Here is a 54,794-nt window from a genome sequence, read left to right as displayed (position 1 = left end):
TGGCAATATTCGCTTTACTGAGCGGAATAACACGATTCAGGTCAGTGCTGAGGATGGCTTTAATCTGGCGCTGATTTTTACTGCGTAACACTTATCATCAATGGGCGACAAACCGGTCGCCCGATTTACATCGGGATTAAATTATTCATCATGCCATTCTGGTGACGGGTTTAGTTGCGGCATCCCTTTTTTAATTTAACTATTCTGAATTGAGATGAATTAATCACAAAAAGAATTTCGCACGTGATCAGTTTTTTATGCCTGACTGTAGAAAAAAGATTTATCCCTGGCAACATGCTTGCTTAAATGCTGATTCTCAGGCGTTGAAATCACCCATATCAGACAATGGTCGTGGATGGCTAAAGATGTCCCCGCTGCGCTTATTCAGCAGGTTTTGCAACTCGGCCACCAGCTCTTCCTGACGGGTTTGCAACTGCTGCAATAAAAGCATCAGTGACTGCTGTTGCAGGGTAAGATGTTGTTGTTTAACGTGGATACTGGCAATTTTTTGCTTCTGCATCCTTAATTCACGCGGGGCTAAGTTACCTGACCAGCTCAGCATCTTTTCCAGTAACAGACTTAACTCGTTACTTTGCGCAATACAGCTTTGCTGTGTATGTAACGTCTGCTGATATTGTTTTTTCAGTTCGGCAAGGCGAAAACAGACTCTTCCCTCGCGTCGCGGTTTAAGCATCCGCAAGCTGTATAATGATAACTCTGCTGCGGATGAAACTAATTTTCCTGTCGCTGCACGGCGTCGCATGATTACTCTCCTTAACTTGGGGTAAAGGGTGTAAATATCAGACGGAGCTCTTATTTATCCCCCCGCCCTTAATGCGACAGTTTGCGCTGATAACCATACAAATCCACTATTATCCTTTATGGGTTAACATTCTATTTATCTTAACCGTTTTACCTTCAAGGGAAATAACCGAATTTTATCATAAAGCCATGAGAAAGTTGACTTTCGTAAATAAAGCATGACTGTTTATGCTGGAATACAGAATGCTGGCCTACGGCATGGGCGGCGTTCACGCCGCCCATGATGGAAATTACTGCTGGCTGGCCGTAGCAGTCACGCGCCAGACGCTGTTACCGGCGTCATCGGCAATGATTAATCCGCCCTGCTGATCCTGTGCCAGCCCCACCGGTAATCCTCGGACTTGCTTTTCATCATCAGTCAGAAAACCGGTCACTATCGGTTTTGGCTGCCCCACCGGCTTGCCATCTCTGAAGGCTACCCAGTCAACCCGATAACCATTCAGCGGTTTTCGATTCCAGCTGCCATGCTCACTGATAAACGCCCCGCCGCGATATTCAGCAGGCAGGTTGTTGCCGGTATAGAATAACAGCCCCAGCGGTGCCACATGGGAACTTAACGCGTAATCCGGCTTGATGGCTTTTTCTACCAGATCCGGGCGCGGCGGTTGCACGCGTTGATCAACATGCTGCCCAAAATAGCTGTACGGCCAGCCATAGAAACCGCCTTCCTGTACCGAAGTCAGGTAATCCGGTACCAGATCCGCGCCAATTTCGTCGCGCTCATTAACGATGGCCCATAACTTCCCGGTCTCGGGTTCCCACTGTAAACCGGTGGGATTGCGGATCCCGCTGGCATAAATGCGGCTGGCACCACTGGCGGTATCCACTTCCAGCACCGCAGCACGACGATATTCAGCCCCAATGCCGTTTTCCGCCACGTTACTGTTAGAACCGACGCCAACATAAAGCTTGCTGCCATCAGGGCTGGCTAACAGCGCTTTGGTCCAGTGATGATTAATCGGGCCACCCGGCAGTTCCGTCAGTTCCACACCCGGAGCGGTAATTTCGGTTTGTCCGGCCTGATACGGATATTTGATAATCGCATCCGCATTCGCCACATACAGCGTATTGCCGACCAGCTGCACGCCAAACGGTGAATGCAGGTTCTGCAACAGAATATGTTGCTGCCACTCGCCATTGTTGTTGCGCAGTAAAGTGATGCGGTTGCCGCCTTTAGCGCCTTTACCGGATGATTTCTTTATCACCCCGGTAATCAGTTCTTTTGGCTTCGTGGTAGGTTTTGACGGCCCGTTGGCCTCCACCACCAGAATATCGTTATTCGGCAGGGCATAAACCTGGCGTGGATAGAGCAAGCCCTCCGCGATTTTCTCGATTTTCAGCCCTGGCGCAACTTTTGGGGTCTCTCCGGGCTTCCAGTCGATCTTGTCTGGCACCTGCATCGGTGGCAGCAGGAAGTTTTTTGCCTCGGGCAGCGTCGGGTCGGAACCAGTCTGTTGTTCCGGCTTTATTTTTGCACCGTCATCACAGCCCACCAGCATCAGTGGCAACGATAAACCGATCAGCGAGAGAAAACGTGAAATTCTCATCAAAACTCCTCCTTAAGCAGTGCGCTGGCGCAAAGCAAGTTGCAGATTAGCGATAAACAGCAGCAGCACCACCATCGTCGAAAGCGTCACGCCAGCAGGCACGACGGCCCAGGCATCGCGGCTGTGAACAAAAGCGTTAATAATCGACAGTATCACCGCCAGTGCCCAGGCCCAGAAATGCAGTTTAAGTGCGGCGGGTTGCCGCGCGGCTGTACCCGGCCAGACATGCGTAAGGCTGATCAAGCGTGGAATAATGGCAATCACCAGCCCGAAAGCAATCAGCCAGCTGGCAGCCTGTGTCCAGAAGATTTCATAGCTGTACAGATAAATGATATCGAACAGCCAGGCCGCAACAAAAAAACCGAGCGGAATCGGGTTTAACCATTCATACAACACCACCGCAACGGTGGAGCGAGGGGGAATGCCGTTGGACTTCATCTACAGACTCCTTAGCAACAATCAATGTAAACGGCCAGAGAGCGACCGTATCCCGGAACCCTAAAATATTAGTAAATGTAATCAGTTTAGACAGAAAGCTATAACAAAAAGTCGCCCATGGTGTTGCAGTGATTTGATTATCACCGCAGGATGATGCAGTCTGAGGTAAGAAAAAACAGACAGGAACAGAGAATGTTAACTCCGCGAATTGGCGTCGGCGTACTGATTTTTCGCGACGGTAAGCTATTGTTAGGACGCAGAAAAGGCAGCCACGGAGCCGATAGCTGGTCCGCACCTGGCGGTCACCTTGAGTTCGGCGAATCCATAGAGCAGTGCGCGCAACGCGAGGTGCAGGAAGAGACCGGTCTGAGACTGGATAAACTCCGCATCGGGCCGTTTACCAACGATATTTTTGCCAATGAGCAGAAACATTACGTTACGCTGTTTGCCGTCGCGCATCAGCCAGTGGGTGAGCCGGTGTTGTGTGAGCCGGAAAAGTGCGGCGGCTGGCAGTGGTTTGCGCTGGACGCATTACCTCATCCCCTGTTTATTCCCCTGCAAAATCTGCTGCAACAGCATGGTGGCGATTGCTTAACCCGACTGTCACAGCAGACTGACTAACGATCTCAGAAGCTCTCCAGTCCGGCTTCCATCCGGTCCAGAGGATCGGGCGCTTTCTGTGCGTGGCAAAAGAAAAACGGGATGTAACCGGCGCCCAGCGCTCCGCCAATCACGATACTGCTTAGCACACCGGCATACGGCACCGCGTTAGCCGCTGCAAATGTCGTTGCAAACAGTGAAGATCGTGCGGTGATGGTATTCATCAGCAGGTCGGTGCCGGTTTTCAGGTTTATCTCGTCAGCCGGACGAATGTTAAGACTGTATTCGACTGCCGGATTTTCCTGTTCCGATGCGTTAAGCGTACGAAAGGTTATTTCATCAGCCGCTTCACCCGCCGTATTCACCAGCGCCTTACCCACCATATTTGCCGCCGCTTTTCCCAGCAAAGGTTCCAGCGCAAGGGCTAACATGTCCATTCCCTCCGAGACCAGTACCTGATTAGCGGTATAGACCACAGCGGATTTGCTGCAAACACTCAGATTGAGAGAGGGTTTATTGTTATCACCCAGTTTCACAAAGTATTGCAGGGCATCTCTTATCGGCACATACACAAATACCGCGGCGATTAACGCATTGGCGGCAGCGGCAACACCACCGGTGGCGACCAGGGCCGAGCCGGCACCGGTTATCATCGCGATATTCGCCAGCCGTGCGCTAAGGCTGGCGCGCGTCTGGGTGCCAGCGTGCAGATCCCGGGCAATACCCAGTAGTTGCAGGGCAATCGGCACGGCGAGGGCAATGCCAGCCAGCGCAATATTCGCCGTGCCTGGCGCATTGCGTAATAACAGCGGCAGGATATTTTTAGCCATATATTCACGCATCGCGGTGGGTATGGCGACCGATAACATATTGCGACTAAGCACCTTGCCGATATTTTTCGCATGCCGTTGCAGTGCATCCATATTTTCTTTTGAATGCAAATCAGCCCAATAATTATTACCGGAATGACGCACGTTGAGCTGTGGTTTCTGCAAAGTAATAGTTAACTGATCACTTAACTTCTGCTGAGCATTTATCTCATCATTTGCGTTTAATTCCGCACCCGCATCTATCAGAAACATCTGTGTTGACTGACTATTGAGACTGTTATTTCCATAACTTTTGCTGTCCTCTTCCGGCATATTAATAATGACACTTTGTGAACCCATCTCGCCACGCGCTGGCATCCCGTGAAGCGGATTTTTTATATCTGGTATATAGCTACGCCGGTGCGGATGCACAGCGCCAAGTGGCGACAACTGACTGATATGCATATCTTTTACCAGATAATCACCGCGCTGATTACGCGTAGCTATTAGCGTTCCCTGAAACGAGTAACAGCGCGGCCTGATGGCAGGAGACGCTTGCGATAAAGGGGGTAAGTTTTCAGGAACCGACGCCACGCGACGTAAGTTTTGGGAAAAAGAATCCGTTTCAGCACAATCAATACTTAAGCTTTTATTATTAACTGAGTAATCCAGGAAATTACCACTGACTTTATCTGTTTGCATAAAACACCTCCTCCGCCTCAGTATAATGAAACGGAACCTTCCCGCAGAATTAGCGTATTCTAAGCTTAGAGGAGGAAATTATTCACACTTCCACAAAGCGCTCATTATATATACCCGCCAGTCATAGGAAATACTTATATATAGTAAAAAATATTACTGATATTCCACCTGGCATAGCCCATGATGATATTTGTCTGGCCAGTAATCTGACTCATCCAGTGACACTTCACTGCATGGTTAAATAAGCAGCAAATGTGACTATGATAACACCCAACGGCTATTTATTTTATTTTTTCACCATTTACACAGGTAACAGATGCTTAACAATTTCTCCGTTTGGAGAGGGTCAATATCAACGTTATCAGCCTATACACCCGCAGATTGACGAAAAATGATGTAGGTGTGTTAATGCATTATTAACAACTGTGTCGCATTTAGTGAATAGTCACGCAGGGTAATACTTTTCAATTTGCGTCAATAAGGTTTACTATATGCGCCATTATCGTTCCAAATGGTTCATTTACCCCATTATGAGTAGTGTTTTTATGCTAATCAGGATTGAGCTCGAGTGCTGAAAAAGCAGCTAATTTCGGTATTTACGCGGCGATCGTGAGGGTATCCGGCGGCTTAGTCGTCTGGCCTACAGCCGGATACTGACGCAATTCTTTCCCGGAAAAAGTGCCCGATTGCGGGCTGGCGATGGCGTTTACCGCATCCTGCAGCCGCGCTTTTCGCAAGCCTGTTTAAAAAACATCCGGTTGCAGTTAGCAAATTTTCTAATAATGGACGTTAATTTAAGTACTGGTTGTGCCAGGTAGCGATAATTTTCTCTCAAACTGTTAATGCACTTATGCTGTGGTCATACCATAGCTTCATGGTGAGATAAATCATGTCAAATCAAAGCAGTAAACGTAGTACAGGGGTCTGGCTGATGTGGGCGCTTGGCGCTCTCATGGGGATCATTGGTGCTGCCATCGCTATCGGCGGCGGCTGGCTGGTGTCATTAGGCGGAAGTCTTTACTTCCTGCTGATGGGCCTGGCGATGATCATTTCTGCCGTACTGATTATTAAAATCAAACCTGCGGGTGCCTGGCTGTACGCGCTGGCATTTGTGTTATCTGTTATCTGGGCAGTGTGGGATGCGGGCCTGAATTTCTGGCCTCTGTTCTCACGCCTGTTTATGTTCGGCGTACTGGCTTTCCTGACGGCGCTGGCTTATCCGTTCCTGAAACTGCGTGCCGGTCATGATGGTCGCAAAACCGCCAGCTACAGCCTTGCGGGTTTGCTGGCCATCGCGCTGTTAGCCGGTTTCGGTTATACCTTTGTGCCTGCGCCAATTATCAGCGCCAGCGAAGATATTCCGGTGAAACCTGTTGCTCCGGGTAGTGAACAGAAAAACTGGGAACATTGGGGTAATACCACTCACGGTGACCGTTTTGCCGCGCTGGATCAGATTAACAAATCTAACGTTAATCAGCTGGAAGTGGCGTGGATCGCGCATACCGGTGATATTCCACTGAGCAACGGTTCAGGTGCAGAAGACCAGAACACCCCACTGCAAGTTGGTGACAAACTGTTTGTTTGTACCGCTTACGGCAAAGTGCTGGCACTTAATGCTGATGATGGTAAACAGCTGTGGGCATTCGACCCGAAAGCTGAAGCGCCAAACTGGCAGCGCTGCCGTGGACTTGGCTACTTTGCTAACAGCGAAGCCCAGCCAACCCCCTCTGCCGCTGCACAGGGTGACGCTCAGCCATCTGCTGCTGCTGCCGAGGCTGCATCACAACCGGCTGCGGCCAGTGGTGAGACACCTGACCAGCACCCAACCGGTGCCGCTGAAGCGACTCCGCCAGCAGCAGCGGCTTCACAGCCACAGACTCCGGCCAGCAATATCAATGCTGCCGCGCCTGCCATCTGTGAACGTCGCCTGTTCCTGCCGACCATCGACGCACGTCTGATCGCTATCAATGCTGATACCGGTGAAGCCTGTGCCGATTTCGGTGATAACGGCGTGGTGGATCTGAAAGTCGGTATGGGCGAAGTCAAACCAGGCTACTACCAGCAGACCTCTACCCCGTTAGTGGCGGGCAATGTCGTGGTGGTTGGTGGTCGCGTCGCGGATAACTTCTCCACCGGCGAGCCTCCGGGTGTGGTACGTGCTTATGACGTTCACAGCGGTGAACTGGTCTGGGCATGGGATCCGGGTAATCCGGCGGTGACGAAGCTGCCACCAGAAGGCATGACTTATACCCGTGGTACACCTAACGTCTGGTCAGCGATGGCGTATGACGCCAAACTGAACCTGGTTTATCTGCCAACCGGCAACGCTACGCCAGACTTCTTTGGTGGTGAACGTACCGCGCTGGATGATAAATACAGCTCATCGGTAGTGGCAGTCGATGCCTCAACCGGTAAAGTGCGCTGGCATTTCCAGACCACCCATCACGATCTGTGGGACTTTGACCTGCCTTCACAGCCGCTGCTGTACGACCTGCCAGACGGTAAAGGTGGTACGACGCCGGTACTGGTTCAGACCAGTAAGCAAGGCATGATCTTTATGCTCAACCGCGAAACCGGTGAGCCAGTAGCAAAAGTTGAGAATCGCGAAGTTCCACAGGGCAACACCCCAGGTGAGCGTTACTCGAAAACTCAGCCTTTCTCTGTTGGTATGCCGAATATCGGCAATGAAACGCTGAAAGAGTCGGATATGTGGGGTGCCACGCCACTGGATCAGCTGCTGTGCCGCATCGAGTTTAAAGGTATGCGTCACGAGGGCGTCTTCACCCCACCAGGTTTAGATCGTTCCCTGCAGTTCCCGGGTTCACTGGGCGGTATGAACTGGGGCAGCGTGTCGGTTGACCCGAACAATGCCATTATGTTTGTTAACGATATGCGTCTGGGCCTGGCTAACTACCTGGTACCACGCAGCCAAGTACCAAGCGGTGCCAGCGGTATCGAAATGGGGATGGTTCCGATGGACGGCACACCTTATGGTGCGGTGCGTGAGCGCTTCCTGTCGCCTCTGGGCATTCCATGCCAGAAGCCACCATTTGGTACCATGTCAGCGGTTGACCTGAAAACCGGTAAAATCGCCTGGCAGGTTCCGGTTGGTACGGTGAAAGATACCGGACCAATGGGCATTAAAATGCATATGCCAATGGAAATCGGTATGCCAACGCTGGGCGCAAGCCTGTCTACCCAATCCGGTCTGCTGTTCTTCGCCGGTACTCAGGATTACTACCTGCGTGCTTTCGATACTGCAAACGGTAAAGAGATCTGGAAAGCGCGTCTGCCGGTTGGCAGCCAGTCTGGCCCAATGACTTACGTTTCACCGAAAACCGGTAAACAGTACATCATTATCAGCGCCGGTGGCGCGCGTCAGTCGCCAGATCGCGGTGACTACGTGATTGCTTACGCCCTGCCTGACCAGAAATAATCGGTCAACAGACCACCTGTTAAAGGTATAACTAAAACGGCTTCCCTGACAGGAAGCCGTTTTTTTATTTAATTTACGCAAGCCGTTTGCGCCTTTCGCTCTGATGATATGCAGGGTGTAAATTGGCCGCGCTGGAGTGAATTATTAATGATTGCACCAGTATATAAATGGTCTTTAATGCTGGATGTGATAACACAAGCGAGTAGGTTGAGCCGATTAAGGAATCAGCTTTTCAGCCCTGAGCTTATCAAACAGCTCGATAAAGGCATCGCGGGTGCACTGATAACCGTCAAAGCCGGCTTTACGGCTTTTACTGATATCAGTAATAACCTCCATTGGACGACCCAGATCGGCATCGGTATGCCACCATGAGGCCAGCTTATTCACATCGGCCTGCTTCAGTGAATACTGGCTGGCAATCTGCTGCCACTGAGCGGCGGCATCTTGCATGCGCCCTTCCAGCGGTTGCATTTCGCCGCTGAAAGGCACCGCTTCAATACCAAAGTAATCAGCAATTTGCGACCACATCCACTGCCAGCGGAATACATCGCCGTTCACCACATTGAAATCTTCGTTGTTAGCCTGCTCACGGGTGGCGGCCCACTGAAGCTGGTCGGCCAGCAAACGCGCATCGGTCATATCGGTCACACCATTCCACTGCATCGCTGAACCCGGGAAAATAAATGGCTGCCCGGTGTGCTTACACAGCGTGGCGTAGACCGCCAGCGTTTGCCCCATATTCATCGCATTGCCCACCGCGTAACCAATAATGGTATGCGGACGGTGCACGCTCCAGCTGAACTGGTACTTTTCGGCGGCGGCAAACACTTCATCTTCCTGCGCATAATAGAAGTTATCGACCGGCTGACGTCCCATCTCTTCGCGGAATGGCGTAACCGGCACTTCACCCTTGCCATAGGCGTCAAACGGCCCGAGGTAGTGTTTCAGACCGGTGACCAGCGCCACATGACCGCCCTTCAGCCTGCTGCCCAACGCATCCAGTACATGGCGCACCATCGCGCCATTGACGCGGATATTCTCTTTCTCATTTTCCTGACGCGCCCAGACGCTAAAGAACACCTTGTCCACCTCGATACCTTCTAACGCCTGCTGTACCGCGTGTTCTGAGGTTAAATCGGCGGTCAGCGCGGTGCAGCCTGCGGGCACTGCACTGTGACCGCGTGATAATCCATAGACCTGCCAGCCTTCAGCCAGCAGTTTGCTCGCCAGTGCGCTGCCGACAACACCACTGACGCCAACGATCAATGCACGTGATTTCATATGTACTCTCCTTCAGATTAAGAACTTCAGCTTAATATGGAATTTAATTCTCATCTCAGGTATATATTCATCAATTTCATGACAAAAATTCACAAATTATGATTTCCAGCGATCGCCTGAAAGGCATAACCCCGTTTGTAGTCAGCGCAGAAACCGGCAGTTTTACGGCTGCGGCGGAAAAGCTGCATCTGAGCAATTCCGCCGTCAGTAAAAGTGTCGCCCGGCTGGAGGAGCGCTTAGGTTCGCGGCTGTTTGACCGTACCACCCGCAGCCTGTCACTGACCGACGCTGGCCAGGCGTTCTATCAGACCTGTAGCCGGGTGCTGGATGAGCTGGCCGAGGCCGAGTCGGTGTTGGTCGCCCAGCGTAACCGTCCGGCGGGTCGCCTGCGCCTTGCGCTGCCGCACTCCTTTGGCCGTTTGCAGGTGGTGCCGCTGTTAAATCGCTTTTGCCGCGACTATCCCGATTTGCAACTGAACATCACTTTTACCGATCGCTTTGTCGACATTATTGAAGAAGGCATTGATATTGCGGTGCGTATCGGCGGCCCGGGTGATTATCCCTCCTCGCTCGGCTACCACTATCTTGGCAGCGAACGGCTGATTTTTTGCGCATCACCCGCGTATCTGCAACAACACGGCACGCCGTTATCAGCGGAAGCGTTAAGTGAACATCGCTGTATTGCCTACGCCCGGCATGACGGCAGCACCACACCGTGGACGTTTCCTGCCGCCAGCGGGAGGCCCCTGACGCGCGAAATTGCTCATACGATGGCGCTGGGCGATGGTGAAGCCCTGCGGTCTTCCGTGGTCGCCGGGCTGGGCGTGACGCAAATTGCTACCTGGCTGGTGAGCGAACAGCTGGCTTCAGGCGCACTACAGCCGCTACTGGAGCCGTTGACGGTGGAAGGTTTGCCGCTCACTATTTTGTGGCCGCAGAAAAAACAGCTGACGCCAAAAGTGGATGCCTTACTGCAGGCATTGAAAACGCTGACGATCAGTTAACGTGCTACCGGCGAGAGCATAATTTCAGCGATACTCTACACTCAACCCATCCTCAACGAACAACATTAAAATTGGTGTGACATCACAAAACTGAAGTTGTCTTGATCAAGGTTAATCTGGTTTTTATTCAGAAAATTACACTACCCGGCAATATCAATCTTATCAGGTGAGTCACTATGCCTATCTTCAAACGCATTGCTGCGCTGTGTCTGGGTTGCATGCTGCTGGTTAACCCTGCCCGGTCAGCGCCGCTGCCCGCAGTGCAAGTTATCACCACCCAGTTAAAACCCACTGCCACAGCGTGGGTCTACATGGGCCGGGTTGAAGCAATCCAGACGGTGGAGGTGTTAACCCGCGTTGAAGGTTTTATTGCCCGTCGCCATTTTACCGAAGGACAGATGGTCGAATCCGGTCAGTTACTGTTTGAAATTGAACCGGCCCAGCACCATGCGGCGGTCGAGCAGGCTAAAGCCCGGGTGCAAAGCGCCCAGGCGGTGGCACGCAATGCACAACTGCATCTCAGCCGATTGCAGCGCTTAACCGCCAGTAATGCGATCAGTAAATCCGATGTTGACGCCGCTGAAGCCGAGCGTGATATCGCCCGCGCCAGCCTCGCACAGATGCAGGCGGAGCTGAAAACCCAACAACTGAATCTCGGCTATACACGCATCACCGCGCCGATTGCCGGACGCATCGGTCACACACGCTTTAATACCGGTAGCCTGGTCAATCCCGCCAGCGGTTCGCTGGTGACGGTGACACAACTGGACCCGATTCGCGTCAGGATTGCGGTCAACGAACACGACTATATCAGCGCAATGCAACAGCCAGAGACGGCGAAGAGTTTTCACTCACAGCTGACCCTGGCCAATGGTTATCCATATCCTCAATCCGGGGAATTTGAATCCGTTGATAATCACATTGATCCACAGACCGGCAGCGTGGCAGTGAGACTGCGGTTTGCCAACCCACAGCATCTGCTGTTACCGGGCGGAGTGGTAAATGTCGCTCTGCAAGCCGGTCAGTCGCAAAATGCCATTACCATCCCGGTGGCTGCCCTTTCGCAGGACAAAGAGGGGTTTTTCGTGCTGCTGGTTGATCACGATAATCGCGTGGCGCAACGCCGCGTCACACCGGGTCGCCAGCGTGAACAGCACTATCTGGTGACCGCCGGTCTTAAGCCTGGTGAACAAGTGATTGTCTCCGGCATCCAACAAGTCAGACCCGGCATGGTGGTCAACGCCACTGCCGCCAGCGAATAAGGCGGCGACGATGCTACATTTTTTTGTCAGACGACCGAAATTTGCGATGGTTATCGCACTGATTCTCAGCCTGGTCGGTTTGCTGGCGCTGACGATTATTCCGGTGGAAAAGTTTCCCGAGATCACCCCACCGGTCGTCAGCGTCAGCGCAGTCTACCCCGGAGCCAGCGCCCGCGATGTCGCCGAAGCGGTGGCTTCACCGATAGAAAGCCAGATCAATGGCGTCAGCAATATGCTGTATATGGAGTCCAGCAGCAGTAATAACGGCAGTTATTCACTGACCATTACTTTCGCCAGCGGTACCGACCCTGATATGGCAGCGGTTGAAGTACAAAATCGTCTGTCGCAGATCAGCGCCCAGTTGCCCGCTGAAGTCAACAACAATGGCATCTCGGTGCGCAAACGTGCCACCAATATTCTGCTGGGCCTCAGCGTTCAGTCGCCTGGCGGCACACACGACGCGATGTTTTTAACTCACTACAGCAGCATCCGCCTGAAAGATGCGCTGGCAAGAATCGATGGCGTAGGCGATGTGCAGATTTTTGGTGCCCGCGATTACAGTATGCGCATCTGGCTGAATCCGCTACGCATGGAAGCGCTTAATGTCACCAGCGATGAGATTATTGCGGCGCTGCGTCAGCAAAATGTGCAGGCGGCCGCCGGTCAAGTCGGTGCGGCTCCCACACCCGCCGATCAACAGAAAACGCTGACCATTAGCGGCAGCGGACGCCTCTCTTCGCCGGAAGCGTTCGCCCGCATTGTGATTCGCAGTAATCAGAACGGTGGCATGGTCAGGCTTGGCGACGTCGCCAGTACCGAACTGGGAGCCGAAAACTACCAGGTTAATGCGGCGATGAATAATACGCCTGTCGCGTTTTTGATGATTTACCCGACGCCAGGCGCTAACGCCCTGCGTGTTGCCAGTGCGGTAAAAGCAGAAATGGCGCAGCAGGCCCAGGCATTCCCTGATGATATGACCCTTGCTATCAATTTCGATTCAACCGATTCCATCAGGGAAACCCTGCGCGAGATTAGGCATTCGCTGGTGCTGACCTTACTGGTGGTACTGGCGGTGGTTTATCTGTTTATGCAGAGCCTGCGCGCGACCTTTATCGTGGCGCTGACCATTCCGGTGTCGCTGCTCGGTACCGTGGCGGTACTGCTGCTGTTTGGTTACTCAATAAATATGCTCAGTTTATTCGCCATGATTCTGGCGCTGAATATCGTGGTCGATGACGCGATTGTGGTGGTGGAAAATGTTGAGCGCATTATGGTGGAAAATCCGCAGTTTGGGCCGGTGAAAGCCACCCGCGACGCGATCACACAAATTGCCGGGCCGGTCATCGCCACCACTATGGTACTGCTGGCGGTATTTGTGCCGGTGGCGATGTTGCCGGGAATTACCGGTGAGCTGTACCGTCAGTTTGCCGTCACGCTGGCCAGCGCTATGGTGCTGTCCAGTGTTAATGCCCTGACGCTGACGCCGGCGCTTACCGCCACGTTACTGAAATACCGCCAGCCCGCAACCCGTGGCCCGTTTGGAGCCTTTAATCGCCTGTTGCAAACCACGCGTGAGGGTTACGTAGCAGCCGTAAGGCGAATAAATCGTTACAGTGTCACAACCATGTGTGCTTTGCTGCTGGCTGCTGGCGCGACATGGCTCTGTTACAGCCTGTTGCCTGGCGGTTTCTTACCGGAAGAGGATCAAGGCTATCTGTTTATTAACGTCCAGTTGCCCGACGGAGCCTCACTGGCGCGGACGCAGACGGTAATGGAGCAGATGTATCAAACGGTCGCCGCGAATCCGGCAGTAGAGGATGTGATTAAAATTACCGGTTTCAGTCTGCTCGGCGGTGGCAACGCGGCGAACAGCGGTTTTGCCATCGTGCAGTTAAAGCCGTGGAATGATCGCGATCCGGTCGACCAGTTGCTGCCCGTTATTCAGCAACAGCTGGCCACTAATCCTGCGGCGATGATGATGGCGTTTATTCCGCCGGCAATTAACGGACTGGGCAATGCCTCCGGCTTTGATTTACGTATTCAGGCGCTTGACGGCCAATCACCGCAGGAGCTGGCGCGTACCAGCCATGCGCTGATTATGGCCGCCAATCAGCAGCCTGAACTCAGCCGGGTGTTCACGACCTTCAGCGCCAGCGTGCCGGAGATAAGTTTAACCGTCGACCGCGAACGCGCCGCGTTACTGAATGTGCCGGTGGATCGTATTTTTACCACGCTGCAAACCGCGCTGGGTGGCATCAACGTTGGCGATTTCACTCGCAACAACCGGCTGTTTAGGGTGCAGGTGCAGAATGAGATGAACTATCGCCAGCGCAGCGAGCAAATCCATCAGTTATCGGTGCGCAGCGACAGCGGTGCGCTGGTCAGCCTCAGCCAGCTGGTCACACTGACGCCGTCGGTTGGCTCACCGTTCATCGCGCAATATAACCAATTCCCGTCGGTGGCGGTCAGCGGTTCGGCAGTGGAAGGCGTCAGTTCAGGTCAGGCGATGGGCATCATGGAACAGCTGCTGAACAGCGAGTTGCCGCAAGGCTACGGTTATAGCTGGAGCGGCATGTCCTTGCAGGAGCGGCAAAACAGTGGTCAGGCGATAATGATTTATCTGGCCGCGCTAATCTTCGCCTATCTGTTCCTGGTCGCCCAGTATGAAAGCTGGACGATTCCGGCGGCGGTGTTACTGTCGGTGCTGTTTGCACTGATGGGCGCAGTAGTGGGATTAACGCTGGCCGGTTTAGCGAACGATATTTATGCGCAAATTGGCCTGGTGTTATTGATTGGTCTGGCGGCGAAAAATGCTATTCTGATTGTTGAGTTTTCCCGCGATTTGCGGGAAAAAGGATTGCCGATTCAGCAGGCTGCGCAACAGGGTGCGCAACAACGTTTCCGGGCGGTGATCATGACTGCCGTTTCGTTTATTTTCGGCGTATTGCCACTGGTACTTGCCAGCGGTGCGGGCGCAGAAAGTCGGCAAATCATTGGTATCACGCTGTTCAGCGGTATGTTAGCCGCCACAGCAATTGGACTGTTCTTTATCCCGTCGCTGTATCTGCATCTACAGCGCCTGCGTGAATGGAGCAAAACGAAAGGAGAGTAGCGGCGTGTTAATGTCATCGACGGATAAACTGGTCAGAGTGCTGGCAATTATCACCATGCTGCTGGTGATTTTTGCCAGCCTGAAAGCCGCGTCGGCGCTGGTGGTGCCGTTAATTTTATCGCTGTTTTTTGCCATTGTACTGAATCCGTTGATCCGTCTGGCGGAGAGGATCCGCGTGCCACGCGTGCTGGCCATTCTGCTGCTGATGTGCTGTTTTGTGGTGATTATGCTGCTGCTGGTGGCGGCGCTCAGCAGCACGCTCAATGAATTTGCCCGCACGTTGCCGCAATATCGCAGCATGTTGACTCAGCCGCTGCTGGATACCCGCGCCCTGCTGCTGACCATGGGGATTAATATCTCGCTCGATGAGATGATGCATTATATCGATCCGTCGATTGCCGTGCGGCTGGTGTCCGGTGCGGTCGGTTACTTTTCCAATGCGATGACCGCCATGTTCCTGCTGATTATGACGGTCGCGTTTATGCTGCTGGAAGTTCCGAGCCTGAAGCAGAAAGGACGCATCCTGTTTCCGGTACCTTCCCGCGCGATGGCGGCAATTCGTCATGGTCTGAGAAGTGTCACCCACTATCTGGTATTAAAAACCGTGATCAGCCTGATAACAGGCCTGACGGTTTGGCTGATGTTATGGGTGATGGATATTAAATTCGCCTTCCTTTGGGGCACGCTGGCCTTTGCGCTCAATTATATTCCCAATATCGGCTCGATCATCGCCGCCATTCCGCCGATTATTCAGGCGCTGCTGTTTAATGGTTTGTATCCGGGACTTGGCGTGATTGCCTTCTACCTGGCGGTTAATCTGCTGTTCGGGAATATTCTTGAACCGCGCCTGATGGGCAGAAGTTTAAATTTATCCACGCTGGTGGTATTTATCTCGCTGCTGTTCTGGGGCTGGCTGCTCGGTCCGGTCGGTATGATCCTGTCGGTGCCCCTGACGGTGGTGGTCAAACTGTTGCTGGAGCAGTTTGAGGGCGGGCAAAAACTGGCGATCCTGCTGAGTGATAATGTGCGCTGACCGTCAGCGCACAGCCGGTGGATAGTGAATTAAATCATGCAGACGCACATTGTGTTGGCTGGTATTACGATAGCTGTGCGGGCGGTCGGCCTGGAAGCGTAGCGCTTCGCCCGCCGCCAGCTGATGCCACACCCCATCGACCATCAATTCCAGCTCACCTTCAATCACAATCACATGCTCGATCACCCCTGGTTCATGAGCCGACGATTCGCTGACCGCACCGGGTGCCAGATCGATAACAAACATATCGAAACCGAGCAGGTTATCGAAAGGAAACAGCGGTACCACGCGCATATCGGCAGTGTCCTGACTGAACACCGGCAAATCGGCATAGCGCTGCACGCCGGGCGGCGGTGACCCGGCAGCGCCGCCGAGAAACACTGAAAACGCCACGTTAAACCCGGTAGCGATTTTCCACAGTGTCGCCACCGTCGGGCTGGATTCTCCCCGCTCAATCTGCCCTAACATCGCCTTACTGACCCCGGTCAGCTCTGCCGCCTGAGTCAGACTCCACTGGCGCTCGTTGCGCAGCTGTTTAAGCGTTTGTGACAGATGCTGGTTAAGTTGTTCCATTGCCGATCCCCGTAAAACCCGTGCTGATTATAGCGACTTGTGCGTTATAACGCACGATGCTATCGTTGTGCGCTATAACGCACAATCAGGATCGGGCTATGCGCGCAACACCGTCGGACTCACACTTCAGCTCAACGATAATTGCCGGTTTTGTCGCGGTACTGGTGGGCTATACCAGTTCCGCCGCGATTATCTTCCAGGCGGCTGAAGCCGCCGGCGCCTCCGCGCTGCAAATTGGCGGCTGGCTGACCACGCTGGGGCTGGCGATGGGGATGACCTCACTTGGCCTGTCACTTTACTATCGCGTGCCGGTACTGACGGCCTGGTCGACACCCGGCGCGGCGCTGTTGATCACCAGCCTGCCCGGCATTGCGCTGAATGAAGCCATTGGCATTTTTATCTTCGCTTCCGGGCTGATTTTTCTCTGCGGCATCACGGGACTGTTTGCCCGACTGATGAACATCATTCCGCTGGCGATTTGCGCCGCGATGCTGGCCGGAATTTTACTGCGTTTTGGCCTTGAGGCTTTCGCCTCGCTGCAGATCAATTTCGCGCTTAGCGGCGGAATGTGTCTGGCTTATTTACTCGGACGCCGCTTTATGACGCGTTACGCGATTATGCTGACGCTGTTGGTCGGCCTGGCGGTGGCGCTAATACAGGGAAATATCACTTTCCCGCAGCAGTCACTGCACTTTGCCGTGCCGGAATTTATCACCCCGCAGTTTAACGTATCGACACTGCTGGGTGTTGGCGTGCCTTACTTTATGGTGACCATGGCCTCACAAAATGCCCCTGGTATTGCCACCCTGAAAGCAGCGGGCTATGCGGTTCCGGTATCGCCGCTGATGAGCTGGACTTCATTAACCTCACTGTTACTGGCACCTTTTGGCGGTTTTTCGGTCTGTATTGCCGCGATTACCGCCGCGATTTGCATGAGCGACGATGTGCATCCCGATCCAAAGCGCCGCTATCTCGCCGCCGCCGCCGCCGGGGGCTTCTATCTTGTGACGGGCGTATTTGGCGGTGCTATCGGCATGCTGTTCAGCGCCCTGCCGACCGCACTGATTCATACCCTTGCCGGACTGGCGCTACTCGGCACGCTTTCCGGCAGCCTGCAACAGGCATTAAGCGACAGCAAGCAGCGCGACGCGGCAATCATCACCTTTTTAATTACCGCTTCTGGCGTGACGTTGCTCGGCGTCGGCGCGGCGTTCTGGGGATTAATGGGTGGCGTGCTGGCACATATTATTTTAACGCTGCCGCAACGCGCCCGCTAAACAGGATGTTAGTGGTATTCATTCTTTCAGCCCTGGTCTGGCATACCTTTTAACCTGGTCTGAGGCTAATCCGATAACCTGCGGATTATCGCTGTCCGATCATGTCATTCCCCCACTCCGCTGGCGTTGCCTGATACAATCATGCGCACAAAAGCAACGCCAGCGGAGAAACTGAACAGTGAACCTCACTCAGCGAGAACATATTGCCACGGTGGTCAATGCCCTTAGCGCATCCCCGTCGTCGATGGCCGTACAGCATTATGATCCGCAGATCCGTGATTCATGGCGACGTTGTGTTGAGCTTTACGGCTTTGAGCCTGGCCGCATGCAGCAGGCCCGAATTTTAACCGCCCGCGAGCTGAACGACCACCGTCAGCCGCTCGACGAATTCAGGCACATCGCTCAGCAAGGGCTGGCGCAGCTTTACCAGCAGATTGCACCGGCGGGTTATATGGCGTTGCTGACCGATGCGCACGGCGTTGCCATTGATTATTGCGGCGACCAACAGGCAGAAATCCCGTTACGCCGCGCCGGACTGTTTCCCGGCGCGCAGTGGAGCGAAGCCAGCGCTGGCACCTGCGCTGTTGGCACCGCACTGGCGACCGGCAAAGCGCTGACGGTGCATCAGACCGATCATTTTGATGCCACCCATATCCCGCTGACCTGTAGCGCGGTTCCACTGTTTGACCCCACCGGTCCACTGCTGGCGATTGTTGATATTTCGGCATTGCATTCTCCGCAGCCAAAAAACAATCAGCACCTGGCACTGCAAATTGCGCAGATCGCCGCCCGCCAGATTGAGAATGCCTGGTTCAGCCATCGCCATCGCCAGGACTGGATACTCAGGCTCAGTGAGCCCGATTTATGCCTCGCTGCCGACAGTGAATTTCTGCTTGCGTTTAACGACAGCGGGCAACTGGTGGGACATAATCATCGTGCGCAGCGTATGCTGGAAACTGAGCTGGGTCTCAGCGCGCTGGCGCTGCACAGCCTCAGTCCACTGCGCGGCCAGCGCTTTGCGCAGATTTTTCAGCAATCGTTTGAACAGTTGCCGGTTTACCCCGACCGACAAGCCAGCCTTGATCTGCTGCACAGCCAGCGTTCACTGATAATCAGCGCCCTGGTCGCGCCAGCACCGCGTCGTCAACAGCGGCAAATCGTCTCATCACCCCTTCCCGCCGCGCTGACGGCACTGGATAGTGGCGATGCGGCATTCCATCGTCAGTTGCAACGCGCGGCAAAGCTGCTGAATTCGTCTCTGAGTCTGGTGATCCACGGCGAGACCGGCAGCGGCAAAGAAATTTTTGCCAAAGCCTTTCATCAGGCCAGCGGGCGGGCGGCCGGACCTTTTATTGCCATCAACTGTGCGGCGATCCCGGCCACCCTGATTGAAAGTGAGCTGTTTGGTGCAATGCCCGGTAGCTTTTCCGGTGCCAGCAGTAAACCGAAGCGCGGCCTGATTCAGGAAGCAAATGGCGGCACGCTGTTTCTTGATGAAATCGGCGATATGCCACTGGCATTGCAGTCACGCTTGCTACGCGTGCTGGCGGAGCGTGAAGTGTTGCCGGTCGGCGCATCGCGGCCGATACCCATCGATGTGCGGGTGATCTCCGCTTCGCATCATCCACTGCAACAACGTGTTGATAGCGGGCATTTCCGTGCCGACCTCTATTATCGTCTTAACGGCGCACGCATTACGCTGCCGCCACTGCGCGAACGCAGCGATCTTGATGCGCTAATCGATACGCTATTGGCCGCCAGATATGGCATCTCCGCCGCCGCCCGCCACTGTTTACAACAGCACCACTGGCCGGGCAACTTACGCGAGCTGCGCAATGTTCTCGATTACGCGTGTGAGATGGCTGAACAGGGCTGGATTGAACCTCATGATTTGCCGGAAGAATTACAGGTCAGCGCGACAACCGCCATTTTTGCCAGCCCGCAACCGCAGTGTGCCGAAGCCGAACAGCTACTGCAAAGCCTGCGCGCCGCACAGTGGAACCGGGCGGCGGTGGCGCGCCAGCTAGGGATTAGCCGTATGACACTTTACCGCCGGATGCAGCGGCTGGGTATTCGCTCGCCGCTGGACAGCCATTAAGTTAAACAGGTAAATGTATGATTGACCCGTAGCGGAGCCGTTCCCGGCTCCCGCGTTGATAGTCTTGTACGGGCGGCGTTCTTGCCGCCCATACCGGTCCGTTAATGTGCCGGACGCACCAGAATCTTAACCTGCTGCTTCTCGCGCACCAGCGTCTCAAAGCCCTCTTCGACGATATCCGCCAGTTCGATTCTTTTGGTTACCAGCTTATCGGCCTGGAAATAGCCCTGGGTCATCAGCTCCATTACCGCCGGGAAAATATGACGATAGGCGATAATGCCTTTTACCGAGCGCTCTTTCAGCACCAGGGTGTTCGGGTTAAACGCCGCTTCACCTTCCCAGATCGACACGACAATCGTCTCGCCTTCAAAACTGGTGCTGTTAATACACTGTTTCAGCACCGCCGGCACACCGGTGACTTCAAACGCCACATCCACGCCGCCATCGGTCAGCTGACGTATGCGCTCTACCGCATCTTCTTTGGTCGGATCGATCACCAGCCGTGCGCCCAGCTCCTGCGCTTTCGCCGCACGCTGAGGTGACAGCTCAACCACATAAATTTCTGACGCCCCGGCAGCACGCAGCGCTTCGATCAGTAATAAGCCAATCGGCCCCGCGCCATACACCGCCGCTTTGCCACCGACTTTAAGCGTACTCATCCGCACGGCATGCAGTGCCACTGCGGCAGGCTCCACCAGCGCCCCCTGTTCAAACGAGAGGCCGTCTGGCATCCGGTGAACCATCTGTTCGTTAACCACAGTGAATGAGGAAAAACCACCACCGCCGCCGGACAAACCATGGAAACCTAAGCCTTCACAGAGATTGTATTTTTGCGCGCGACAGGCTTCACATTCGCCACAGGAAAGAATCGGTTCAACCACCACCCGGTCGCCAGCCTTAAATTTGCTGACGCCAGCACCGACTTCCACCACTTCACCGGAAAACTCATGGCCCATCACTATCGGCGCAATATCACCGCTGACCGGATGTGGCTTTTCCACCGGCACAAAGATCGGGCCGGCAAGGTATTCATGCAAATCGCTGCCGCAAATCCCGGTCCATGCGACCTTAATTTTGACTTTTCCTGCTGAAACCTGAGGTTCATCAATCTCATCAACCCGAATATCGCGCGCGCGATGCCAACGTGCAGCTTTCATTTGATTCTCCATTTCAATACAAATAAAACTTTCCCCTGCCGCGCTCTACGGTTGCGGAAAGCTTGTTCAGGTTTTAGATAGCGAAATTCATGCCAGGTTTAGAAAAGGAAAAAACGTGGTTAAAATGATTAAAATGTTGATTTATGTCATTTAATTGTGCGGATTTGCCGCATTTTTCACCGTATCGACAGGTTACAGTGTTACGGCTGTAACAGTGACAGCTGTTACAGGGTGTGGCGCTGATGAGGTTGGCGTTACTCGCAGTTCGCAACAGAACTGATTCAACGTGGTTTCACCAAGGATGTGGATCTATGTCTTGCTGAAGATATAAGTGAGAGCGCTGCGTGCTTAGTAGGAGATGGTTATCGCTGCTATTAATTTTGGCGCATCAGGAATGATAAACTTTTTTCTACTCAGGATTTAATCGCTGCGTCGATGTATTGAATTTCCCAGCCCACCGATGCCACAGACAGTTGCCACTTTTAGTGCCTATTCCGGCGTTTGATCTGCCGCTGGCAGCATTAAAATCATCACAATTCCGGATAACACCTTATTTTCTGCCTCAGGCATCGTGATAAAAGGGCCCTGATACGTGGCAAAATCATTTTTACGCAGCGGAAATCTGGATGCGGTGCTGGCGCTTGGGGAAAATGGCCAGCCGGTTTACGCTTCTGCACTCCCGCTGCGCGAGACATTACGTCTGCGAAATCAAGCAAAAATCGCCGATTGTCTGGCAATTCCTCAGCCTGATGAACGGGGTGAGCGTATCGACTGGTACGCACCGTTCAGCGGCAAAGTAAAATCGTGGATCGCCGCCAGCGACAGCGAGCGCACTGCCGCCATTCACCTGCTGGCAAGCTATCAGTCGGAAGTCGACGCCATCAGCCAGCGGGCGCAAAGCGAGCAGAAACCCGCCATGCGGCTGTTCGGTATCCTGCTGAGTAAAGTTTTCCAGTTTCCCGACCAGAACTATCTTTATCTGGTAGATGGCAAACCGGTTATCACCTTCTGGGGCTTTGTCGACCTCGATAAAAAGCCACGCGTCGATGCCCTTGATTGTCTGCGCGCCACGCTTAAAGTCACCCCGCCGCCGCTGCTACCGATTGAGATTGCTCCGCAACCCATGGTTGCGCTGAAGGCCGCTGAGCCTGAGCCACAAGTTATGATGCCAGAGCCACAAAAGAAATTACGTCTGTGGCGTCGTGCCGGCTGGTTGCTGCTCCCCCTGGCGATTGCCAGCGCGCTGGTCGGATATCAGTACGCCCCTTCGCAGGCCAGCAGTGAACCGGTGGTCGACACGGCGAAACCACCTGTTACGCCGCCAGTGACAGTCACTGAAACGCCGAAAACGCCGGTAGCGGTAAGTGACGAGAAACCCGCTGCGCCAGTGCCGTCTGTCGACAGGCCAGAAGCGCCAAAAATTGCCGAGTCGCTCAGTGAAAAACCCGTCAAGGCGGTCGCTGATATCCCCGCGGCAGATGATCTGGTGATGCCTGCTGATGCGGTAAAACTCGGCTCGACCCAATTTCTCAATGGTCGCTGGCGCGTCACGCTGGAGACCAACAATTTACCCACCGGAAAGCCACCGAGCCTGAGATATCAGATTAAAAATGGCGCGGGCAGCGCACGCATCACTCAGGGGGACGGTATCCGCTGCAAAGCCGATATTGCTGCCGGCCTGATGAGCTCGGGCAATCTGGTGATTAACAGCCGCTATACCGCCCGTTGCAGCGATGGCAGCCGCTATAAAATGCCGGAAATTGTCTGTAAAGCGACCGGCGGTGCCGCTGGCTGCGAAGCGCGCTATGGCACCGAGACGGTGTTCCCGATGACGATGAAACGTGAGACTCAGTGACCATGCTGGCCCCCCTTACCGATTTTAACCAGAAAGTATCGCTGATTCAGGATAGCGGTATTCAGTTCCTCGACTTCGCCATCAGCGCACAACCGGATGCGGACATGCCGGGCAAATTTGTGCGTAAAACCGCCAATGGCCCGCTGCTGTTGCTGGAGCATGAAAGCAGAAGCGGCAAATATCAGCTACGTATGGCACCGGGCATCGCGCCGGAGGTGGTAAAACCGGAATTCAGCTTTACGCTGGAGCAGTCCCTGGCGTTACTGGAAGATATCTGGCTGCCGCTGCCGGTGCTGCGTTGTACGCCACCGCGCAATTTTCTCGGCGGCCCGGAAAACTGGGCGCGCGTGCGCATCAGCAGGCTGGAGACGCCGGACCAACAAGGCCATACTCATCGCGCCTGTCTGGCTTTTGATACCCAAAGCTGCGCGGATGGCGACGATAATGAAACCCTGGCGCTGTGCGCCAGCGATGCACAGAATGGCGTCAGTTTCGCGCTGGCGTGGCACAACGATGAGCTGGGCGAGTTCCTCGATCTCACCTGGATCGACGGCTGGTTACGTGAAGTGTTTACTCAACAAGCGGGGCTGCGTGAGCAGCGTCATGCGGTTAATGTGAAAATCGGTCTGAAAGCGTTCGAGTATCAGGCGCACTACCTTAACCTGCTGAATCTGCTCGGCGGCCAGCTGCAACTGAATGAAATTAAAATACACACCGCCACGCTCCAGGAACCGGTGGTCAATGTGGATTTGATTCTGGATGTCGGCAACTCACATACCTGCGGCATTCTGGTGGAAGATCATGCCGATGAGAGTAACGGCCTGAAACAGACCTATGAGTTGCAGCTGCGCGATCTGGCTGAGCCTCAGCATGTGTATAACGAGATGTTTGCCAGCCGCGTTGAATTCGCTCAGGCCAATTTTGGTAAAGCGAACTTCTCGCTGGAAAGTGGCCGTGAAAACGCCTTTGTCTGGCCGTCGCTGACACGCGTCGGTCGCGAAGCCAGCCGGATGGCCGTGCAACGTCTTGGTACTGAGGGCGCGACCGGCATTTCCAGCCCGCGCCGTTATCTGTGGGATGAAGAGAGCTGGCTGCCGGGCTGGCGTTTCAATCAGAGCAACGAAGCAGCAGCCACCGCCGCCCCGCTGATGAATCTGCTGAATGATGAAGGCCAGCCGCTGTATGCGCTGCCGTCTGAAGAGCGCCTGCCGGTATTTTCCGCGCAATACAGCCGCAGCTCGTTAATGACATTTATGTTGTGCGAACTGCTGGCACAGGCGCTGATGCAGATTAACAGCGCGGCTCAGCGGATGAAAATGCCGCACAGCACTGCCCCGCGTCAGCTGCGAAATATTATCCTGACGCTCCCTTCCGCCATGCCAAAACCGGAGCGGGAAATTTTTCGTCGCCGGATGAACGAAGCGATTGCGCTGGTGTGGAAAGCGATGGGCTGGCATCCGGTCGATGCGCCGTTTGCCAGCCACAGCGATAAAGCCAGCAGTCAAAAGCCGGTGCCGGAGGTGCAGATGGAGTGGGATGAAGCGACCTGCGGTCAGATGGTGTACCTGTTTAATGAAACTCAGGTCAATTTTGCCGGACGCGCAGAGGATTTCTTTGCCAGCATGGCGCGACCGGATCGCCCGCTGGCTGCCGACGAGCAGCCGGGTAAAACCTTGCGCATTGCTTCGATCGATATTGGCGGCGGCACCACCGATCTGGCGATCACGCACTACGCGCTGGACGACGGTACGGGCAACAATGTGAAAATCAATCCGCGCCTGCTGTTCCGCGAAGGTTTTAAAGTGGCGGGCGATGATATTTTACTCGATATGATTCAGCTGTATGTGCTGCCCGCGTTGCAGCAAGCGCTGAAGAGCGCCGGGCTGCTGAATCCTGAAGTGCTGATGGCGAAACTGTTTGGCCATGATGGCCGCACCGATGCGCACTCGACGCTGCGTCAGCAGGTCACTTTACAGATTTTTATGCCGTTAGCGCGCACCATCCTGGAAAATTACGAGCGCTTTGATCCGCTCGACAGCAGTGCGGAAATTGATGCCACCTTTGCGGAAATGCTGACCGAGCCGCCGACCCACAAGGTTCTGGAGTATATCAATGGCGAGCTGCAACGCGCTCTGAATGGCGATCAGGTATTCGATATTTTACAGGTTCCGCTAATCCTGAAACTGAATAAACTGCACGGCGAATTCTTATCCAACCGGATGTCGATTGTGCAGACGCTACGCTCAATGGCGGAAGTGGTGTCGCTGTACAGCTGCGACGTGCTGCTGCTGACCGGTCGTCCGTCGCGCTTCCCCGGCGTGCAGGCGCTGTTCCGCCATCTGCAACCGTTGCCAGGCAGCCGTATTTTATCGCTGGAGGGCTATCACACCAGCGACTGGTATCCATTTAATAAACTCGGCCGGATTGATAACCCGAAATCCACCGCCGCGGTCGGCGCCATGTTGTGCCTGCTGGCGCTCGACCTCAGACTCTCCAGCTTCTGGTTCCGTGCCGGTGATTTTCAGCCCTACTCAACCATTCGCTATCTCGGCATGCTAGAGGCCGATAATCTGCTGAGCAGCAGCAATGTTTATTACCGGGATATCGACCTTGATCAGCCGGAGTTTACCCTCGACAGTAAAGCCAGCTTCCGCATTCGCGGTGGATTGTGCCTCGGTTTCCGCCAGCTGGATAACCACCGCTGGCCCGCTTCGCCGCTCTACAGTCTGACCATCACCGATCACAGCCTGGCGCGCAAAGTGGCCGGTGACAGCGAGCTGCGTATCAAACTGCGGGTGGTTGCCGGTGAAGACCCGTACAGCCCGGAGCGCTTTGAGATTGCCGATGCGCGTCTGGCTGACGGCAGCCGGGTACCGCTGGCGCATTTACGCCTCAGTCTGAATACCTTATCTGCCAGCGGCAACAGCGCAGCACAATACTGGATAGACAGTGGGAGCGTGTTTAAGAAATGAAATCTATCACCCCGGAACAACAGTCTGACCGGTTGCAGGCGATTGGTGACGGTATCGGCCAGGCGCTGACCTGGCTGGATAACAGCCGCAACAGCGCCACGCGTCTGGATATGGAAGCCGCCAGTCTGACAACGAAATTACGTCGCTGCCGTCATCAGGCGCGCCAGCTGCATGCCACTGCAGCGACCCGCAACACCCTCGCGTTTTACGGTCAGTCGCAGGCAGGCAAGGCCTCGCTGATTTCGTCACTGGCAGGCGATGCGCAACAGCGTCTGGAAAGCGTAATGGCGGGGAAAACCCTCGACTATTACAGTCATATCAATCCGGGCAATCAGGATTGCGGTATTGTCACTCGCTTCAGTCATCAGCCCGTCAGTGAAAATCCGCACTGGCCCTGTGAACTGACGTTGTTTAGTGAAGCCGATATCACCTGCATGGTGCTGAGCTGCGGTTTAGCGCAGTCCGCCGCAGTGTTTGATGAAGTGCAGATGATGCAGCAACTGACCCACCTGCAACGCCATCGTCAGCCGCAAGCGGTCGCGGGTATCACCAGTGACCAGATGGTGTCGATTTACGATTTTATGCTGCGTCACGATGCGCCACGCCAGAAGCAGCTGGCCGGTGATTTCTGGCCAGCCGCAATCGCGTTAGCGCCATGGCTGACCATCGACGATCGCGCCCGGCTGTTTGCGCTGCTGTGGGACGGTAACGCCGCCCTCACCGACCTGTGGCGTCAGCTGGCGCACACGCTGCAACACCTTTCCGGCTGCCAAAAAGTGCTGGCACCGCTGAGCCTGCTGATCGACGAGGCGCAGTTACCGGCAGCGTTGCTGCTGAATCCGGCCAGCGCGGCCCGTTTAAATAGGGCCGACGACAGCTATGTCCAGGTCGCGCCTTACCAACACGGACGCGCCGCAAACGCGCGGGATATTTCGCTGGCGGAGCTGGTACTGCTTACTGTGGAGTTACGCGTACCGCTAAGTTCGCTGCCGGGTGAAGCGTTGTCGGCTCAGACGGATGTGCTGGATATCCCGGCGGGTGGTGAACCGCGGGATGAATCGCTGCGTCAGGATGCACAGCATGCGCGGCTAAAAAATCCGCTGGTGGCCGATCTGATGCAGGCGAAACGCGGCTATCTGCTGGAATATTACAGCGAGCGCCAGGTAATCAATCTGCTGATGGTATGCGGTGCCGCCGGTAACCGCAATGAGGTCAAAGCAGCCAGCAAAGCGCTGGATTACTGGGTGCGCACCACACAGGGGGAAAATTCCGCGGTGCGCAGTGCCGGTAAACCGGGCCTGATCTGGGCGATTACGCCTTATGATCAACGCCATTTCCAGTACAATCACGATGAAGCGGTACAACGACGCATCGGCAATGCGGGCGATATGTGGGGCTCGATGCTGGTGCTCGATCGTGGCGGTATGCAGCGCATGACAAACTGGCTGGCAACGGCGCTGCGTCGTGATGTGAAAACTGCTCGAATCAACCAACAGATCGCCGAATTGCAACGCGAAGTGGCGGATAACCTGCTGGGAAGCTGGAATCAAAACGACAGCGACACTCAGCTGCCGCTGAAAAAACAGCAGATCGCTGAAACACTGCTAAAAGCGCTGCAAACCCGCACCGGCCTGCATGGCGAGCTGCTGGAGCGACTGCAACCCGCCCGCGACCAGCTGCGTCGTCTGTGGCTGCATCAGCCATCTGCCGCAGCAGAATTCTCTACCGCCAGCGCGCTAAGCCATTTTGGTATCGGTATTACCCTTGACCTGTTCAGTGAACTGCCGGATGCCGCACCGGAAAAGTCTGTCGCCGAGACGGATGATGACAGCCAGTTTGCGCAAAACGTCCAGCGCTTTTGGGTAAATCATCTGCGTAATCTGCCGGAAAACGCCTCGCTGCTGGAGCTGCTGGATATCGATAAAGCCACGCTGCAATTGCTTGTTGAAGAGCTGATCATTGCCAGCTTCCGCCTGAAGGTCGGCGAATCACTGCGCAAAATATTAACTGAAAGCGAAACCACGGCGGGCAACCGTGAAGCCAAAGCCGATCGCCAGGTTTCACGTGCATTAACGGTGTTGGGGGATTTCGTCGCCTGGCTCGGGTTTCTGCAACAGAGTGAAACGCAACGCCCGGAAAGCCGCATTAATCGCGGCCAGAAGATCTTTGCTCAGCCCGCAACGCCGACGGTAAGCTTTGGCGATGCCCGCCGCCTGACGCGTCTGTCGGCTGCCCCGGCCAATACCACGGCGTTTTATATTTATGACTGGCTGGTCGGGCTGAATGCGCTAATTGTGCAGAACAGCGCTGACTGTGCGGGCAGCGAATTACAACCGGCTCAGCGCCAGCAACTGATAGAAATCGTGCAAGTAATCAAAGGCTGAATCATCGCCGGGGCGAAAAACAGGCCCCGGCTTTGACGTCAAAAATAATATTGTAATCCCACAGCCGCGCTGTACCAGGTATTGGCAATGCCAGCAACATCACCTTCTACTCGTTTAGTCAGCTTGTTGTTGTTATTAATGACTTCGGTGCCGCCTTTACCTTCCTGATAGCGATTATAAGTTAATTCAGTATAAACTTTGGTATTTGGCAGGATGTAATAGCCAGCATCGACCATAAGTGAATAATAGCCTGAACGATTGCTTTTATCCCGAAAAGTGAGCTGACGCAAATAGTGCTCATCATTATCTTTGGCTGTTACCCAACCGCTATATTTTACCAGCGCATTAAATTCAATATCGCTGGCGCGATATTGTCCCGCCATCCCAATATAGGGCGCGGAGAATTTTTGCTGATAGCCAATCACCGACTTATTATCCGGGAAGCTTCCCGTATCCTGACCATTATCGTAGCGATAATTGCCACCTGACGCGGTCCAGCTAAAGCGGGTTTCCTGATAACCTACCGCCGGTCCAACACGGTAACCCTCTCCCTTCAGCAGCCAGGCTTTCAGGTTCAAATCAAACTCATTGGCATAATTAAGTGGCGTACTGGAATGCCAGGAGTAGTGCGAGGGATCTGATTGCTGTTTATACAGCCAGTCGCGATCTTCCATATGCCCTTTGCCGGAGGTCAGGGTGCTCCAGCCGCGGGCATTGGCGGTCAGCCACGGCATCGCATCCCAGCTGATGTCACCTTTAATGATTGCAGCATTTTTTATTTTCCAGTCGAGTTGGCTAAGCTTACCGCCACCGTTTGGGACATAGACGGACTCTTGCGCACGGCCACCCAACCATCCCAGCGAGGTCGCGACAGCAACAGAGTCGGCACTGTCATTTAACCGCCAGATATCACTTTCGGCGCAACTGCTTCCTGACAGAAACATTGCCGCCAGCGCGATACACTTCACTTTCATTGTTTTCTTCCTTGTTAAATTTAACGTTAATCCATTGATTAAAACCATCAGATCTCACTCTGATTTTTCGTGGCTTATTTTAATTATCACTAAAATAATATGCAGAGTAATAAAAACCTTTCATTTATCAATCGCTGGAATCACGCAGATAATAGAGTGGAAAAATTAAATAGATGCATAACAGAAACCCGAAAGGCATAATATTACTATGCCTCAGAATAACAGGAGAATTTATAGGTGATTTAATTCCGTGTTAATAGCAGCGCGCCATCAAGTTCTTCGGCCGCCTCTTCCAGCGTGGCAATAATCGCGGCGAATTGCGCCCTGTGCGGATGCCGATGCAGATGTGTTAGCTCGATTTTAACCGGCAAGGCTAACTCACCGGTGAGGACATCCCACAGCGCATCAAGATTGGCACCAAACGCCTCACTCAGCTGGCATTTCTCGGCAAACTGGCGGTAAAACTCGGCGCGATCGGCGATATAACGAAAGTCGAGGCTGATTATCCGCATGATTAATTCACCTTATTAAAGCTGCGATAATGATCTTTAGTCACAAATATCAGCCCGTCGCTGGAATACAGCAGACGATCGGCATTGCGGTGACCACAGCGATAATTCACATCCGCTTCAAACCATTTTCTTCCCTGCTGCTGCGGTAAGCGCCCTTCGCGGTTAGAGAAATGATCGCCGCCAATCGCTTTACCCGGCAGCGTATTGCACAGGTTGCCTTTACTCGCATCCCATCCCTGGCGACGCGCCTGACTTTTGGTGAGGTAGTAATCCGGCAATCGCTGATGCTGTTGCAGATAACCGGCCACCCGGCGTTCAGCTGTTAACTCACTGATATCGCCCTGCGTCACGCGGGTCTGCTGCCCGGAGGACTGTGGCGGTGCCGGAGTCTGCTGCTTGCCCGGCTGTAATCCCGCCACCGCTGCCACTATCGCCACCAGCAGCGCTACCCACAATTTTTTACTCATGTTGATACCTGAACAATATGTATGTCGGCGATTATAACCGTTCAGACTCAGACAATCACAATGCTTTGCGGATTCCAGCCTGGCGTCAGCGGCAGGATTAAAGGCCGTCATTGAGAGAGGTTCGGATATCGGTTTCGGGCAGCAACACTCCCTGACATCCCGTCACGGGTATAGTTGAAACGCTTCTTCATTATTATTGCGTGGTTAAAGCCGGGACAAAAAATTACATCGCGGGCCGGGTGAGCCGGCCCTGGCGCAGGCTTAACGGTGCATGCTCTCGACTGATTGTGCATGGCTGGAGGTTCTGCGCCACGCCCCTGGCGCCTGACCAAACTGGCGTTTAAAGCTGCGGTTAAACGACTGCTGAGAATCAAATCCGAGTGAAATCGCCACGTTCAGAATCGGCTCGTCGCTGTTCGTCAGCCGGTCGGCAGATTTTTTCAGCTTCTCGGCGCGAATATACTCGCCAAGCGGCAAACCGGTGTGCTCTTTAAACATGCGTTGCAGATGCCATTTGGAATAGCCGGCGCGTTCAGAAACGGTGTTGAGATCCAGTCGCCCTTCAATATGGTTATCAATCCAGTCAAGCAGATCGTGAATGAATGCCTCACTTCTCATCTTCTCTCTCCCGTCACGGTGACGAATAGCAATAATATCAGTTACACTTTATGCTGAGTGATCTTTGGGCTAAATGCAAGTTTTATTATTGCATTTAAAACCCTGCTGGCAACAAGGATTTTCCACCTTTTTCATAACATTGCAAAACCGCACATAAAGTGTATCAGTAATTCTTGCAGTTAATCCCCCCGCTCCTTACCATTCTGCAAAATCTGTGGCATCAGGGAGGCAAAACGTCTCCTTTTACTTTTATCAGGAAAAAAATAATGCTAAGCCTGCAAAAACCTTTGCTTGTTTATGGACAGCGCCTGTTGGGGACAGCACTGCTCATCACCTTGCTCGCCGGATGCGATAACAGCGCCGCGCAAAATGGCGCGCCGCCAGCGCCCGCCGTCAGCGCCGCCGAGGTGGTGGTTAAACCGGTCAGCCAGTGGGATTCGTTTAATGGCCGTATCGAAGCGGTGCAAAGCGTTCAGCTGCGCCCGCGCGTTTCTGGCTATATCACTCAGGTGAACTATCGCGAGGGCCAGGAAGTACAAAAAAACCAGCTGCTGTTTACGATTGATGACCGCAGCTACCGTGCGGCGCTGGAACAGGCTCAGGCTGAACTGGCGCGCGCCCGCACGCAGGCACAACTGACACGCAGTGAGTCCGGCCGTACCGAACAGCTGATTGGCAGCCAGGCAGTCTCCAGGGAGATGTGGGAGCAGCGCCGCTCTGCCGCTTCCCAGGCTCAGGCCGAGGTGCTGGCTGCGCAGGCGGCCGTGGATATCGCACAGCTGAACCTCGATTTTACTAAAGTCACCGCACCGATTGCCGGTCGCGCCAGCCGTGCCATGATCACTGAAGGTAACCTGGTCAGCGCCGGAGACAGCGCCAGCGTGCTGACCAGCCTGGTATCACTTGACACCGTGTATGTCTGGTTCGACGTTGATGAAGCCACTTTTCTGCGCTATCAGCAGCTGGCTCGTCAGGGACAAGCGGCGGGTGCCGATAATACGGCATTGCCGGTCGAAATAAGTCTGACAGGCGAACAGGGCTATGCGCATCAGGGTAAGCTCGACTTCCTTGATAACCAGCTGAACGCCAGCACCGGCACCATTCGTATGCGCGCCCTGCTGGATAACCGCCAGCGTCTGTTTACCCCTGGCCTGTTTGCCCGTGTGCGTTTACCCGGCAGTGCCGAATTCAGCGCCACGCTGATTGACGATAAAGCGGTACTGACCGACCAGGATCGCAAGTATGTCTATGTGGTTGATAAAGAAGGTAAAGCACAGCGTCGGGATATTGAGCTGGGCCGTCTGGCCGCCGGGCTGCGCATTGTGCGTCACGGCCTCAGTGCTGGCGACAAAGTGATAGTCGACGGACTGCAAAAAGTGTTTATGCCGGGAATGGCCGTTAATGCCAGTACCGTTGCAATGACCGCCCGCTCCGGCTCCGCTGCCGTTAACTGATGCCAACCAGAGAATCCTGACTGATGGACTTTTCCCGCTTTTTTATCGACCGGCCAATTTTTGCGGCAGTGCTGTCGATCCTGATTTTTATTTCCGGGCTGATTGCGATTCCGCTACTGCCAATCAGTGAATACCCGGATGTGGTACCGCCGAGCGTGCAGGTGCGCGCCGAATATCCCGGAGCCAACCCGAAAGTGATCGCCGAAACCGTGGCCACCCCGCTGGAAGAAGCGATCAACGGCGTCGAAGGCATGATGTATATGAAATCGGTGGCCGGTTCTGACGGCGTGATGGTGACTACCGTTACCTTCCGTCCAGGTACGGATGCCGACCAGGCGCAAGTGCAGGTGCAGAATCGGGTGGCGCAGGCAGAAGCGCGTCTCCCGGAAGATGTGCGCCGCCTCGGCGTGACCACCCAGAAGCAGTCGCCGACCATGACTCTGGTAGTGCATCTCTCTTCGCCGTCCGGTAAATATGACTCGCTGTATCTGCGCAACTACGCCACGCTGAAAGTGAAAGATGAGCTGGCGCGCCTGCCGGGTGTCGGACAGATTCAGATTTTCGGTGCCGGTGAATATGCCATGCGCGTCTGGCTCGATCCCAATAAGGTGGCGGCACGCGGGCTGACCGCGTCTGATGTGATTGCTTCGATGCAGGAGCAGAATGTTCAGGTTTCAGCCGGTCAGTTGGGTGCCGAACCGATGCCCAGCCAGAGCGATTTCCTGCTATCGATCAATGCACAAGGTCGGCTGGAGAACGAAGAGCAGTTTGGCAATATCATTCTGAAAACCACTACAGATGGCTCGATTGTACGGCTGCGCGATGTGGCACGTATTGAGATGGGTTCAGGAAGTTACGCCCTGCGTTCACAGTTAAATAATCAGGATGCAGTGGGTATTGGCGTGTTCCAGGCTCCCGGAGCCAATGCCATCGACCTTTCGAATGCGGTACGCGCCAAAATGGATGAGCTGGCAACCCGTTTCCCGGACGGTATGCAGTGGCAGGCACCTTACGACCCAACGGTGTTTGTTCGCGACTCGATCCGCGCGGTGGTCCATACCCTGCTGGAAGCCGTAGCGCTGGTGGTACTGGTGGTGATCCTGTTCCTGCAAACCTGGCGCGCGTCGATTATCCCGCTGCTGGCGGTGCCGGTATCGGTGATCGGCACCTTTAGCGTGCTGTATCTGCTCGGCTTCTCGCTGAATACCCTCAGTCTGTTTGGGCTGGTATTAGCGATTGGCATCGTGGTCGATGATGCGATTGTGGTGGTGGAAAACGTCGAAAGGAATATTGAGGAGGGACTGACACCGCTGGCCGCCGCCCATCAGGCCATGCGCGAAGTGTCCGGGCCGATTATTGCTATTGCGCTGGTTCTGTGCGCGGTGTTTGTGCCAATGGCGTTTCTTTCCGGCGTGACCGGCCAGTTTTATAAACAGTTTGCGGTAACCATTGCCATTTCCACGGTGATCTCGGCGATTAACTCGCTGACCTTATCGCCCGCGCTGGCCGCGCTATTGCTGAAGCCGCATGATGCAGCAAAAGATATGCCGACGCGACTGATTGACCGGCTGTTTGGCTGGCTGTTTCGCCCGTTTAATCGCTTCTTTCAGCGCAGCTCAGAAGCTTACCAGCACCAGGTCGCGAAAATTCTCACTAAACGCGGCGCGGTGTTTGTCGTTTATCTGCTGCTGCTGGGCGGCGCAGCGCTAATGTTTAAAGCCGTACCCGGTGGTTTTATTCCAACGCAGGATAAATTGTATCTGATTGGCGGGGTGAAAATGCCGGAAGGATCGTCCCTGGCGCGTACCGATGCGGTGGTGCGCCAGATGAGTCAGATGGGGATGGAAACCGAAGGCGTGGCTTACGCGGTGGCGTTTCCTGGTCTGAATGCATTGCAGTTTACCAATACGCCAAATACCGGCACGGTGTTCTTTATACTGAAGCCGATTGAGCAACGTCACCGCAGTGCGGCGCAGATTAATGCGGAAATAAACGCCAAAATCAGCCAGATTCAGCAGGGCTTTGCGTTCTCAATTATGCCGCCGCCGATCCTCGGTTTAGGCCAGGGCTCGGGTTACTCGCTGTATGTCCAGGATCGCGACGGACTGGGTTACGGCACGTTACAGACCTCGATTAACACCCTGTCCGCCGCGGTGATGCAGACGCCTGGGATGCATTTCCCAATCTCGTCATATCAGGCCAATGTGCCGCAGCTGGATGCGCAAATTGATCGTGATAAAGCCAGGGCGCAAGGGGTGCCGCTGAATCAGTTATTCAGCACTTTGCAAACCTATCTTGGCTCGGCTTATGTCAATGATTTCAATCGTTTTGGCCGTACCTGGAAAGTGATGGCGCAGGCCGATGGTCAATTCCGCGACAGCGTGGAAGACATTGCGAATCTGCGCACCCGCAACGACAAAGGCGAAATGGTGCCGATTGGCAGCATGGTGCATATCACCACCACTTACGGCCCCGATCCGGTGATTCGCTACAATGGCTACCCGGCGGCTGACCTGATTGGTGATGCCGATCCGCGTGTGCTTTCATCAGCAGAGGCGATGACGGAAATTGCTGCTTTAGCCCGCCAGGTCCTGCCTGCCGGTATGAACATTGAGTGGACCGATCTCAGTTATCAGCAGTCAACCCAGGGGAATACCGCGCTGATTGTCTTCCCGGTGGCGGTACTGCTGGCATTCCTGGTGCTGGCGGCGCTGTATGAAAGCTGGACGCTGCCGCTGGCGGTGATTTTAATTGTGCCGATGACCTTGCTGTCGGCGCTGGTTGGCGTCTGGCTGACCGGCGGCGATAACAATGTGTTTGTGCAGGTAGGGTTAGTGGTGCTGATGGGGCTGGCCTGTAAGAACGCGATCCTGATTGTGGAATTCGCCCGCGAACTGGAGTTGCAGGGTAAAGGCATTATCGAGTCGGCGCTGGAAGCCTGTCGCTTACGCCTGCGCCCTATCGTGATGACCTCCATCGCCTTTATCGCCGGAACCATTCCGCTGATTCTTGGCCACGGAGCCGGTGCCGAAGTGCGCGGCGTTACCGGGATTACCGTCTTCTCCGGTATGCTGGGCGTGACGCTATTTGGACTGTTTCTCACTCCGGTATTTTATGTAGCCCTGCGCAAGCTGGTGACACGCCAGCGCGGCGTTCTCGTCGCCCGTGGCGAAAGTTAGCACCCCGCATACCATCATAACGGGAGCCGAAAACGGCTCCCGTACGCGATTAATCGCAACTAACCTTCTGATTTCGCGACTTTTTCCGGGTACACATCCGCCACTCTGATGGTATAAATCATATACGCTGCGGGCGGAATATCCGGTGGATATCCGGCATCACCGTAAGCTAATTCCGGCGGAACCAGTAATGTCATGCTGCCATGATTTTCAAGGCGAGCCAGCGCATCACGAAATACCGGAGGATACTCGGACAGTTTCTGCGTCAGCACTGCGCCGCTGGCATCCATATCCTGAATTACCTTACCGTCGACACGCATCTCTTTTACCGCAATCTCAACCACTGCATCCGGCGTGATTTTGCCTTTACCCGCATAATCAATCTGATACCAGTAGCCCATCGCGGCGGCTTTGGTTGCCGGCTGGCGGGCGAATTTAGCCTGAAAATCCCGCCCCTGCTGCTGCTGAGCGGCCATAGCTTTCTCTCTGGCGGCGGTAATCGCTGATTCCACTTCGGCAAGGGTGTCATTCACTTCCGCAGGGGACAGCAAAGACTTATGCTCAAACGCATCATTAATGCCGGCCAGAATCACTGCTTTATCGGCACTGATGCCCCAGCGGGCATGTTCGGCCTGCAGCGCAAGGATCTCGCTGCCGAGTGATACCCCGGCGGCATAATCCTGACGAACTTTTGCCTGTTGAATGCTCTGCTGACTCAGTGGCGAAGGTAACTGCGCCTGCGTTTGCTGCCAGCGTTTCGTCAGCCCGGCATATTGCTGCTTCAGCGCGGTCAGTTCATTTTGTCGTTCGGCCAGCGTATGACGCAACCGGCTAAGTTGCTGACGTTGAACAGATAACTCAGGTGCCGGGGTTAACGCCTGTTTTAAGTGGTTCACTATCCCCGCCAGCGCCACCGGCACATCCGCAAAGTTTACCGCCTCGGTTAACCGATCATTAGCCGCCTGCAACGCCTGTTGCCGCTGCTGTGCCAGATTAAGCTCCAGTTGCAAGCGCTTAACTTCCTGATCATTCGCACCCAGTCGCCACGCCGGGGATTTAGCGGGTGAGCTAACCGGCTCAGGTCGTGCGGCAGGCGGTTTTTTGCTCTGCTGCTGACGGCTGGATTCGGCGGGTGACGCTTGTTTCTGCTGATAATGCTCGGCAAATTGCAGAATCGCCGGAACACCGGCATCCTGATTATCCGCGCTGGCGCTGGCGGGATAGAGCATCGCTCCACCCATCAACAGCAGCAAACCCGCAGCACGTTGCTGCTTACTGACTGCCTTTGCCCACGTCATGGCAGGCTGTCATCCTGTCGGCTCAGAGCGGTTAATAGCGCCTGATCGATTCGGGAACATAAGCTATTAACCCGATAACGATAAAGCGCATCAACCGTGTCCTGATTGAGCGCGCTGATATCATTGCGCACGTTAGCGTAACTGGCAGCGCCGCTCATTACGCGGTTAAACTCGCTGAACAACGCATTATAACTCTCCGCCTGCATCAGCTTTAACGCCTCTAATTGTTTATGGCATAACTCCAGCTGTTGGCGCTGATTATTAGTTGTCGCCAGTTTTTCAGCAGCTTTAACCGCATCGCGGTTCTGGCTGTTTTTATTCGCCTGACAGCCCGCCAGCGCCAGACAAACCAGTAACAGCGCGGGTAATTTCACGCTTTTCTTCATTAACGTCTCCAGGGTGTTTATCAGCCAGCTGACTGACCGTCAGTTATACTCAATATAAAATAATACCTGCGCCTGAAATGGCCCGGTAATAACCGGCGAAGCACGTCCCTTCAAAACTGAAGTAAAATGCAGCACATTATCGCCATCATTTATTCGTTGCCACGCCACCGGCTGGCCATTAATCACCTGCTGACCAAAATGGTCGCGAATCGCAATCCCCAGGCTGCTGTTATTTTCAGCGACCGAGAATAAGCCGTCACTAAAAGCAGTGCCTTTAAATGTCACCCGTACTTTATTCTGGATATCAGCAGAGCAGCGAGCGAGTTCAATATCTAAATCAACAGGTTCAGATTCATGACCATTCTGCAACGCCGCAGCGCTGAGCTGGCCGAAATCCAGCTGTAAATTATCTTTGCCGGGTGAAATCGAACAAGGGGCATCAATCACTACCCCATGAATATTGACATTACCAAAACCGCTGTCCGCTGCCGTCGCACACTTTGCGCACAGCAATAAACTCACCAGCGCGAAATTTGAGATTTTCATTGTCACCCTGCCTTATATTCTCTATGAGTAGAGTAACCAGTGGTAGAACTCCAGATTATGTGGCATATCTAATTTCAGCATCACCGAGCGCTTATAACTGCTGATGGTTTTTGGATGCAGTTTCATTTCGCTGGCAATATGACTAACACTACTATTATGGCGTAATTGACAGACTAATAGTTTTTCTTGCGGTGACAGTAAACTGCTGTCAACCGACCTCTTATCAATAATGGTCAGTACCGTTCTTTGTCCGCCAGCCCCCACCAGCCTGCCGATTAGCGCAGCAAACTCATACAGTGACTGCCTTTTATGCATATGGATCAATGAATGCGGTTTCAGCGACTCAGGAATAGCATCACGATTCACTTCATCAGCCTCGTGCATCAGCAACACTTTTCCATTATGGCTCAGCATCGGCGTATAAAATCGGGCGACAGAGACCGATACCCGATCAAGTCCGGTCATTAACAGATCGATTTTGTGCACTCTCCTGCCCGAAGATTTAATCATCACGTCCGGATAGTGGCTGCGGATAAAAACCAGCATCCCGTCGAGAAAAAAACGATTGCTGTCAATCAGCATAATGGTTAATCGATTAATCGCTGCCATAACTCCCTGCCCTTTGACTGAATAAATCCGGGTTACTGAAGACTCATCACCAGCACGGCAGAACCGCTAAATGGTCCGGTAGCGATATCTTTTTTTGAGGACTTCACTAATACGAAGTTAAAGTCATCACTGCCCACACCATTCACAATCTGGCTTTTCACACTATCAAAGGGTTTTATCAGCGTTCCCTGATGATAAAGCTCCACGCCTAAATCCGGATTAGTGGTTTTAATCGCCGAAGCGGAGAAGTTACTGGCGTCTGCCGACAAAGTAAGTTTAATCGGCCAGTCAGAGTTATCTTTGCAGCGGTAAGGAACGGTAATTTCCCGGCGAAACGGACTGGTACCGGCACTCTGCGTCAGCTGATCGCGCGCAATTAAACCAAAATCCACATCAATATCATGACCGTCGTTAATATCACAGGTGCCGGAAGTATAATAAGCATCATTGGCGGCAATAATCCGCCAGTTGGCGGTAAATACCCCGCCTGCTGGCACACTCCACTTATAGAATTGCATACTGGCCACCACCGCCCCGGCTTTAATATACACCCCTTTAGCCGGACTGTTTTTTAACTGATAGAAGGCTTTTACCTCCAGGTCATGCCAGTTACCATCGCGCAACTCAAAAACATTGACTGATGAGTTAATCGGATTTAAATAACGTTGCCCTTTGATCTCCAGCCCGCTGTTAAATGAGGCATCCAGCGTGGTGTTGTAACTGCCGGCATTAAGCCGCATATAATCAACATATCTGTTGGGAATGGTATTCATACAAGTGAAATAGTCCGCCAGGTCAAATATCACCACATCGCCGATCATAATCTCAGGCGATAAATTGACCGTAACATCGATATTACGCTGGCCTACCGCATCAAAAGCTTTACCATCGCGTTTATCAATACAGGAGAAAGCCAGCGCTTTCCCCGGTATTAACAGGAAAACAAAGAGCATTACAGTGAGCGGAATAAAAACACGCTTAATCATAGCTGACGCCCAGGTGTAAAACTGCATAATAAGAGCCGGGTTGTAACACCCCCAGCGTTCGCTCCGCGGCAATATGCCAGATCAGCCTGTTGTCACCCGGCAGTAACGATCGCGACGTCCATAGCGCCTGCGCTGACAGCGGTTGCCTGTCGCCGTCCAGCAGCCGGAGTCCGACACCCTTCACCCCTTGCAGACTAAAAAGCTCAGGGTTCAGCGCGTCCTTTACGCCATAAAATTGCACGCTGATCGCCGGTTGATCGCGGCTCCACAGCCTGTTTCCACGGCTGTCACGCAGATCGCTATCGCTGCTGACACAATCACGCATCATTATCGCTATCTCAATCGCCGGGCCACGTTCACCGGGATTGCGCAGACGGGCGCTGCCAATATCGCCCAGCGTCACCGTCTGGTAAGCCGATTCCATCGCCAGCTGACAGGCGCTCTGTAACAGATTGCCAGTGACATAAATTTCACCTTGTGTCTGACCGGGTTCTGCCTGACCGATTGCTGCTGGAGTAAAGGGGCTGAGCGCCATACATAACAGCATGACTAACTTGCCCTTCCGCCGATTTGCTTGCCGCATGGCTGCCACCTGAATTGTCTGAACTTAGCCTTTGCCTGCACCCGGTATCACTTCACAGGTTGTCGCGCCGCACTGAAACACCAACAGCGATCGGCCACCGAAATCATTGACGTACTTCAGCACCGGTGAACGGCCCATCGTGCCCGCCGGGATGTCCATCATTTGATTTTCTTTCGGCGCGATCATCGTCGGTTTAAAGGCAGATATCGGCTTACCCCCCTGGCGGTCACTGGCCTCAACAAAAGTGATGTAATAACCGGTCGGGTTATTGATACGGTATTTATCGCCAATACGCGTCAGCGTCACTTTCTGCTGCACCGGATTGTTATAATCGGCAGAGGATAATTTCAGTGCGGTTGGCCGCCAGAACAGTTTTATTCTGGTTTGCAGCGCAATCTGTAAGGTATTCGGCTTATCTGAGCGTGGCGGAATCTCTCTTAAATTAAAATAAAACAGTGTCTCTTTATCCTGTGCCAGTAAATCGACACCAGGCAAAGACTGCACCTTGATCTGACTTTTATCGCCCGCCTCAATGCGCTGCACCGGTGGTAATACCGTCAGCGGACCTTTTATTTTATTATTCTGCTGATCTTCAATCCAGCCCTGAGCCAGATAAGGCAGCTGATTATTCTCATTAGTAATTTGCAGACTGACAGAGCGGTTTTCCGCATCCATAATAATCCGCGTCCTATCGAGTGCGATAGCCGCATATGCCCATGATGAAAACAGTGTGGTTGTGACAGCAAATACACTGACGGCCGTCATCCGGTTTAACAATAACATTTTACTTCCTCTGTTGATTATTCAGCAGGCTGATGGCTTTTCGCTGACAGCCAATAATCAGCTGATTGATTTTCACTTTTTCCCTCTGCTGCACCGACCGGTGAGCAAGGGAGTAACAAATTCGCCAGCGCACTCGGCGTGATCATTTCCGGTAACGACAGCAGGCATTTTTTCTCGCCATCCCAGTGAACCGACATCGATTCACCCGGCTTAATCCCGCTCAGCCAGACACTGCCGCCATCTCCCACCAGGCCCACCTCCTGTTGCCGCAGGTTAAGCACCTGAGCGCCAAACGGCGGTACGCTGCCATTTGCCAGACGAATCACTGCCATCGCTTTTTCACCTGACACCACCGCAAACTTACGGTAGCCAATCGCCCCTTCGGTCAGCGTGGCCTGCACCACCGATGAGGAGACATCGGCATTCTCCGGCAGCTTATTAATATCGATGTTGACCTGGTTGCGGTAATAACTGCTGACGTCCGGAATAACCAGCTTACCGAACTGATTACTGTAAACAGCGCCGCCGCTTCCTCTGACCGGAATATCCGCTACGCCATCGGTATCCAGTAATAAGCGCGTTCCGCCTGGCGTATTCTGACGATGCAGCGCCATCCCGTCTGCGGTTGCGGTAATACCGCCTTTAATCGTTCCACCCAGCGAGGTGAAATTACCCTGCTGGTAATTCACGCTGCCACTCATTTGCGCCAGACTGCTTTCACGCTGATAATAACCGCCAAGCTCCGGGCCATTACGGCTGATTCCGCTGCTGAGGCTATAAGTGTCTCCATTATCCCGACGGTCAGAATAGTTAAGCTGATTGCTGTTGTTTCCCCTGCCGAGCGAGCCGTTGTAACTGAGAGTGCCACCGTTACCCAACGGCACCGACAAGGATAAATAGACGCCATCGTCGCGGTTATTGCTGTAACGGTTTCGCCAGGCGGAAAGCGAAAGACTTAAATTTCTCCACTGCATAAAATCAAAATAGCGCGACAGCGCGATACTGTAGCGCTCACTTTCCGGCCGGTCCCAGTACGTCTGGCGGTTATAACTAAACTGCGCGCTGGCATCAATTGGCTTAATATCTTGCGCAAAGGTGATGGTATACATCTCTTTACTGTTACTCATTCCGCTGCGTCGGGAACGGGCGTCCAGATACTCCCCCATCGACATAAACTGCCGCTCAGAGAATCGATAACCGGCAAACGTCACCTGACTGCCATAATCATCAAAGCGCTTCGAATAGCTGAGGCGATAAGAGTTACCTTGCAGGGTTTCACCCCACGGCAACTGTGCGACAGAGCGCGTCACGTCAAACGCCATCGCGCCGAAAGCCAGCAGATCGCGACCGACACCCAGTGCCAGCGCCTGATATTTTTCACTGCCAATTGCGCCGCCATACATCGACCAGCCGCTGTTAATTCCCCAGGAGAATTCACCACTGGCAAACTCAGGCCCATCAACGCTGTGCTGCCAGTCAACCGGTCGCCCGATACTCATCTTGTAACGCACCCGCCCAGGCCGCGTCAGGTAAGGAATATTGGCGGTGTTCAGGCTAAAGGTCTGCACCGAGCCATCCTCTTCCTCTACCCGCACATTCAGTTCGCCCATCACTGAATCACTGATATCCTGAATACGGAACGGCCCCGCCGCCACCTGCGATTCATACAGTACGCGCCCCTGATGCATCACAATCACCCGCGCATTGGTGCGCGCGACGCCGGTCACTTCCGGCGCATAGCCGCGCAGATTCGGCGGCAGCATATTGTCATCAGTGCGTAAACTGGCACCCGCATAGCGAAAACTGTCAAAAATATCCGAGACCAGATAATCCTCACCCACCACCAGCTTTGCTTCCAGCCGCGGAATGGCGCGATAGGCGTAATAACGCGTCCAGTCGAAACTATTGCGCTTGTTGTCGCCTTCCTGATCGCGACGCCCTTGCCATTCGGCGCGCAGACGCCAGGCACCGGCATTGGCCCCGACGGTTCCCATTCCACTCAGGCTGCGTCGGTCACTGCCTTCCCGGTTGGAACGCAGCTGACTGTTGATATTGTAATCAAACAGAATGCCGGGCACGCCGTTATCCCAGCGTGATGGCGGATCCCAGTTAGCCGACTGATATTCGAGATACGCCTGCGGCAGACTGAGGGTTAATGTTGAGTTCGACAGATCGCCGCGCGCCTGCATCCCTTTCAGACTGCGAATATCGAGACACTCACCGCCATGCCACCAGGCCAGCTGTTCGGCGGGCTGTGGCCGCAGGCCAAATTCATTGACCAGCTTAGGCGAAAGACAGGCCAGCGTAATATCCGGATTATCTTCCGCCGGATAAAAGTCAATCGGTCGCTCCGCCAGCACATCCTTGTTCAGACGCACACTCATCAGATAGCGGCCTGGCATGATGTAACCTTTATGGGCAAAACGCGTGATATCGATATTATTGCGGTCTTCAACATCGAGCACATCGGTATTAAACTGAATATCCCCGCCCCACGCCCAGCGTAATCCCGGAGCCAATGCCAGAAACATGGAAAAAGCCAAAAAACCCGGCGATTTTATTTTGAATTTTTTAATTCCCATGATCTTCCAGTGACCCTAATTCAGTGCGACAGAATTCAGTTTGCCGTGCTCCATAAACTGATTAATTAATAGTAAGTAATATTAAATCTGATCGTTGAGTGATAACTCCCGGGTTTAAACGGCTGATGATTGCTAGCTACCCGTAATAAATAATTTAAACGCATTGCCTTACGATCAATTTCCCCGGACGAAAATACCGCGCCCGGCGTCGCAATCCTGCCGGCTGTATCAACAATTTCAATGGCAATCCCTTCCGCTTCTCCGGCTACGCGGAACTGGTTCTGTTGATGATGACCATCAAACCCGAGGCGAAATACCGGTGTTCCTTGCGCATCTTCCAGTAACATGCAGTTCACCAGCTGAATACTGAACGGTGCCGCAGCACTTTTGTCACCGCGTGCCAGCTGACCGATCGCCACATCTGGCAGGGTGATGGTCTGATGACGGTCCTGCATATTAATGCCGCACGAACCGGCAACGATCTTTCCGGTGAGCGTGATTCTGCCCCGATCGCCCTGAATAACTTCACGATGAGTGTTTCCGCTGGCGAACAGCGGCGCGGGCAACGTCATGATCAATACCATTATCAAGCGCATCATCGCAGCCCCCTTCGTCCGTGAAGTTTCACCTCAGCGCCCGGCTATTCCGGACGCTGTTGCCCACTTTGCAAAGCAAAGCCGTTATGGATAGGCCAGGGTAAAGTTGGTCACTGCGGTGAATGCACCGGTACCGATTGCCACCGGCGCATCTTCCGTGCCATCGCCTTTTAACGCGGCGCTGAATTGCAGCGTGTTATCACCGGCATTTAAGGTCTGCGCGTCAGTCGCGGTGCCCAGCTCGATTTTCTTACCGCTGGCATCACGTAACAGAATGCTGGCACCAGAAGCCTCGCCGGTGATACCCAGACGGCCATCAACACCCGCTTTGCCGGTGAAAGTGGTGGTCACAGTGTGCTTAGTGGCGGCATCGCAGTTCAGCAATTCAATGCTGAAAGGCTCAGCCTTTTGCTCACCGCCGCCCGCAAGCAGCGTATTGGAAACCTGGCCCAGAGGGATTTCCTGTTTGTCCTGATTAGGTGCAATTGAGCATGGCGCATTAACAATGGAGCCGGTAAAGGTAATTTTCCCGCTCCCTTGATCGGCTGCATTAGCCACCCCGGAAACGCCCATAGCAAGCATGGCGATAGCCGCAATTTTTTTGAGTTCCATTTTAATATCCTTGGTTGGTTGGTACTGACAGAATGAGCGCAGCCATAAAAATAAACCGCCCGCCGGTTTTGAATAAGCGAGTTGGTAATTTTCAGACTTACCTTCCGTATCTTGATCGCTGTTTATACGTAAATACCAGAGGCGAAGTACGCATATTGAGTTAGCTCATAACCTGTATTCCTGTGAGCAGCGTTTGCAATACTAATCAGATAAATTTACAAGTCACTGTCCATAATTGTGCCTAATTTAAATCAGAGTAAAAACAACCACATAAACGCATAAATATCATTAACGTGTTGATTTAAAACAATTTATATAGAGTATTTAGCAAAGCATTATCATTGCTTAGCGGTAAATGGCTACAATTTTGATACAAACTTATAAATAGTTTTTTGCTTACTTAAAGCCTGTTAACTTAAACGAATGTAAAACAAGGGTATTATTGAAAATAAAATCAAGAAATTATCATCAGTTAATGATAAAAAACCTGCCGTTTTGTTGACAGAATTAAAATTACGAAATAAGATAATTCCTAACCATTTAACATTAAAACAATAAAATGACAAAAAATGCCTTTTATTAGTAAAAAGAAGCTGGAACTCGAAACTAAGATTATACAAAAGTCTATAGAATTCAGGGAGAGAGATAACATTAATGAAGCCATTAAACGTCACTATGAGTTGTTGCATAAACTCTATTTAACTAATCCGCTGTATTTCAAAACCATCTTTAAAGCAAATCGCTTTATCATTGGTTCGGCGATACTCGGGATTTATTACACTCGTAACGGCAGTACCTTTAAGGATATTAAAAAATTCTGTATCGCTAACGATCTGCTGAGCATTAATGCACTCGACTCTTTTTTATTATTTCTGCGGGTCGGTGGCCGGCTTGAAGTTTATCGGGATGAATCAGATAAACGTAAACTGAACTATAAGCCGACGGCTAAAGCGCTGTCAGAGACCAAAAAGATGATTAACACCATGTTAATCCCCTGCGCAATGCTCTCTGCCGAGTTTGACCTGGCGTACTATGAGAATTATCAAAATTTTGTGCCGGCATTTTTTAAATCCTATGCCGAGATTACGCTTAACCGAATTTTTGTTCATGATATGGTGCCGGGCAGCGGCGATTTTTTAAGCCGTGATGGTGGGCATATGATTATGTTTAATCTCTATCTGGAGAGCATTAAGCAGAACACGCTGGACGTAAACTATAACTTTCTCAAAGCTTCTTTTTCCTGTGGTGTCTCCCGCTCGCATATTAAGCGGTGCTTGCAGGCAGTAGAGCAAAATCAGCTGTTAACTATTGTTGAAAGTAAACATATCGTGTCGCTGACGCCCGCTTTTATGCAGATGGTAAGAGACTATTTTGCCCTGTACTTAGCCAGCGTGAAACACGGTTTGACCGGGATGCCAGCAGAAACGGGTTAAACTGTGGAAGAGATAAAACGGCCGTCAGATTAACGGCCGTTTTTTTTACAATCGGTGGCCAGTTCAGGCTCGGGAAAATCCATGCAGCCGCTGGTATCGGCTTTTTTCAGCTCGGTTAACGCATCGGCTACGGTGCGACGCGCCAGCACGTCGAGCGAAGCCTGCTCGGCTTCATCCGCAATCGCTTTAAAATACCAGCAGGCGTTGGCGCTGACGACGCAACGTGCCGGTACGTCCGGGCGCGATGCCCAGATGCGCTTATCTTCAATCACCGAGAGGTAAATATCGCGCAGTGTGATCTGCTCTGCCGGACGGCCAAGGTGAATGGAGCCGGTGCGACCCAGCGTCGAGACGATAATACCGTCACGGGTCAACGGCACCATCAGCTTACGAATAAAGCTTGGGTTAGCCTCCAGACCATAAGCCAGAACGGCGCTGGTCGAACGTTTACCCAGTTGCTCCGCCATCGCTACGCTGAGAACCATCTGCAAAGCTGTCGGGAAGCGATAATCTAACATTGTGTCATCCTGGTTACGGCGAATCTTGTTATTGTTAGCGCCGTGGCTGTGAATAATCAATGACCAATAATATAACAAACACTGTTGCTTTTTAGAAGCCAGCCCGGCTGCGCAAGGCACATATTCATAATCCCTTGCGCGGCCAGGAGACGCGTGTTGATAAGTCAATTCAGCGGAATTCAGCCCGCTGGCGCGTCTGATCAGCCGTCAGCCAGCTGCGCCCTGGCGGTTTTTAACTGCTCAATGCTGACATCGCCGTTAAACAGGTCTGTGGACAGATAGGTCAGGCCGCTGTCGGCGAGGATGACCACAATCTTCTTGCCTTCGTTCTCCGGGCGGCTGGCAACGATTTTCGCCGCATGCAATACCGCACCCGATGACTCACCAATCAGAATTCCGTCGCTCTGCGCGACTTCCCGCGCCGCCTGATATGCCTGCCAGGTTTCGACCGCCAGCGCTTCGTGGTAGATATTGGTGTTCATGGCTGGCGGAATGCGCTCCGGCGCGATATCGGTAAACTGATGTACGCCGGTGATCTCCAGCGGATCGGGATTCTCTGCACTCGGGCGCGAATTCACGCCCGGCTCCACGGCAATAATCTGTATCGCCGGGTTTTGCTGGCGAAGAAACTGGCCGATACCGGATATCGTCCCGCCGGTTCCCACCGCGGCGATCACAATATCCAGCTGGCCATCGGTTTGCTGCCAAATTTCCGGCCCGGTGGTGACGCTGTGAATATTGGGATTGGCCGGATTCTCCAGCTGCGCGGTGAAATAATGGTCAGGTAATTTGGCAATTACATTGTTTTCCAGCCATTTGGTGGCGGCAACAAAGTCACCGTCGCTGGCTTCCAGTATCTCAAGGAAATTTTCCACCTCGCTAAATTTTATCACTTCGCCGCCAAAAGCCTGCACCACTTTGGTTCTTTCCAGGCTGACATAGTCATTGATATAGACCCGGAACTTATAGCCTTTCGCCGCAGCAATTGCCGCTAAACCAATGCCGGTATTGCCGCTGGTGGTTTCAACCAGGGTATAACCGGGTTTTAATCTGCCGCTGCGTTCCGCCTGCTCCACCATTGCCAGCGCCGTGCGATCTTTAATACTGTGATTAGGATTAAAGTATTCCAGTTTGGCAATCACCTCCGCCGCCAGCTGATGTTGATGAATAAATCCGCGCAGCGCTAATAATGGCGTTCTGCCGACTAATTCAGCGATCGAATGGTAAATCTCTCTGCTCATAAACCCGGTTCCTCATTCAGTTCTGCCCCCAGCTGTGCCAGCGCACGGGTTCGCAAGGCAATCAGTTGCGGATCGTTGCGCCGCCGTGGAAAAGGCACATCGACATGGATAATTTCCAGTATTTTCGCCGGGCGCGCACTGAATACCACCACCCGGTTGGCCATCAGCAACGCCTCTTCGACGTCGTGCGTCACCATCAGCGTGGTAAAGCGCTGCTCTTGCCACAGACTGACCAGCTCGCGCTGCATACGGATGCGGGTTAATGAATCCAGCTTGCCCAGCGGCTCATCGAGAATTAACAGCCTCGGCTTATTGACCAGCGCGCGTGCCAGCGCGGCACGCTGCGCCATGCCGCCGGACAGCTGACGCGGCCAGGCATTGGCAAACTGCGTCAGCCCGACACGCTCCAGCACGCTGTCGATGCGCTGACTGGCGCTGGCATCACGTTTGCCCTGCGCCTGTAATCCCAGCGCCACGTTATCGCGCACGGTACGCCACGGATAGAGAGTCGGATCCTGAAATACCACCACCCGTGAAGGGTCCGGGGCGGTAAGCGGAATATTATCCTCAAAGATCTCGCCTTCGGTCGGCAAATCCAGCCCGGCCACCAGGCGCAATAGCGTTGATTTACCGCAGCCAGATGGCCCAAGCAGCGCCACAAACTCACCGGGTTTAACCTCCAGCGAGACCTGCTGTAACACCGGCAGACTCTCATTTTCCAGCCAGAATTGATGGCTGACGTGGTTAATAGTTAATGCCAGTCCATTATCCTGCTCTGTCGCGGCCGCTAACGTCATACTGTTCTCCTGCGTTTTTCACAGATTTATCACCGCTGCCGCTAAATCAAAATATCAATTCCGGCAAAGCTATCCCTGAATAACGCGGGAAGCTTGCTGGCGCGCTATATATGATTTCCCGCATAACCACATGCGGCTTTGTTATTTCTCCCGCCGGGTTTTTATTTGCATGATGCTTTTTAATTAAACGGGATGTTTATGCGAGGAAAATTATGCACGGCAATAACTGTTCGCTTTCAAGACGCCATTTTATGCGTAACCTGGGATTATTAGGCGTCGGTCTCAGTGCCAGTTCATTAATACCGTCCACGGTGCTGGCGCAGGATAATTCACTGACCACGGTGAAACTGGCGTGGGGACAAACCGCGGTCTGTCAGTCGCCGATTTCCGTGGCGCTCAAACAAGGCTTTTTCAAGAAATATGGCCTGAATGTTGAACCGGTAAATTTTAGCGGCCCGACCGATGCGCTGTTACAGGCGATTGCCACCGGCCAGGCCGACGGCGGGATTGGTATGGCGTTGCGCTGGCTGAAGCCGCTGGAGCAAGGGTTTGACGTTGATTTAACCGTCGGCACCCACGGTGGCTGCATGCGGCTGCTGACACCGAAAAATTCCGGGATCAACAGCGTGAAGGATTTAGTCGGTAAATCGGTGGCGGTCACCGATCAGGCCAGCCCGATCCGCAATTTCTTCGCCATTCAGCTGGCTAAACTGGGCATCGACCCGGATAAACAGGTGAACTGGCTGCAATATCCTGCCGATCTGTTTGGCGAGGCGCTGCGCAAAGGTGAAGTGCAGGCGCTGGCGACTGACGATCCGCAAGGCTGGTTATTGAAGAAACAGCATCAGCTGGTAGAAGTCGACAATAACCTGAACGGTGAATATGCCAACCTCACCTGCTGCGTGCTCGGACTGCGCGGTTCACTGGTGCGCGATAATCCGGCGGTGGCGAAAGCCATTACTCAGGCAATTGTCGATGCCCAGCAGTGGACGGCACAACATCCGGCCGAAACCGCCAAAATTTTTGCCCCGTTTGTGCCCGGCTCAGTGCCGGTCGACGATATTACCGCGATGCTTAGCGAACACACCCATGGTCATCACTCGACCGGTGCGCAACTGCGCAAAGAAGTGGCGATCTACGTTAACGAGCTGAAAACCATCAACGTGATTCGCCCGGAGACCGATGCACAACGCTTTGCCGATCACTATGTACCGGAACTGCTGCCCGCAGGTGAGCAGCATCAGCATCATGCTGCGTAATGATCAGGAGGGATGATGTCCAGTGAAACCGTCTCTTTAGCCAGACAGGCAGGCGAGCCGCCACGCATTACGCTGGCGCTACAGCTGGCGATTGTCGGCTGGTGGGCGCTGGCGGCGCTGATGATCTACTGGCCGGATAAGCCGGTAGGTTTTGCCGCACCGCGCTTTGTCAGTGAAACCCATCAGCTGTTTGTGCTGCTGGCGGCGGCGCTGACGCTGGCGGTGCTGGCCGGGCGTTTTCTTGCCCTCTCCTCACTGCTGCAACCGTTGCGGCGTGCGGCACGCTGGCTTATTGCCCTTGCGTTGTTGCTGGCGGTGTGGGAATTCGTCACCGCGAAACTGGCACTGCTCCCGGCGCCGTTTTTCGCGCCGCCGCGTGCGCTGATTGAGGCCTGGGCCACCGACTGGCCACGACTCGGCGACAGCGTGCTGCACTCGCTACGTCTGCTGGCGCTGGGCTTTATACTCGGCAGTATCAGCGGGTTTATTACCGGGGTGGCTATTGGCTGGTCGCGTGGCCTCGGCTATTGGGTACATCCGGTGCTGCGCTTTCTCGGTCCGGTTCCCTCAACCGCGCTGTTACCGCTGTCGCTATACTTTTTCCCGTCAAGTTTTTCGGCGGCAATTTTCCTGATCGCCCTGGCCACCTGGTTCCCGGTCACCGTACTGACCTGGTCGGGCGTAGCCAGTGTTGATCAGCGCTACTACGACGTGGCGCGCACGCTGGGTGCCAGCACACTGTTTCTGATTGCGCGCGTGGCGATTCCGGCTTCATTGCCACATGTGTTTGTCGGGCTGTTTATGGGGCTGGGCGCTTCTTTCTCCGTGCTGGTGGCCGCCGAAATGATGGGGGTGAAGTCAGGACTTGGCTGGTATCTGCAATGGGCGCAGGGGTGGGCGGCGTATGCCAATATGTATGCCGCGTTGATCGTGATGGCGTTGCTGTTCTCATCACTGATCACCCTGCTATTTGCTTTACGCGACCGGCTGCTGGCCTGGCAGCGCGGCGTAGTAAAATGGTGAAACGATGAAAAATGATCAACTGCGGCACCGTATCCGCTTTAGTTACTGGAATGAGCTGTGCACTCTTCGCTAGCGAGCCGGCCGGACATTGCGTCCTGAGATTTCAGGGCGCAGCACCGGCCGGGTTGATTATTTGCAGAAAAGAACAGATGCTGGAAATCACTGGATGCCGCTTGCCAGCCGGCGGCACGTCTCCCGCCGTTAACAAGCTGATTCGCTACTTTTGCAGTACCTGCTCACCCACTCCCGGCTTCAGGCGCAGCGCATCAAGCCATGCCAGCAGCGCCAGACCGGCCACCGCCACAAATGCCCAGGCAAAATCGCTATTTTCCGGTTGCTGATGCCCGTGCAGTGACATTGAAGTACGCAATGCCAGCGCGGCAAAGGCAATCCCGATACTCATACTTAACTGGAAAAACATGCTGAACAGCGTCGAGGCTTCACTCATTTGCGCTTTGGGGATATCAGCAAAGCCCAGTGAGTTGTAGCAGGTAAACTGCATTGAACGCGACATGCCGCCGATAAACAGAATCAACGCCAGCCACGGCCACGCCAGCGCCGGCGTTAACAGCGCACAGACCACTATCGCGGCGATGCTAAGTAAACCATTAACGATCAGAACCTGACGGAACCCCCAGCGCTTCATCACCGCCGTGGTAAACGGTTTCATCGCCAGATTACCGGCAAATACCCATAACACCAGCATTCCGGCACTGGCCGCCGACAGACCAAAACTGACCTGAAACAGCAGCGGCAGTAAAAAGGGAATCGCATTGATCGCGGCACGAAACAGTGAGCCGCCCACCAGCGTACTCTGAAAGCTGGCAATAGCGAATGAACGAGTGGAGAGCATTGGCGTGGGGTGCTGGCGACTGTGACGAAAGGCCAGCCAGCCGCAGATTAGCCCAGCCACCAGCAGCGCCGCGCCCTGCGGGAATTCACCGCGGCCCAGGCACTCAAGCCCGCTAATCAACGCCGCACAGGCCAGCGCGGTAAACAGAAAACCGCGTAAATCAAATGGCCGCCGATCGCTGCCGCCACCGCGCGGAATCAGCCAGAATGTCGCCAGCAGCGCGGCAATACCCAGCGGAATATTCAGCCAAAAAATCCACTGCCAGTGGCCGTAACTGACCATCAATCCACCGAGCGGCGGGCCAAGCACCGGGGCAATCAGGCCGGGCCAGGTAATAAACGCAATCATCCGCACCAGATGCTGTTTTTCGGTGATGCGCAGTACCACTAAGCGCCCCACCGGCACCATCAGCGCACCACCGATACCCTGTAATACCCGGCTGACGGTAAAAAAATCCAGTGACTGACTGAAACCGCACATCACCGACGCAAGGGTAAACAGGATAATCGCGCCGGAAAATACCCGGCGCGCACCTAAGCGATCGGCCAGCCAGCCGCTTAACGGAATAAACAGCGCCACCGCCAGTAAATAGGCGCTGATACCGACATTAAGCTCAATCGCTGTCACCGAGAAATCCCGCGCCATTTGCGGTAAGGCGGTAGCAATCACCGTGGCATCGAGGTTTTCCATAAAAAACGTCACCGCCACCAGTAGCGCCACCCAGGGTGCGCGCGTGGCCAGTGTCGGGGTAGCGCTCTTTTCCATTAGTACTCCGTTTGGGCGGGCAGACATCAGGCCAGTGTTTCTGTCACTGGCGCGCGGTGCGTCGGCAGCGCACGCTTAAGCAGAAACACCAGCAGCACATTAATCAGCGCCAGCGCGCACAGTAACCAGATGGTGGCTTGTGGCCCCATCGACTGATAGACATAGCCACACATCAGCGGCGTGATCGCCTGGCCGATTAGCGCCGGGCGTGCCATCCGACCCACCACCAGCGCATACTCTTCGGGTTTCACCATCGCCAGCGGTAAGGTGCCGCGCACAATGGCACGCAGGCCATTACCCGCGCCGTACAGCAACATACTCAGCAGCGCGAAATGCGGCATCAGCGCCAGCATCAGTAATCCCAGCGCCACTAATCCTGTTGAGAAAAAGGTGGTCCAGATGGGATGACCGCGCTTAAAGGCGATATCCACCAGACGCGAGGCGACCTGACAAGGCCCGAGAATGGCGCTGACCGCCAGCGCAGCAGCCAGCGAGTAACCGCTGGCCTGCAACAGGGTAATCAGCTGCACGGATATGGCGGTCATGATCACCGACGCGAGAGTGAAAATGGCACACAGCAGCCAGAACAGAAACGGCGCAATCGCGCTGTGTCCGCTGGCTTTCGCCCGGGTTGTCTTTGGCAGCGTTGCCGTCGCAGGCAGTGACCAGTAATACATCGGCCACACCGTCAGTGCGAGGATCGCTGCATACGCCAGACAGGCATCGCGCCAGCCAAGCCACTCAATCAGCAGTGCGGTGCCCGGCCATACCAGCGTGGTACAAAAACCGGAAATCAGCGTAATGCCGGTAATCGCACCGCGGGCAAATCCGCCGTACAGTGTCCCCAGCGTGGCAAACAGCGCATCGTACAATCCCATCGCCATCCCGACACCAACCAGCACCCACGCCAGCAAAAATAGCCACAGCGCATGGGATAAGCCGATAATTACCAGTCCGGCAGCCATTACCAGCCCGCTACTGGCCAGCATACTGCGCCCGCCATAACGTGAAATAATTCGCCCACTCAGCGGTGCCAGCAATCCCGACACCAGAATACCGAGCGACAACGCGCCATAGACCCACTGCTGCGACCAGCCGGTCTCACGCACCACCGGCGCGGCCAGCACCGCCATGATATAAAACGAGCCGCCCCATGACAGAATTTGCACCAGTCCCAGCAGTACAATACTGATGACGCCGGGTTTTTCGGGATGATTTTTCACGCGCTGCCTTTCCATTTTTCCATGTTTGTCAGGGGATTAACCAGGACGGAAAACGAATAATAAACCTCATGCCGTCAGTTTTGCCAGCGCTGCCGCACTGATTTCATCATCCGGCACATACACCAGCAAGCGATCGCCATTGCGCGGCGTTGACCACCAGTTATTCTGCCGCAGTGCCATTTGCCCCACTTCAGCGCGGTAAAAGTGTCTGACGCGATTCTCAAAGCTTTTCAGTTCGTAACGCTGCCAGGTTTGCCGGAATTCCGCGGACGTCGCCATCAGTCTTTCCAGCATATTTTCCCACTCCGGCTCGCCAAGGTGATCGCCCATCTGCGCACGAAACAGTGCCACCATATGCGGCATGACTTCCTCCCAGTCTGCCATGGCACTGCGCCAGGCATCGTTGGTAAAGGCCAGCCAGATACAGTTACGCTCTTCGGGCGGCAAACTGTTCAGGTCGATGCCCATTAACCGGCACCATGCAGGGTTGTGCGCCAGAATATCAAAGCGCTTATTCTCAATAATCGCCGGCAGCGGATCGAGCGCATCCAGCATAATCTGACTGTGTGCCGACACTTTGGCGCAGGCCTTAGCTGCGGTAAGAGTGGGTTGCTGATGACCGGCGAGACGGAACAGATGACGGGTTTCCGCTTCGTTACACTGTAACGCAATCGCAATCGCTGAAAGGGTTTTCGCTGACGCGTTGATATCACGTCCCTGCTCCAGCCAGGTATACCAGGTGACCCCGACATCCGCCAGCTGCGCCACTTCCTCACGGCGCAAACCCGGCGTGCGGCGATTGCGCACGCGCGGTAATCCCAGACGCGCCGGGTCGAGCGCCTCACGTCGACGACGCAAAAACGCGCCAAGCAACTGGCGATTGCCCTTTTCATTGACTGCGGCATCGGTAATTATCGACATAATCAGGCGCTCCACCGCCAGGCAGGTAGTGCTGATACCATGATAATCAAGAACTGGTACCCGTTTTAAAGATCCCCGATGCTATGCCCGGTGACTCATTAAAACAAGGGTAAATATCATGAATTACACCGGGCCTGGCCGCGCTGGTCTGCTGGTTCTGTTAGCCGGTCAACTACTGCCGATGATTGATTTTTCGATAGTCAATGTGGCGCTG

General features: G+C 53.9%; 43 protein-coding genes. 16 read left to right on the top strand and 27 right to left on the bottom strand.

Annotated elements, in window-relative coordinates:
- Window positions 1–316 precede the first annotated feature (316 nt).
- From NG42_RS13380 to NG42_RS13370, 3 genes are all read right to left on the bottom strand, one after another.
- Window positions 317–763, bottom strand: a complete 447-nt coding sequence (locus NG42_RS13380) for a hypothetical protein (protein WP_156321991.1) — start codon at window positions 761–763, stop codon at window positions 317–319.
- Window positions 764–1,052: 289 nt separating this feature from the next.
- A complete protein-coding gene (locus tag NG42_RS13375) occupies window positions 1,053–2,369 on the bottom strand; it encodes a PQQ-dependent sugar dehydrogenase (RefSeq protein ID WP_052899949.1) in 1,317 nt (438 codons plus the stop codon).
- Between the two features lie 12 nt (window positions 2,370–2,381).
- Window positions 2,382–2,807 (bottom strand): DUF2231 domain-containing protein, encoded by a 426-nt coding sequence (locus NG42_RS13370; RefSeq protein ID WP_053115600.1) that lies wholly within the window; start codon window positions 2,805–2,807, stop codon window positions 2,382–2,384.
- 192 nt (window positions 2,808–2,999) lie between these two features.
- Between NG42_RS13370 and NG42_RS13365 the strand changes: the two genes are divergently transcribed.
- On the top strand, window positions 3,000–3,428 hold the full coding sequence (locus NG42_RS13365; RefSeq protein ID WP_052899948.1) for a nucleotide triphosphate diphosphatase NUDT15: 429 nt from the start codon (window positions 3,000–3,002) through the stop codon (window positions 3,426–3,428).
- Between the two features lie 5 nt (window positions 3,429–3,433).
- On the opposite strand, the gene NG42_RS13360 is transcribed toward NG42_RS13365, so the two are convergent.
- Entirely contained in the window at window positions 3,434–4,918 is a 1,485-nt protein-coding gene (locus tag NG42_RS13360; protein WP_052899947.1) for a hypothetical protein, read from the bottom strand.
- A gap of 889 nt (window positions 4,919–5,807) precedes the next feature.
- Here NG42_RS13360 and NG42_RS13355 point away from each other — a divergent pair.
- Window positions 5,808–8,354, top strand: coding sequence for a membrane-bound PQQ-dependent dehydrogenase, glucose/quinate/shikimate family (locus NG42_RS13355; protein WP_052899946.1), 2,547 nt, complete (start codon window positions 5,808–5,810; stop codon window positions 8,352–8,354).
- A 216-nt stretch (window positions 8,355–8,570) separates the two neighbouring features.
- Here NG42_RS13355 and NG42_RS13350 read toward each other — a convergent pair whose 3' ends face one another.
- The gene (locus tag NG42_RS13350) at window positions 8,571–9,635 is read right to left on the bottom strand and encodes an SDR family oxidoreductase (RefSeq protein WP_052899945.1); all 1,065 of its coding nucleotides are present in this window, start codon (window positions 9,633–9,635) and stop codon (window positions 8,571–8,573) included.
- 95 nt (window positions 9,636–9,730) lie between these two features.
- Here NG42_RS13350 and NG42_RS13345 point away from each other — a divergent pair, with 95 nt between their 5' ends.
- The 4 genes from NG42_RS13345 to NG42_RS13330 all read left to right on the top strand — a co-directional run bounded on the left by NG42_RS13345 (window position 9,731) and on the right by NG42_RS13330 (window position 16,046).
- Entirely contained in the window at window positions 9,731–10,639 is a 909-nt protein-coding gene (locus tag NG42_RS13345; protein ID WP_052899944.1) for a LysR family transcriptional regulator, read from the top strand.
- Between the two features lie 176 nt (window positions 10,640–10,815).
- Window positions 10,816–11,901: an efflux RND transporter periplasmic adaptor subunit gene (locus NG42_RS13340; RefSeq protein ID WP_082203887.1), complete on the top strand. Its 1,086-nt coding sequence runs from the start codon at window positions 10,816–10,818 to the stop codon at window positions 11,899–11,901.
- 10 nt (window positions 11,902–11,911) lie between these two features.
- Window positions 11,912–15,013 (top strand): efflux RND transporter permease subunit, encoded by a 3,102-nt coding sequence (locus NG42_RS13335; protein WP_052899943.1) that lies wholly within the window; start codon window positions 11,912–11,914, stop codon window positions 15,011–15,013.
- Window positions 15,014–15,023: 10 nt separating this feature from the next.
- Window positions 15,024–16,046: an AI-2E family transporter gene (locus NG42_RS13330; protein WP_052899942.1), complete on the top strand. Its 1,023-nt coding sequence runs from the start codon at window positions 15,024–15,026 to the stop codon at window positions 16,044–16,046.
- Between the two features lie 3 nt (window positions 16,047–16,049).
- Here the strand turns inward: NG42_RS13330 and NG42_RS13325 are convergent, their stop codons facing one another.
- On the bottom strand, window positions 16,050–16,619 hold the full coding sequence (locus NG42_RS13325; protein WP_052899941.1) for a helix-turn-helix domain-containing protein: 570 nt from the start codon (window positions 16,617–16,619) through the stop codon (window positions 16,050–16,052).
- Between the two features lie 98 nt (window positions 16,620–16,717).
- Here NG42_RS13325 and NG42_RS13320 point away from each other — a divergent pair, with 98 nt between their 5' ends.
- Window positions 16,718–17,896 (top strand): benzoate/H(+) symporter BenE family transporter, encoded by a 1,179-nt coding sequence (locus NG42_RS13320; protein ID WP_052899940.1) that lies wholly within the window; start codon window positions 16,718–16,720, stop codon window positions 17,894–17,896.
- A 178-nt stretch (window positions 17,897–18,074) separates the two neighbouring features.
- The gene (locus tag NG42_RS13315; RefSeq protein WP_052899939.1) at window positions 18,075–19,994 is read left to right on the top strand and encodes a sigma-54-dependent Fis family transcriptional regulator; all 1,920 of its coding nucleotides are present in this window, start codon (window positions 18,075–18,077) and stop codon (window positions 19,992–19,994) included.
- A gap of 101 nt (window positions 19,995–20,095) precedes the next feature.
- Here the strand turns inward: NG42_RS13315 and NG42_RS13310 are convergent, their stop codons facing one another.
- A complete protein-coding gene (locus NG42_RS13310; protein ID WP_052899938.1) occupies window positions 20,096–21,151 on the bottom strand; it encodes a 2,3-butanediol dehydrogenase in 1,056 nt (351 codons plus the stop codon).
- Window positions 21,152–21,743: 592 nt separating this feature from the next.
- Between NG42_RS13310 and NG42_RS13305 the strand changes: the two genes are divergently transcribed.
- The 3 genes from NG42_RS13305 to NG42_RS13295 are packed head-to-tail and all read left to right on the top strand — an operon-like array spanning window position 21,744 to window position 28,362.
- Complete coding sequence (locus NG42_RS13305) at window positions 21,744–23,006, top strand: SrfA family protein (RefSeq protein WP_052899937.1); 1,263 nt, start codon at window positions 21,744–21,746, stop codon at window positions 23,004–23,006.
- Window positions 23,007–23,008: 2 nt separating this feature from the next.
- Window positions 23,009–25,978 (top strand): virulence factor SrfB, encoded by a 2,970-nt coding sequence (locus NG42_RS13300; protein WP_052899936.1) that lies wholly within the window; start codon window positions 23,009–23,011, stop codon window positions 25,976–25,978.
- Window positions 25,975–28,362 carry a virulence factor SrfC family protein gene (locus NG42_RS13295; protein WP_052899935.1) on the top strand — a complete coding sequence of 796 codons (2,388 nt, stop codon included), beginning with the start codon at window positions 25,975–25,977 and terminating at the stop codon, window positions 28,360–28,362. Before NG42_RS13300 ends, NG42_RS13295 begins: the two co-directional genes overlap by 4 nt.
- Window positions 28,363–28,400: 38 nt before the next feature.
- Here the strand turns inward: NG42_RS13295 and NG42_RS13290 are convergent, their stop codons facing one another.
- The 4 genes from NG42_RS13290 to NG42_RS13275 all read right to left on the bottom strand — a co-directional run bounded on the left by NG42_RS13290 (window position 28,401) and on the right by NG42_RS13275 (window position 30,933).
- Complete coding sequence (locus NG42_RS13290; protein ID WP_053115651.1) at window positions 28,401–29,336, bottom strand: omptin family outer membrane protease; 936 nt, start codon at window positions 29,334–29,336, stop codon at window positions 28,401–28,403.
- Window positions 29,337–29,578: 242 nt separating this feature from the next.
- Entirely contained in the window at window positions 29,579–29,848 is a 270-nt protein-coding gene (locus tag NG42_RS13285; RefSeq protein ID WP_052899934.1) for a barstar family protein, read from the bottom strand.
- Window positions 29,849–29,850: 2 nt separating this feature from the next.
- Window positions 29,851–30,315, bottom strand: a complete 465-nt coding sequence (locus NG42_RS13280) for a ribonuclease domain-containing protein (RefSeq protein WP_052899933.1) — start codon at window positions 30,313–30,315, stop codon at window positions 29,851–29,853.
- 261 nt (window positions 30,316–30,576) lie between these two features.
- Window positions 30,577–30,933 (bottom strand): helix-turn-helix domain-containing protein, encoded by a 357-nt coding sequence (locus NG42_RS13275; protein ID WP_052899932.1) that lies wholly within the window; start codon window positions 30,931–30,933, stop codon window positions 30,577–30,579.
- A 266-nt stretch (window positions 30,934–31,199) separates the two neighbouring features.
- On the opposite strand from NG42_RS13275, the gene NG42_RS13270 reads away from it, so the two are divergent.
- Together NG42_RS13270 and oqxB are read left to right on the top strand one after the other, a co-directional pair.
- Window positions 31,200–32,387 (top strand): efflux RND transporter periplasmic adaptor subunit, encoded by a 1,188-nt coding sequence (locus NG42_RS13270; protein WP_052899931.1) that lies wholly within the window; start codon window positions 31,200–31,202, stop codon window positions 32,385–32,387.
- Between the two features lie 23 nt (window positions 32,388–32,410).
- A complete protein-coding gene (gene oqxB, locus NG42_RS13265) occupies window positions 32,411–35,566 on the top strand; it encodes a multidrug efflux RND transporter permease subunit OqxB (protein WP_052899930.1) in 3,156 nt (1,051 codons plus the stop codon).
- Between the two features lie 59 nt (window positions 35,567–35,625).
- On the opposite strand, the gene NG42_RS13260 is transcribed toward oqxB, so the two are convergent.
- The 10 genes from NG42_RS13260 to NG42_RS13215 form a co-directional block, all read right to left on the bottom strand.
- On the bottom strand, window positions 35,626–36,864 hold the full coding sequence (locus NG42_RS13260) for an FKBP-type peptidyl-prolyl cis-trans isomerase N-terminal domain-containing protein (protein WP_053115650.1): 1,239 nt from the start codon (window positions 36,862–36,864) through the stop codon (window positions 35,626–35,628).
- On the bottom strand, window positions 36,861–37,250 hold the full coding sequence (locus NG42_RS13255; RefSeq protein ID WP_052899929.1) for a hypothetical protein: 390 nt from the start codon (window positions 37,248–37,250) through the stop codon (window positions 36,861–36,863). Before NG42_RS13255 ends, NG42_RS13260 begins: the two co-directional genes overlap by 4 nt.
- A gap of 39 nt (window positions 37,251–37,289) precedes the next feature.
- Window positions 37,290–37,796, bottom strand: coding sequence for a fimbrial protein (locus NG42_RS13250; protein ID WP_052899928.1), 507 nt, complete (start codon window positions 37,794–37,796; stop codon window positions 37,290–37,292).
- Between the two features lie 21 nt (window positions 37,797–37,817).
- Entirely contained in the window at window positions 37,818–38,405 is a 588-nt protein-coding gene (locus NG42_RS13245) for a LuxR C-terminal-related transcriptional regulator (RefSeq protein WP_052899927.1), read from the bottom strand.
- Window positions 38,406–38,437: 32 nt separating this feature from the next.
- Window positions 38,438–39,391 (bottom strand): fimbrial protein, encoded by a 954-nt coding sequence (locus NG42_RS13240; protein WP_053115649.1) that lies wholly within the window; start codon window positions 39,389–39,391, stop codon window positions 38,438–38,440.
- A complete protein-coding gene (locus tag NG42_RS13235) occupies window positions 39,384–39,974 on the bottom strand; it encodes a fimbrial protein (RefSeq protein ID WP_156322015.1) in 591 nt (196 codons plus the stop codon). Before NG42_RS13235 ends, NG42_RS13240 begins: the two co-directional genes overlap by 8 nt.
- Before the next feature lie 24 nt (window positions 39,975–39,998).
- The gene (locus NG42_RS13230) at window positions 39,999–40,757 is read right to left on the bottom strand and encodes a fimbria/pilus periplasmic chaperone (RefSeq protein ID WP_082203886.1); all 759 of its coding nucleotides are present in this window, start codon (window positions 40,755–40,757) and stop codon (window positions 39,999–40,001) included.
- Between the two features lie 17 nt (window positions 40,758–40,774).
- The gene (locus NG42_RS13225; protein ID WP_053115647.1) at window positions 40,775–43,339 is read right to left on the bottom strand and encodes an outer membrane usher protein; all 2,565 of its coding nucleotides are present in this window, start codon (window positions 43,337–43,339) and stop codon (window positions 40,775–40,777) included.
- A 65-nt stretch (window positions 43,340–43,404) separates the two neighbouring features.
- The gene (locus tag NG42_RS13220; protein WP_053115646.1) at window positions 43,405–43,938 is read right to left on the bottom strand and encodes a fimbrial protein; all 534 of its coding nucleotides are present in this window, start codon (window positions 43,936–43,938) and stop codon (window positions 43,405–43,407) included.
- Window positions 43,939–44,019: 81 nt separating this feature from the next.
- Window positions 44,020–44,547, bottom strand: a complete 528-nt coding sequence (locus NG42_RS13215) for a fimbrial protein (protein ID WP_052899925.1) — start codon at window positions 44,545–44,547, stop codon at window positions 44,020–44,022.
- 569 nt (window positions 44,548–45,116) lie between these two features.
- Here NG42_RS13215 and NG42_RS13210 point away from each other — a divergent pair.
- The gene (locus tag NG42_RS13210; protein WP_052899924.1) at window positions 45,117–45,980 is read left to right on the top strand and encodes a hypothetical protein; all 864 of its coding nucleotides are present in this window, start codon (window positions 45,117–45,119) and stop codon (window positions 45,978–45,980) included.
- 29 nt (window positions 45,981–46,009) lie between these two features.
- Here NG42_RS13210 and NG42_RS13205 read toward each other — a convergent pair whose 3' ends face one another.
- From NG42_RS13205 to NG42_RS13195, 3 genes are all read right to left on the bottom strand, one after another.
- Window positions 46,010–46,498 (bottom strand): RrF2 family transcriptional regulator, encoded by a 489-nt coding sequence (locus NG42_RS13205; protein ID WP_052899923.1) that lies wholly within the window; start codon window positions 46,496–46,498, stop codon window positions 46,010–46,012.
- A 200-nt stretch (window positions 46,499–46,698) separates the two neighbouring features.
- A complete protein-coding gene (locus tag NG42_RS13200; RefSeq protein ID WP_052899922.1) occupies window positions 46,699–47,739 on the bottom strand; it encodes a PLP-dependent cysteine synthase family protein in 1,041 nt (346 codons plus the stop codon).
- Window positions 47,736–48,536: an ABC transporter ATP-binding protein gene (locus NG42_RS13195; RefSeq protein ID WP_052899921.1), complete on the bottom strand. Its 801-nt coding sequence runs from the start codon at window positions 48,534–48,536 to the stop codon at window positions 47,736–47,738. The genes NG42_RS13200 and NG42_RS13195 overlap by 4 nt, the downstream gene beginning before the upstream one ends.
- A 251-nt stretch (window positions 48,537–48,787) precedes the next feature.
- Between NG42_RS13195 and NG42_RS13190 the strand changes: the two genes are divergently transcribed.
- Entirely contained in the window at window positions 48,788–49,795 is a 1,008-nt protein-coding gene (locus NG42_RS13190) for an ABC transporter substrate-binding protein (RefSeq protein WP_241488356.1), read from the top strand.
- Between the two features lie 15 nt (window positions 49,796–49,810).
- Entirely contained in the window at window positions 49,811–50,818 is a 1,008-nt protein-coding gene (locus tag NG42_RS13185) for an ABC transporter permease (protein ID WP_173581543.1), read from the top strand.
- A 217-nt stretch (window positions 50,819–51,035) separates the two neighbouring features.
- On the opposite strand, the gene NG42_RS13180 is transcribed toward NG42_RS13185, so the two are convergent.
- Genes NG42_RS13180 through NG42_RS13170 form a run of 3 tightly spaced genes read right to left on the bottom strand, consistent with a single transcriptional unit; the run spans window position 51,036 to window position 54,580 of the window.
- Window positions 51,036–52,436, bottom strand: a complete 1,401-nt coding sequence (locus tag NG42_RS13180; RefSeq protein ID WP_053115645.1) for an MFS transporter — start codon at window positions 52,434–52,436, stop codon at window positions 51,036–51,038.
- Between the two features lie 26 nt (window positions 52,437–52,462).
- Window positions 52,463–53,674, bottom strand: a complete 1,212-nt coding sequence (locus tag NG42_RS13175; protein ID WP_052899919.1) for an MFS transporter — start codon at window positions 53,672–53,674, stop codon at window positions 52,463–52,465.
- Window positions 53,675–53,725: 51 nt separating this feature from the next.
- Window positions 53,726–54,580: a helix-turn-helix transcriptional regulator gene (locus tag NG42_RS13170; protein ID WP_052899918.1), complete on the bottom strand. Its 855-nt coding sequence runs from the start codon at window positions 54,578–54,580 to the stop codon at window positions 53,726–53,728.
- Window positions 54,581–54,794 lie beyond the last annotated feature (214 nt).

Source organism: Winslowiella iniecta (genome assembly GCF_001267535.1).
GTDB lineage: Bacteria > Pseudomonadota > Gammaproteobacteria > Enterobacterales > Enterobacteriaceae > Erwinia > Erwinia iniecta.
The sequence above is the reverse complement of the archived record's forward strand: the minus strand, read 5'-3'. Positions and strand labels throughout refer to the sequence as shown.

Bases quoted from the DNA above. Each gene is read 5' to 3' on its own strand.
- NG42_RS13380 (WP_156321991.1), bottom strand. From the start codon at position 763: ATGCGACGCCGTGCAGCGACAGGAAAATTAGTTTCATCCGCAGCAGAG.
- NG42_RS13375 (WP_052899949.1), bottom strand. From the start codon at position 2,369: ATGAGAATTTCACGTTTTCTCTCGCTGATCGGTTTATCGTTGCCACTG.
- NG42_RS13370 (WP_053115600.1), bottom strand. From the start codon at position 2,807: ATGAAGTCCAACGGCATTCCCCCTCGCTCCACCGTTGCGGTGGTGTTG.
- NG42_RS13365 (WP_052899948.1), top strand. From the start codon at position 3,000: ATGTTAACTCCGCGAATTGGCGTCGGCGTACTGATTTTTCGCGACGGT.
- NG42_RS13360 (WP_052899947.1), bottom strand. From the start codon at position 4,918: ATGCAAACAGATAAAGTCAGTGGTAATTTCCTGGATTACTCAGTTAAT.
- NG42_RS13355 (WP_052899946.1), top strand. From the start codon at position 5,808: ATGTCAAATCAAAGCAGTAAACGTAGTACAGGGGTCTGGCTGATGTGG.
- NG42_RS13350 (WP_052899945.1), bottom strand. From the start codon at position 9,635: ATGAAATCACGTGCATTGATCGTTGGCGTCAGTGGTGTTGTCGGCAGC.
- NG42_RS13340 (WP_082203887.1), top strand. From the start codon at position 10,816: ATGCCTATCTTCAAACGCATTGCTGCGCTGTGTCTGGGTTGCATGCTG.
- NG42_RS13335 (WP_052899943.1), top strand. From the start codon at position 11,912: ATGCTACATTTTTTTGTCAGACGACCGAAATTTGCGATGGTTATCGCA.
- NG42_RS13330 (WP_052899942.1), top strand. From the start codon at position 15,024: ATGTCATCGACGGATAAACTGGTCAGAGTGCTGGCAATTATCACCATG.
- NG42_RS13325 (WP_052899941.1), bottom strand. From the start codon at position 16,619: ATGGAACAACTTAACCAGCATCTGTCACAAACGCTTAAACAGCTGCGC.
- NG42_RS13320 (WP_052899940.1), top strand. From the start codon at position 16,718: ATGCGCGCAACACCGTCGGACTCACACTTCAGCTCAACGATAATTGCC.
- NG42_RS13310 (WP_052899938.1), bottom strand. From the start codon at position 21,151: ATGAAAGCTGCACGTTGGCATCGCGCGCGCGATATTCGGGTTGATGAG.
- NG42_RS13300 (WP_052899936.1), top strand. From the start codon at position 23,009: ATGCTGGCCCCCCTTACCGATTTTAACCAGAAAGTATCGCTGATTCAG.
- NG42_RS13295 (WP_052899935.1), top strand. From the start codon at position 25,975: ATGAAATCTATCACCCCGGAACAACAGTCTGACCGGTTGCAGGCGATT.
- NG42_RS13290 (WP_053115651.1), bottom strand. From the start codon at position 29,336: ATGAAAGTGAAGTGTATCGCGCTGGCGGCAATGTTTCTGTCAGGAAGC.
- NG42_RS13285 (WP_052899934.1), bottom strand. From the start codon at position 29,848: ATGCGGATAATCAGCCTCGACTTTCGTTATATCGCCGATCGCGCCGAG.
- NG42_RS13280 (WP_052899933.1), bottom strand. From the start codon at position 30,315: ATGAGTAAAAAATTGTGGGTAGCGCTGCTGGTGGCGATAGTGGCAGCG.
- NG42_RS13275 (WP_052899932.1), bottom strand. From the start codon at position 30,933: ATGAGAAGTGAGGCATTCATTCACGATCTGCTTGACTGGATTGATAAC.
- NG42_RS13270 (WP_052899931.1), top strand. From the start codon at position 31,200: ATGCTAAGCCTGCAAAAACCTTTGCTTGTTTATGGACAGCGCCTGTTG.
- oqxB (WP_052899930.1), top strand. From the start codon at position 32,411: ATGGACTTTTCCCGCTTTTTTATCGACCGGCCAATTTTTGCGGCAGTG.
- NG42_RS13260 (WP_053115650.1), bottom strand. From the start codon at position 36,864: ATGACGTGGGCAAAGGCAGTCAGTAAGCAGCAACGTGCTGCGGGTTTG.
- NG42_RS13255 (WP_052899929.1), bottom strand. From the start codon at position 37,250: ATGAAGAAAAGCGTGAAATTACCCGCGCTGTTACTGGTTTGTCTGGCG.
- NG42_RS13250 (WP_052899928.1), bottom strand. From the start codon at position 37,796: ATGAAAATCTCAAATTTCGCGCTGGTGAGTTTATTGCTGTGCGCAAAG.
- NG42_RS13245 (WP_052899927.1), bottom strand. From the start codon at position 38,405: ATGGCAGCGATTAATCGATTAACCATTATGCTGATTGACAGCAATCGT.
- NG42_RS13240 (WP_053115649.1), bottom strand. From the start codon at position 39,391: ATGATTAAGCGTGTTTTTATTCCGCTCACTGTAATGCTCTTTGTTTTC.
- NG42_RS13235 (WP_156322015.1), bottom strand. From the start codon at position 39,974: ATGCGGCAAGCAAATCGGCGGAAGGGCAAGTTAGTCATGCTGTTATGT.
- NG42_RS13230 (WP_082203886.1), bottom strand. From the start codon at position 40,757: ATGTTATTGTTAAACCGGATGACGGCCGTCAGTGTATTTGCTGTCACA.
- NG42_RS13225 (WP_053115647.1), bottom strand. From the start codon at position 43,339: ATGGGAATTAAAAAATTCAAAATAAAATCGCCGGGTTTTTTGGCTTTT.
- NG42_RS13220 (WP_053115646.1), bottom strand. From the start codon at position 43,938: ATGATGCGCTTGATAATGGTATTGATCATGACGTTGCCCGCGCCGCTG.
- NG42_RS13215 (WP_052899925.1), bottom strand. From the start codon at position 44,547: ATGGAACTCAAAAAAATTGCGGCTATCGCCATGCTTGCTATGGGCGTT.
- NG42_RS13210 (WP_052899924.1), top strand. From the start codon at position 45,117: ATGCCTTTTATTAGTAAAAAGAAGCTGGAACTCGAAACTAAGATTATA.
- NG42_RS13205 (WP_052899923.1), bottom strand. From the start codon at position 46,498: ATGTTAGATTATCGCTTCCCGACAGCTTTGCAGATGGTTCTCAGCGTA.
- NG42_RS13200 (WP_052899922.1), bottom strand. From the start codon at position 47,739: ATGAGCAGAGAGATTTACCATTCGATCGCTGAATTAGTCGGCAGAACG.
- NG42_RS13195 (WP_052899921.1), bottom strand. From the start codon at position 48,536: ATGACGTTAGCGGCCGCGACAGAGCAGGATAATGGACTGGCATTAACT.
- NG42_RS13190 (WP_241488356.1), top strand. From the start codon at position 48,788: ATGCGTAACCTGGGATTATTAGGCGTCGGTCTCAGTGCCAGTTCATTA.
- NG42_RS13185 (WP_173581543.1), top strand. From the start codon at position 49,811: ATGTCCAGTGAAACCGTCTCTTTAGCCAGACAGGCAGGCGAGCCGCCA.
- NG42_RS13180 (WP_053115645.1), bottom strand. From the start codon at position 52,436: ATGGAAAAGAGCGCTACCCCGACACTGGCCACGCGCGCACCCTGGGTG.
- NG42_RS13175 (WP_052899919.1), bottom strand. From the start codon at position 53,674: ATGGAAAGGCAGCGCGTGAAAAATCATCCCGAAAAACCCGGCGTCATC.
- NG42_RS13170 (WP_052899918.1), bottom strand. From the start codon at position 54,580: ATGTCGATAATTACCGATGCCGCAGTCAATGAAAAGGGCAATCGCCAG.